Origin of the sequence: Vibrio sp. Isolate25, assembly GCF_022398025.1 — a bacterium.
GTDB classification, from domain to species: domain Bacteria; phylum Pseudomonadota; class Gammaproteobacteria; order Enterobacterales; family Vibrionaceae; genus Vibrio; species Vibrio coralliilyticus_A.
Map to the genome: position 1 here is coordinate 113,242 of NZ_JAKEUT010000004.1, position 57,671 is coordinate 170,912.

42 protein-coding genes (2 of these 42 only partly in view) are annotated in these 57,671 nt (G+C 44.7%); 16 read left to right on the plus strand and 26 right to left on the minus strand.

All coding sequences use genetic code 11. From position 1 onward, the window contains the following. The 7 genes from tssB to L1D15_RS11720 all read right to left on the minus strand — a co-directional run. On the minus strand, window positions 1–163 hold the beginning of the coding sequence (gene tssB, locus L1D15_RS11690) for a type VI secretion system contractile sheath small subunit (protein ID WP_239836466.1). It extends 341 nt beyond the left edge of the window; 163 of the gene's 504 nt are visible here — the first part of the coding sequence; the start codon lies at window positions 161–163; its stop codon lies off the left edge, out of view. A 19-nt stretch (window positions 164–182) separates the two neighbouring features. Further along, on the minus strand, window positions 183–704 hold the full coding sequence (locus L1D15_RS11695; RefSeq protein WP_239836465.1) for a type VI secretion system tube protein Hcp: 522 nt from the start codon (window positions 702–704) through the stop codon (window positions 183–185). Window positions 705–739: 35 nt separating this feature from the next. Then, window positions 740–2,146: a type VI secretion system ImpA family N-terminal domain-containing protein gene (locus tag L1D15_RS11700; RefSeq protein WP_239875753.1), complete on the minus strand. Its 1,407-nt coding sequence runs from the start codon at window positions 2,144–2,146 to the stop codon at window positions 740–742. A gap of 402 nt (window positions 2,147–2,548) precedes the next feature. Beyond that, window positions 2,549–2,851: a PAAR domain-containing protein gene (locus tag L1D15_RS11705; RefSeq protein ID WP_239836463.1), complete on the minus strand. Its 303-nt coding sequence runs from the start codon at window positions 2,849–2,851 to the stop codon at window positions 2,549–2,551. Beyond that, window positions 2,848–3,417 (minus strand): hypothetical protein, encoded by a 570-nt coding sequence (locus tag L1D15_RS11710; RefSeq protein ID WP_239866590.1) that lies wholly within the window; start codon window positions 3,415–3,417, stop codon window positions 2,848–2,850. Before L1D15_RS11710 ends, L1D15_RS11705 begins: the two co-directional genes overlap by 4 nt. A gap of 4 nt (window positions 3,418–3,421) precedes the next feature. Continuing rightward, on the minus strand, window positions 3,422–5,404 hold the full coding sequence (tssI, locus tag L1D15_RS11715; protein ID WP_239866589.1) for a type VI secretion system tip protein TssI/VgrG: 1,983 nt from the start codon (window positions 5,402–5,404) through the stop codon (window positions 3,422–3,424). Between the two features lie 191 nt (window positions 5,405–5,595). Continuing rightward, the gene (locus L1D15_RS11720) at window positions 5,596–6,393 is read right to left on the minus strand and encodes a hypothetical protein (RefSeq protein WP_239866587.1); all 798 of its coding nucleotides are present in this window, start codon (window positions 6,391–6,393) and stop codon (window positions 5,596–5,598) included. Window positions 6,394–6,674: 281 nt separating this feature from the next. Between L1D15_RS11720 and L1D15_RS11725 the strand changes: the two genes are divergently transcribed. The 8 genes from L1D15_RS11725 to L1D15_RS11760 all read left to right on the plus strand — a co-directional run bounded on the left by L1D15_RS11725 (window position 6,675) and on the right by L1D15_RS11760 (window position 17,391). Beyond that, complete coding sequence (locus L1D15_RS11725; protein WP_239866584.1) at window positions 6,675–7,379, plus strand: GntR family transcriptional regulator; 705 nt, start codon at window positions 6,675–6,677, stop codon at window positions 7,377–7,379. 12 nt (window positions 7,380–7,391) lie between these two features. Then, complete coding sequence (prpB, locus tag L1D15_RS11730) at window positions 7,392–8,288, plus strand: methylisocitrate lyase (protein WP_239875755.1); 897 nt, start codon at window positions 7,392–7,394, stop codon at window positions 8,286–8,288. 122 nt (window positions 8,289–8,410) lie between these two features. Beyond that, on the plus strand, window positions 8,411–9,553 hold the full coding sequence (gene prpC, locus L1D15_RS11735) for a 2-methylcitrate synthase (protein ID WP_239875757.1): 1,143 nt from the start codon (window positions 8,411–8,413) through the stop codon (window positions 9,551–9,553). Between the two features lie 80 nt (window positions 9,554–9,633). After that, on the plus strand, window positions 9,634–12,231 hold the full coding sequence (acnD, locus tag L1D15_RS11740; protein ID WP_239875758.1) for a Fe/S-dependent 2-methylisocitrate dehydratase AcnD: 2,598 nt from the start codon (window positions 9,634–9,636) through the stop codon (window positions 12,229–12,231). A 2-nt stretch (window positions 12,232–12,233) separates the two neighbouring features. Then, window positions 12,234–13,424, plus strand: a complete 1,191-nt coding sequence (prpF, locus tag L1D15_RS11745) for a 2-methylaconitate cis-trans isomerase PrpF (RefSeq protein ID WP_239875759.1) — start codon at window positions 12,234–12,236, stop codon at window positions 13,422–13,424. A gap of 57 nt (window positions 13,425–13,481) precedes the next feature. Continuing rightward, window positions 13,482–15,359 carry a propionyl-CoA synthetase gene (locus tag L1D15_RS11750; RefSeq protein WP_239875760.1) on the plus strand — a complete coding sequence of 626 codons (1,878 nt, stop codon included), beginning with the start codon at window positions 13,482–13,484 and terminating at the stop codon, window positions 15,357–15,359. Between the two features lie 112 nt (window positions 15,360–15,471). After that, a complete protein-coding gene (locus L1D15_RS11755; protein WP_239875761.1) occupies window positions 15,472–15,948 on the plus strand; it encodes a GNAT family N-acetyltransferase in 477 nt (158 codons plus the stop codon). Window positions 15,949–15,963: 15 nt separating this feature from the next. Then, on the plus strand, window positions 15,964–17,391 hold the full coding sequence (locus L1D15_RS11760; RefSeq protein WP_239875762.1) for a bifunctional NUDIX hydrolase/phosphatase PAP2 family protein: 1,428 nt from the start codon (window positions 15,964–15,966) through the stop codon (window positions 17,389–17,391). A gap of 20 nt (window positions 17,392–17,411) precedes the next feature. Here the strand turns inward: L1D15_RS11760 and L1D15_RS11765 are convergent, their stop codons facing one another. Next, window positions 17,412–18,221 carry a Cof-type HAD-IIB family hydrolase gene (locus L1D15_RS11765; RefSeq protein WP_239875763.1) on the minus strand — a complete coding sequence of 270 codons (810 nt, stop codon included), beginning with the start codon at window positions 18,219–18,221 and terminating at the stop codon, window positions 17,412–17,414. 175 nt (window positions 18,222–18,396) lie between these two features. Here L1D15_RS11765 and queE point away from each other — a divergent pair, with 175 nt between their 5' ends. Together queE and queC are read left to right on the plus strand one after the other, a co-directional pair. After that, window positions 18,397–19,047, plus strand: coding sequence for a 7-carboxy-7-deazaguanine synthase QueE (gene queE, locus L1D15_RS11770; protein WP_239875873.1), 651 nt, complete (start codon window positions 18,397–18,399; stop codon window positions 19,045–19,047). 10 nt (window positions 19,048–19,057) lie between these two features. Next, window positions 19,058–19,753, plus strand: coding sequence for a 7-cyano-7-deazaguanine synthase QueC (gene queC / locus L1D15_RS11775; protein WP_239875764.1), 696 nt, complete (start codon window positions 19,058–19,060; stop codon window positions 19,751–19,753). Window positions 19,754–19,818: 65 nt separating this feature from the next. Here queC and L1D15_RS11780 read toward each other — a convergent pair whose 3' ends face one another. The 3 genes from L1D15_RS11780 to L1D15_RS11790 all read right to left on the minus strand — a co-directional run bounded on the left by L1D15_RS11780 (window position 19,819) and on the right by L1D15_RS11790 (window position 22,196). Further along, on the minus strand, window positions 19,819–20,172 hold the full coding sequence (locus L1D15_RS11780; protein WP_239836449.1) for a DUF2750 domain-containing protein: 354 nt from the start codon (window positions 20,170–20,172) through the stop codon (window positions 19,819–19,821). A gap of 106 nt (window positions 20,173–20,278) precedes the next feature. Continuing rightward, on the minus strand, window positions 20,279–20,890 hold the full coding sequence (locus L1D15_RS11785; RefSeq protein ID WP_239875765.1) for an OmpA family protein: 612 nt from the start codon (window positions 20,888–20,890) through the stop codon (window positions 20,279–20,281). A gap of 1 nt (window position 20,891) precedes the next feature. Continuing rightward, entirely contained in the window at window positions 20,892–22,196 is a 1,305-nt protein-coding gene (locus L1D15_RS11790; RefSeq protein ID WP_239875766.1) for a TolC family outer membrane protein, read from the minus strand. 414 nt (window positions 22,197–22,610) lie between these two features. On the opposite strand from L1D15_RS11790, the gene L1D15_RS11795 reads away from it, so the two are divergent. Beyond that, window positions 22,611–35,579: an Ig-like domain-containing protein gene (locus tag L1D15_RS11795; RefSeq protein WP_239875767.1), complete on the plus strand. Its 12,969-nt coding sequence runs from the start codon at window positions 22,611–22,613 to the stop codon at window positions 35,577–35,579. Window positions 35,580–35,621: 42 nt separating this feature from the next. On the opposite strand, the gene L1D15_RS11800 is transcribed toward L1D15_RS11795, so the two are convergent. Beyond that, window positions 35,622–36,815, minus strand: coding sequence for a class I SAM-dependent methyltransferase (locus tag L1D15_RS11800; RefSeq protein WP_239875769.1), 1,194 nt, complete (start codon window positions 36,813–36,815; stop codon window positions 35,622–35,624). 98 nt (window positions 36,816–36,913) lie between these two features. Continuing rightward, window positions 36,914–38,317, minus strand: coding sequence for a methyl-accepting chemotaxis protein (locus tag L1D15_RS11805; protein WP_239875770.1), 1,404 nt, complete (start codon window positions 38,315–38,317; stop codon window positions 36,914–36,916). Window positions 38,318–38,409: 92 nt separating this feature from the next. Here L1D15_RS11805 and yccX point away from each other — a divergent pair, with 92 nt between their 5' ends. Continuing rightward, window positions 38,410–38,682, plus strand: coding sequence for an acylphosphatase (gene yccX / locus L1D15_RS11810; protein ID WP_239866560.1), 273 nt, complete (start codon window positions 38,410–38,412; stop codon window positions 38,680–38,682). A 3-nt stretch (window positions 38,683–38,685) separates the two neighbouring features. On the opposite strand, the gene L1D15_RS11815 is transcribed toward yccX, so the two are convergent. From L1D15_RS11815 to L1D15_RS11840, 6 genes are all read right to left on the minus strand, one after another. After that, window positions 38,686–39,015: a TusE/DsrC/DsvC family sulfur relay protein gene (locus L1D15_RS11815; protein WP_006962117.1), complete on the minus strand. Its 330-nt coding sequence runs from the start codon at window positions 39,013–39,015 to the stop codon at window positions 38,686–38,688. 131 nt (window positions 39,016–39,146) lie between these two features. Beyond that, window positions 39,147–39,809, minus strand: coding sequence for a Bax inhibitor-1/YccA family protein (locus L1D15_RS11820; protein WP_239875771.1), 663 nt, complete (start codon window positions 39,807–39,809; stop codon window positions 39,147–39,149). Between the two features lie 196 nt (window positions 39,810–40,005). Continuing rightward, window positions 40,006–40,755 (minus strand): amino acid ABC transporter ATP-binding protein, encoded by a 750-nt coding sequence (locus L1D15_RS11825; protein WP_239836442.1) that lies wholly within the window; start codon window positions 40,753–40,755, stop codon window positions 40,006–40,008. A 22-nt stretch (window positions 40,756–40,777) separates the two neighbouring features. Further along, window positions 40,778–41,875 (minus strand): amino acid ABC transporter permease, encoded by a 1,098-nt coding sequence (locus tag L1D15_RS11830; protein ID WP_239836441.1) that lies wholly within the window; start codon window positions 41,873–41,875, stop codon window positions 40,778–40,780. Between the two features lies 1 nt (window position 41,876). After that, window positions 41,877–43,082 carry an amino acid ABC transporter permease gene (locus L1D15_RS11835; protein WP_239875772.1) on the minus strand — a complete coding sequence of 402 codons (1,206 nt, stop codon included), beginning with the start codon at window positions 43,080–43,082 and terminating at the stop codon, window positions 41,877–41,879. 71 nt (window positions 43,083–43,153) lie between these two features. Beyond that, window positions 43,154–44,182, minus strand: a complete 1,029-nt coding sequence (locus L1D15_RS11840) for an amino acid ABC transporter substrate-binding protein (protein ID WP_239866556.1) — start codon at window positions 44,180–44,182, stop codon at window positions 43,154–43,156. A gap of 462 nt (window positions 44,183–44,644) precedes the next feature. Between L1D15_RS11840 and L1D15_RS11845 the strand changes: the two genes are divergently transcribed. Then, on the plus strand, window positions 44,645–45,580 hold the full coding sequence (locus L1D15_RS11845) for a siroheme synthase (RefSeq protein ID WP_239875773.1): 936 nt from the start codon (window positions 44,645–44,647) through the stop codon (window positions 45,578–45,580). 58 nt (window positions 45,581–45,638) lie between these two features. Here the strand turns inward: L1D15_RS11845 and L1D15_RS11850 are convergent, their stop codons facing one another. Beyond that, a complete protein-coding gene (locus tag L1D15_RS11850) occupies window positions 45,639–46,124 on the minus strand; it encodes a YajQ family cyclic di-GMP-binding protein (RefSeq protein WP_006962125.1) in 486 nt (161 codons plus the stop codon). Window positions 46,125–46,141: 17 nt separating this feature from the next. Further along, window positions 46,142–47,194 (minus strand): 3-deoxy-7-phosphoheptulonate synthase, encoded by a 1,053-nt coding sequence (locus L1D15_RS11855; protein WP_239836894.1) that lies wholly within the window; start codon window positions 47,192–47,194, stop codon window positions 46,142–46,144. A gap of 209 nt (window positions 47,195–47,403) precedes the next feature. On the opposite strand from L1D15_RS11855, the gene L1D15_RS11860 reads away from it, so the two are divergent. Both L1D15_RS11860 and L1D15_RS11865 read left to right on the plus strand, forming a co-directional pair. Then, window positions 47,404–48,291, plus strand: coding sequence for a putative PEP-binding protein (locus tag L1D15_RS11860; protein ID WP_239875774.1), 888 nt, complete (start codon window positions 47,404–47,406; stop codon window positions 48,289–48,291). 116 nt (window positions 48,292–48,407) lie between these two features. Beyond that, window positions 48,408–48,887, plus strand: coding sequence for a DUF4442 domain-containing protein (locus L1D15_RS11865; protein ID WP_239875775.1), 480 nt, complete (start codon window positions 48,408–48,410; stop codon window positions 48,885–48,887). Here the strand turns inward: L1D15_RS11865 and L1D15_RS11870 are convergent. Continuing rightward, window positions 48,856–50,241, minus strand: coding sequence for a hypothetical protein (locus tag L1D15_RS11870; RefSeq protein WP_239836435.1), 1,386 nt, complete (start codon window positions 50,239–50,241; stop codon window positions 48,856–48,858). The two genes, L1D15_RS11865 and L1D15_RS11870, sit on opposite strands and share 32 nt — an antisense overlap. A gap of 89 nt (window positions 50,242–50,330) precedes the next feature. Between L1D15_RS11870 and L1D15_RS11875 the strand changes: the two genes are divergently transcribed. Beyond that, the gene (locus L1D15_RS11875; RefSeq protein ID WP_239875776.1) at window positions 50,331–51,167 is read left to right on the plus strand and encodes a S1-like domain-containing RNA-binding protein; all 837 of its coding nucleotides are present in this window, start codon (window positions 50,331–50,333) and stop codon (window positions 51,165–51,167) included. A 169-nt stretch (window positions 51,168–51,336) separates the two neighbouring features. Here L1D15_RS11875 and rsmF read toward each other — a convergent pair whose 3' ends face one another. The 4 genes from rsmF to L1D15_RS11895 all read right to left on the minus strand — a co-directional run. Then, on the minus strand, window positions 51,337–52,758 hold the full coding sequence (rsmF, locus tag L1D15_RS11880) for a 16S rRNA (cytosine(1407)-C(5))-methyltransferase RsmF (RefSeq protein WP_239875778.1): 1,422 nt from the start codon (window positions 52,756–52,758) through the stop codon (window positions 51,337–51,339). A 93-nt stretch (window positions 52,759–52,851) separates the two neighbouring features. After that, window positions 52,852–55,485 carry an MlaD family protein gene (locus tag L1D15_RS11885; RefSeq protein ID WP_239875780.1) on the minus strand — a complete coding sequence of 878 codons (2,634 nt, stop codon included), beginning with the start codon at window positions 55,483–55,485 and terminating at the stop codon, window positions 52,852–52,854. Next, on the minus strand, window positions 55,478–56,752 hold the full coding sequence (locus tag L1D15_RS11890) for a paraquat-inducible protein A (protein WP_239875782.1): 1,275 nt from the start codon (window positions 56,750–56,752) through the stop codon (window positions 55,478–55,480). The genes L1D15_RS11885 and L1D15_RS11890 overlap by 8 nt, the downstream gene beginning before the upstream one ends. A gap of 33 nt (window positions 56,753–56,785) precedes the next feature. Then, a protein-coding gene (locus tag L1D15_RS11895) for an ABC transporter ATP-binding protein (protein WP_239875783.1) crosses the window boundary here: on the minus strand, window positions 56,786–57,671 show its final stretch. 911 nt of this gene lie beyond the right edge of the window; only the last 886 of its 1,797 coding nucleotides appear in the window; its start codon lies off the right edge, out of view; it ends in the stop codon at window positions 56,786–56,788.

Here is a 57,671-nt window from a genome sequence, read left to right on the forward strand (position 1 = left end):
GATCTTCAACGTCTTCCTTGTCTTGTTTATGGCCAGAGTAGTCACCAATTACCCCAACCACAAATGGGAGTTCTTTGGTTTCTACAGCGCCATTAGTTTCCACATCGTAAGTAATACTTACGCGGTTTTTACTTACACGTTTGTGTTGGGAATTTAGTGCCACAATGGTTCTCCTTAACTAATTAAGCAGCAGTCGAAGTAACTTTTGCAGTGGTTGCATCAAAGCCTACTTCTGGACCTTTCTCGATCTTACCGCCTTCACCTTCGATGTAGTAAGCTTTCGAGATTTCAGTGTAAGTTAGAGAGAAAGATTCGTTTGGTAGAGTGCCGTCAGAACCAGCCATGTTGTAGCTAGACATACGAGCAGCTTTCAACGTTAGGATTAGATATGGATCTGCACCAGAACCTTCACGGTTAGGTTTAGTCATCACGATCTCAACTGTTTTACCTTCACCGCCAGGAGCGTAAAGGAAAGTCGTTAGGTGAGGTGTTGCGCCATCACAGCCACGAGTAATGTTGACTTCGCCTAGTGCCACCATACCTTGGTCTGCGTTGTTTGCATTACCTACATCGATACCTACACCACGTACTGCGTTCCAAGTAACGGTATCAATAGCAAAGAAGCCATCTTTACCACCGATCTTTTCTACTGTTGCCGCACCTTTAGGTGTAGTGCCATCAATTCTCATGAAAATAGAAGCCATGTTGATCTCCTTCGCTAATTAAGCATGTAGTGTATTTACCACTCGAAGTTACTAATACCGCTTTCAGGCTGAGTAGTGTTCGCTTCAGGTTGAGTATTTTGTTCGCTCGTTGTGACTGGCTCCGAAGGAGCGGAAGTCTGCGGAGACGGAACATGAGCACCTGCCTGTGCTAGCACAGATGCAGAGGATAAAGTTTGTGTTGAAGTCATTGGTCTATTGCTTAGATCTGTTTGAGCTAAGTTGTCCATACCTGATATTTGGTTGATATGGGCAATAACACCGGAGTTACCCCCCGTCATTTCATTCAACAGTTCTGGCAAGCTCATGTAACCCCATCGAATCGCTCTTTCAAGTAGAAATGGAATAGGGCTATGAGGCTCTGTTTGTTGGAAAAACTCAGAAATCTTACGCAGCTCGTGAAAAGCTTGATCCCGATTCGTTATTACGCCCGGCGCTATGTTGACTGGTTGTTCATCGGTAGCTTGAATTGCTTGCTGTACTTGGCTTTGTGCTGACGGTTGCTCAATAACTGTGTCTGAGGTTATTGACTCTGATTGAGGAGCTTCAATGCTATTGCTTGGCTGAGACATAGCATTAGTTTCAGAAGCTGGTTCATCGGCAGCTTGCTTGTATTCACTATCTAGTGGCCAACGTGTGAATTTATCCCCAACTAAATACTGGATAGCATTGATTAAGTCCGCAATGTTGGCTTTGACAAACTTAAAGCTAACCGGAGCGACACCAGCAGATTGGCATTCTTTTGCAATTCGCTTCTCTGCCTCATCAAAATTTTGATAGCTTTCAGAAAGAGCATTGAGCGTGTCTTCTACTTCTTTAGAAAATAGAGATTGAGCTCGGCTTTTTAGATCGGCGATGGCTCCCGCTCGTTCTGCCCGTAGAAAATCACCAAAAGATAGCTCATCGATGAGGCCAATCATTTGCAGAGGCATGTACAGCGCTGTCGAATCTTGGCTTTCCCCAACTAACTGTAATAAAGGTTTGGTCCTAAATTCAATCAGCTCTTTAGTTTGATCTGCCTCCTCGCTGCTCTTTAACTTTTCAATTGGAGGGTGAGGATTAAGAGTTGTCCAGAAAGATTCAACAAAGCCCACCAAAACCTTAGTGGAGCTGGCGAGATTTTCATAAGGTGCGGAAGTAAAGAGTTGGCTTGCAATGTACCAACCTAAGAATTCTGTATCTTTTGTATGAGAAACGAGGGCATCAAATGTTGAAGTGCGCAATAAGTCCCAGTTGTTTTGATTGGCGTCGATTAAAGCTTCATCACTCGAGGCATCGGGCGTTTCAATCAGTTGACGGAATGATGATTGAGCCGTGTTGTAGTGATTTCTTAATGTACGGTAGGCACTACGATCTAACTTCAGGTATGTTCCTGATGGTTGCTCTTCTGATATAGGTTTCAATAATGCTTCAATATCAACCATACATTGCCCGTTGTTAGTTGTTCACAAAAAAGTTTATAAAAAGTGTTCTTGCTTATTATTAGTAAATAAAACTGCACCTTTCATAGTCTAGGCTTATTTTTTGAAAAGGCTCGTTCAAATTCATTATTTACCTTGAAAGGTGATCCGCTTCTAGAAAATTGGCCGGATGACGTATATTTTTTATCAATGTCTTGTTTTCTATGTGGTTTACAGGAAATAAAAGTGGTGGTTTTTTGTTCTTTTGGTGGCGTTTTTTTGAACCGTTTGGCATTTGTATTTCATCTCCCTGTAAGTCGAATGTTCTATTTGCGTGACGAAATGAAATGCTTCAGGAGATGTTTTCTAGTCAGAAGGGCATATTGAGCTGTCGTTTCGCAACAACAGCTCAAATTTAGCAGTTAGCTATCCGCCTATCAAAACGGTGGGCATACCTAATACGATACTGCCGCCGTGAGAGGTTGTATCTCCCATTCTGGCTGCTGGTTTACTCGTTAGCATAACAGTGGCACTTCCTTTGACTATTGAATCTGGTGTACCTACACAGACACATACATCACCAACGGTGGCTGCCGGCATACCACCAATCAAAACGGTTGGTGCTCCTGGGCCTGTGATGGGGCCGCCAACATGAGGGATTGGCGGAACGGCTGGGGTTTGCATTGGGCAAACGTGCATATCGGTTAGTCTTGCTGCTGGTAGCGTCATTTAAGCCCTCCGTTTCCTCCAGAAGCAATATCAAGTGCAACTTCAATTGCACTTTCATAATATTGTTCAGATTTATCCCACTCAGGCAGTGAAGCCGCATGATTGATAGCACCGCTGACCGCTTTTGCATAAAGAAATGGGTCAGGTAGCACTGCCGGTAGATCTGGAGCGACGATACTGCCAGAACCATTCCAAAAAACGGCTTGGGTTAGCCATGATGGGCCGCAATTGAGCTCTAAACGGTTTGCCAACAATTCTGCTCGTCTGCGCAGTTCTTCTGATGGGGAGAGAGCCCATTGCTTGACAGTATCAAGAGCCATTTTTTGAGCGTCGCTCCAGACATCATTTCTTGTAGATACGCAGCATAAGGCCCACCAGATGCTTTCTCGAACAGGAAGTGCATGCGCGAGGAACTGTACTAAATCATTGTATAAGCGAGCCTGTTGAAGTTTGCTTATCACTTGGTCTATCGGTAACTCTTCTCCAATGATTTCTTTTGCTTCATCAGAGGCTTGAAACCTTGGCAATATTTGAGTGCTGCTCTGGTAAGGGATTTTTTTATACATAGATTTAGTTCACTTTCACAATGGCGCCTTTCAACTCGCCTAATACGCCACCATCGAATGTACCTTTGAGGCCCGACTTAAATTCAGCGCTGAGCGAGCCTTCAGCACTTAATGTTGTACTGGCTTTCATAGCGATGCTAAGCCCTTTAATACTGTTTGAACTTGTCGCTTCAAGTGCTGTAGTCGTACCAGATATTTTATTCGCAGAGGTTGCCTTGCTGGTGACATTCGTCCCTTCCAGATTTAGAGCACTACTTGCTTTGATATCAATGTTGGTCGCCTCAATGGAAATTGAGGATGAGGAGATTGAAATTTTACTAGAACCCACCTTGAGATCGATAGAGTCATCTGCTTCAAGTGTGATTGATTTCGCTGAACCACTCATCGCTTTAGTGACATTGAGCGTGTAGTTGTCTTCAGTGGCTATTGTCATAGCTTTGGTTACAGACTGACTAAGTTCACCTTTCACTGTTTCGGTATGATTATTTTCGACTTCTTGTGTAATGTCTTTGGCAGCATGAATATATACCAGCTCGTTGTCTTTCTTATCGTCAAAGTAGAGCTCGTTGGTTTGGCCAGTTAGTTTAGTTTTAATCCCCGTCTTGGTCGTATTCGCTTCTTTGTAAGGAGGGGCATTTTTGCTGTTATAGACGCTTCCTGTGATAATCGGCTGATCTGGATCGCCATCAATGAAGGAAACCAAAACTTCTTGCCCAACTCGTGGGATAAACTGTGTTCCATAACCGCTTCCAGCCATCATTTGTGCGACACGTACATAGCAACTAGTTTTGTCACCGCTAGCCTCGGTGTCCCAATGGAACTGAATACGTACTCGGCCTTGTTCATCTTGATTTATCTCGCCAGCGGTTGAGCCCGCTACTGTCGCACTTTGCAAGCCATTGACGACTTGTTTAGATCTAGGTTTCGGATAGGTTGGCGTTGCTTTCGGTATAAGTTTAACTTCCGTTGCACAACGGACATCATCAGAATAATGTGTGGATGTACTAACGACGGAAAAATCACCGAGCTGAGATTTGTCTAGGTGACTGGATAGAGAAAACCAAGTCGCGATTTCGAACATATCGTGTTCTGCGTGAGCAATGATAGATTGGTAGTCTTGCTCAATTTGCTCAATACGGCGCTTTGCTAAATTACTAGAAAGATCCGTCATATCTCCACTAATACCTAGCTCAGGGTAGTGAACAGAAGCAAGTTTAGTATTGTTCGCGATAGTGTTACTGCTGGTTTTCGCTTTACTTGTGACCAACTTAGATTGCGAATAGTCGTAGGCTGTGAGTTCGACACTTGCGCCGTGGAAGGACATCACAGGAGACCACGACTTAATTAGAGGTAAGCTGCCAGAAGGGGTCTCCTGCATATCGAATTTGGCGACGTCGGCTTTGTCGAAAGGAGACTGAGCATCTTGAATGACCATTGTATGGTCGCCGGACTCATGCTCGAAATAGTAGTGGAGCCCTTCTTCGGCAAGTAATCGTGTAACAAAGTCAAAATCAGATTCGTTATATTGCAAGCAGTATTCTCGTTTGGTCGACGGTAAGCTTGAAAGCTTATATTTGCCTTTAAATCCTGCGTTATCAAAGATGTCACTAATGATGTCTTTTGTTGACTGAGTTTGATAAACACGAAAAGAGTGCGTGTGTGTGAGTAGCCAAAACCATGGTCGAAGAGTGATTCGGTACTGCATGAATTGCAGGTTGGCATCCAATCCCATTTGCTCGATACGAGCGACAATACCGTTAAAAGAGCGCTGCAGTGTATTACTGCCAGATTCATTGGAATATCGGTTAATCGTCAACAGCTGGCCTAGTTGATCTTTAACGCTGAAATTAGAAGAGACAAGAGTCGCGGTAATCTCAAAAGGAGTAGACAAAGATTGAGTTACAGTAAACTCGCTTACCGTATGCTCTTGATTCTTATAGTCCTTTGCTGAAATTAAGCTAGCCGACGCTGAATACTTATCAGCCATATATTATCCTTGAAATGATGAGTCTGTATGAAAAAAGACCTTAAAAATTATACTGATACATAAGGTATAATTTGTTGGATTTATAAAAAGTAGCAGTAAACTAAGCGTAAATAAATCCTACCACTGCTTATATAAGATGCTTTGCGACTAAAATGGCTGAATGTGTGAGCCGCTTTCTGAATTCCCAAGTTTTATCGACTGTCCACAACGAGTAGTTTTGCATTTTGATAGGAGAAGTGCATACCTTCCAACTCATTAGGGTGAGCTAGAATTGAGTCAACCGAGGGGAGTACTACAAAGAAGATGAGTGGATCTGGGTGAAGGTGCACCCAACGCAAGCTTGACTCTGACTTTTTGTAGACCTTCATATTTACAGTGAGTACAAGGTTGTCTTCTGCAAGCTGGCTGTACTTAAATCGACCTAATTCGTGAACCGCCCCCCATAGAGAGGTTAGGGGGCGTTCATATGTGCTCTTCAGGAACAACTCTAACTGTAAGGTATCCTCGTTGTCATGCAATGTGGTGCTCAACCTTTGAGTCAGCCTCAAGCCATCTTCAAATGGGAGATAATGAAGATTATTGTCGACAATTTGAGAGGAAAACGGACAAAGCTGAACAGAATCTGAAGGCTGCTGGCTTGCATACAGCTCACAGGTGAACTGCTTAATGATGAATTCCAGTCCGTCATGGAAACGTGAGTTCTGAATATCGCTAAGGAGAATAGTGGAACTATTAAGTATTTCGGCGAAGATTTTATGCGCATTATTGTTGACGGCAGCGCGGTCAGCGACCTGAACATAATGGTTGGATTTAATTGCGGTTTTAAGGATGTTGTTTGATTCTATTACCCTAATGTCTTCATCGGAATAGACTGCATCTCTTAGAGTTGGATAGTAAGGCTCTCTTTCTGGTGCCGAAAAGAATGAGCAGGCCGTCAATCCAAGGCCTAGCACTATACCTATAGATATCTTCGTGAGTGAATTCAGCATCCTTGCCATTGATTCCCATGGTTTCTTCTACATAAAAGATACTAATGCTGCGAGTGAGCTAAGTCATTGTTCTCATTTTATTCTTGCTAATAGACTTCACAAACTATGATGAGAACCCTTCTGTTTATTGTTTCAAATTCAGATGTGCTTACCCGTTTTCGTAATACCTTAGTCTAAATTGTCGACAATGATCTTGATTGTCGACAGTTTGATCGGCTATTTTATAATCATTGCACGGAAATTGTTGACAGATTTAAGTCGAAAACACGAGTGGGCGACATATGAATGATGAATTAATGACTCGTATGAAAAGTATAACGGCTGAAAAAGAGCATACTAAGTCTGAAAACCTGACTTCGATACTGATTGAGGCGATTGTTGAGGGGCAATTAGCTCCCGGAAGTAAGATATCCGAGCCTGAGCTGGCGAAACGATTTGAGGTAAGCCGAGGTCCACTGCGAGAAGCCATCATGCGACTTGAGGGACTGGGGTTGATTGAGCGCATTCCTCATGTCGGAGCACGAGTGATTGCCTTCTCCCCTGAAAAGCTGGTTGAAATATATGCGGTTAGAGAGGCTTTAGAGGGTATGGCTGCGCGCTTGGCGGCACGTTACATCTCTCAGGAAGAGCTGCTGAGTTTAGAGCTATTGCTTGCTAAACACTCAAAGCACATTGATGAAGTAGCAGGCGCTTCTTACTTTCATCAGGAAGGCGACTTTGATTTTCACTATCGCATTATTCAGGCGAGCCGCAATAGTAAGTTGATCGCGCTCTTATGTGATGAGCTGTATCACTTGCTGCGTATGTATCGATACCAATCGCCGCGTGCTCAATCCAGACCAAAAGAAGCGCTAAACGAACATAAATTTATCCTTCAGGCGATTCGTAATCGCGATGAAGAGTTGGCCGAAATGTTGATGAGAAGACATATCTCAGGCAGCAGACGGTTAATAGAGCAACAAATTTTACTTGCTGAAAATGACTAGAAGGAAACTGTCATGAGTTTATCTCCAGGGGCGAAATTCAGAGCCGCCGTAAAGCAAAATGATCCTTTGCAGATTGTCGGTACGATTAACCCGTACTGCGCCATGATGGCGAAAAACATAGGCCACCAAGCTATCTATTTATCAGGTGGCGGCATTGCCAACGCATCTTACGGTCTCCCTGATTTAGGAATCACGACCCTCAATGACGTCTTGGTCGATGTTGACCGCATTACTAACGCGTGTGATTTGCCTTTATTGGTGGATATCGACACTGGGTTTGGTGGTGCATTTAATATTGGTCGCACGATTAAAGCGATGGAAAAAGCCGGTGCTGCCGCTGTTCATATGGAAGATCAGGTGGCCCAAAAGCGTTGTGGTCACAGACCAAACAAAGCTATTGTCAGTCAACAGGAAATGGTTGATCGCGTTAAAGCAGCGGTAGATGCGCGCAATGACGAAAGTTTCGTCATCATGGCTCGCACTGATGCTCTCGCAGTTGAAGGAATGGATAGCGCCATTGAACGAGCGATTGCCTGTGTTGAAGCTGGCGCGGACATGATTTTCCCAGAGGCGATGAACAAATTAGAGCAATATTCACAGTTTTCTGAAGCACTAAAGCAAGCGACCGGAAAACACGTGCCTATATTGGCGAATATTACCGAATTTGGCCAAACGCCATTGTACGGTGGTGAAGAGTTAGCCAAATCAAATGTTGATATGGTGTTGTATCCACTAAGTGCTTTCAGAGCAATGAATAAAGCCGCAGAAATGGTTTATGCCCACCTGTTGAAAGAGGGAAATCAAGAAGCACTGCTTGACTCGATGCAAACGCGTAAAGAGCTCTATGCGCACCTTAAGTACCATGATTACGAAGACAAATTAGATCAGCTGTTTTCAGAAGGAAAATAGCCAACGGAAACAAACGGAAGCCCAAGAAAAGTATCGGAAAACTTTTAATTCAATAACGTGAAACTTGTCCGAACAGAAAATGCTCCATTCAGAGGGCAGAGCGGACAGAAAAGGAGTTCAACATGCCTCTATCATCGAAAAAGAATGAAGAGTTAGGTGGCGCTGGCCTACGAGGTCAAAGCGCCGGAAGCACTGCATTATGTACCGTCGGTAAAACAGGTACAGGTCTGACGTATCGTGGCTACGATATCACTGACTTGGCCAATAACGCACAGTTTGAAGAAGTAGCCCATCTACTGTTACGCGGTCACTTGCCAACACAGCAGGAGTTGGATGCATACAAAACACGTCTGATTGGTTTACGTGGCTTACCTGCTGAGCTAAAACAAGCTTTGGAACTGATTCCAGCAAGCGCTCACCCTATGGATGTGATGCGAACAGGTTGCTCAGTTCTAGGCAACCTTGAACAGGAAATGGATTTTTCTGAGCAACAAGACGCGACGGAGCGAATGTTAGCGCTATTCCCAGCAATCATTTGTTACTGGTACCGCTTCAGTCATGATGGCGTTCGAATTGATACCGAAGATCAGTCTCAAGATTGTATTGGTGGCTATTTTCTTAAAATGCTCACGGACAAAGATCCGAGTGAACTGCACAAGCAGGTTATGCATTGTTCACTGATTCTCTATGCGGAGCACGAGTTTAATGCCTCGACGTTTGCGGCTCGTGTTTGTGCCTCGACGCTATCGGATATCCATTCTTGTATTACGGCGGCAATTGGTACTTTGCGTGGTCCACTCCATGGTGGGGCAAACGAAGCTGCGATGGAAATGATCGAAAACTGGCAGACGCCTGATGAGGCAGAAACCAACATCATACAGATGCTAGCCAATAAAGACAAAATTATGGGCTTTGGCCATGCTATCTATCGTGAAAGTGACCCTCGAAATGCATTAATCAAACGTTGGTCGAAAGAGCTCTCAGATAAAGTGGGCGATACACACCTTTATGCAGTCTCTGAGCGAGTCGAATCGGTGATGAAACGTGAAAAGGGCTTGTTCTGTAACGCAGATTTCTTCCACGCTTCGGCGTACCACTTCATGGACATTCCAACCAAGCTGTTTACACCTATCTTCGTCATGAGCCGCCTGACTGGCTGGGCTGCGCACGTTTATGAGCAGCGTGCTAACAACCGCATTATTCGCCCAAGTGCGGATTACACAGGTCCTGAGCATCAGGATTGGGTTCCTATCGAAAAGAGGTAACACCCAGTTACCCAAGAGTCTCCTTACCTGCTAGTAGGGAGACTCGGATACCCGAATATTATCTGAATGGAAGCAATGATATGAGTAGTATAGTGAATTCAAAATATCGTAAGCCGCTTCCGGGATCTGATCTTGATTTTTTCGATGCCCGAGAAGCAGTCAATGATATTACGCCTGGAGCTTATGAGACGCTCCCTTACACGTCGAGAGTTCTTGCAGAACAATTAGTGCGACGATGTGATCCTGAGTCTCTAACGGCCTCTCTTAAACAACTGATTGATCGCAAACGCGATTTAGATTTTCCTTGGTACCCAGCACGCGTGGTTTGTCACGATATTTTGGGACAAACCGCTTTGGTTGATTTAGCTGGTTTACGTGATGCAATTGCAGACCAAGGAGGTGACCCTGCCAAAGTGAATCCTGTAGTGGAAACCCAACTGATCGTCGACCACTCTCTAGCGGTGGAGCATGCGGGCTTTGAATCTGATGCGTTCGAGAAAAACCGCGCGATTGAAGAGCGTCGGAATGAAGACCGTTTTCATTTTATCGAGTGGTGTAAAACGGCATTCGAAAACGTCAGCGTTATTCCTGCAGGTAACGGCATTATGCATCAGATTAATCTGGAAAAAATGTCACCTGTAGTGCAAGCCAAGCAAGGTATTGCTTACCCAGATACCTGTGTTGGAACTGACAGCCATACCCCGCATGTAGACGCTTTAGGTGTTATTGCCATTGGTGTTGGTGGGCTTGAAGCTGAAACCGTTATGTTAGGCCGACCATCAATGATGCGCCTACCGGATATTGTGGGGGTTAAGCTCACTGGTAAACGCCAACCGGGTATTACGGCAACGGATATCGTTCTGGCTATCACTGAGTTCCTGCGAAATGAGCGTGTTGTCTCATCGTACCTTGAGTTCTTCGGTGAAGGTGCTAGGGACCTGACAATTGGTGATCGCGCAACCATCTCCAACATGACGCCTGAATATGGTGCAACGGCAGGCATGTTCTACATTGATGAACAAACGCTCACTTACCTAAAATTGACGGGGCGAGATGAAAAGCAAGTTGAACTAGTTGAGAGCTACGCCAAGCAAACAGGCCTTTGGGCTGATGATTTAGATACGGCGCAATACGAACGTGTGCTTGAGTTTGATTTGTCTGCAGTGACACGCAATATGGCCGGCCCTTCGAATCCACATCGCCGCTTACCAACGTCAGAGTTAGCTTCACAAGGTATTGCAGGCCAGTGGCAAGAGAGTGAAGGTCAATTGCCCGATGGTGCGGTAATTATTGCAGCGATCACTTCCTGTACCAACACCAGCAATCCAAGAAACGTTGTCGCTGCCGGTTTGGTTGCCAAGAAAGCCAACCAATTAGGTCTTGTGCGTAAGCCATGGGTGAAGTCGTCTTTCGCTCCGGGGTCAAAAGTTGCTAAGTTGTATCTTGAAGAAGCAGGTTTGCTTGAAGAGATGGAAAAACTTGGCTTTGGCATCGTCGCGTATGCGTGTACGACATGTAACGGGATGAGTGGGGCGTTAGACCCTGAGATTCAGCAAGAAATCATTGACCGAGATTTATATTCGACGGCTGTACTCTCTGGTAACCGCAACTTCGATGGGCGTATCCATCCTTACGCGAAACAAGCATTTTTGGCGTCACCGCCCTTGGTCGTTGCTTATGCGTTGGCAGGGACGATTCGCTTCGATATCGAGCGAGATCCTCTGGGTACAGACTCTGAGGGCAAGCCTATCTACCTCAATGACCTCTGGCCAACTGACGAAGAAATTGACGCGGTAGTGGGTAAGTACGTTAGACCTGAGCAGTTTAATCAAGTTTATATTCAAATGTTTAAGCTTGATGATGAACAAAGCAACAGCAATCCTTTGTATGACTGGCGGCCTCAAAGTACATACATTCGCAGACCTCCATATTGGGAAGGTGCATTGGCGGGTGAAAGAACACTGTCTGCAATGAGGCCTCTAGCAATACTTGGTGACAATATTACAACCGATCATTTGTCTCCCTCTAACGCTATTCTTGCATCCAGCGCTGCAGGTGAGTACCTAGCGAAAATGGGAGTTCCTGAAGAAGACTTCAACTCCTACGCGACTCACCGAGGAGATCACCTTACCGCGCAGCGTGCGACCTTTGCGAATCCTAAGTTATTTAACGAAATGGTGAGAGACGAAGGCGAAGTTGTTCAGGGGTCTCTGGCTCGTATTGAGCCTGAAGGAAAGGTCACGCGTATGTGGGAAGCTATCGAAACCTACATGAACCGAAAACAACCCCTTATTGTTGTTGCAGGAGCCGATTATGGTCAGGGCTCATCTCGTGACTGGGCGGCAAAAGGCGTTCGCTTGGCAGGCGTCGAAGCTATTGTTGCCGAAGGTTTTGAGCGTATCCACAGGACCAATCTCGTTGGAATGGGCGTGCTACCTTTGCAGTTTAAAGAGGGAGTCAACCGTAAATCATTAATGCTTGATGGCACAGAACTTTATGATGTCGTCGGAGATATTAAACCGGGTACGGATCTCGCCTTGGTGATTACTCGTAAAAATGGCGAAAAACTCGACGTTTCGGTTACTTGCCGCCTTGATACCGCCGACGAAGTCTCTGTTTACAACGCGGGTGGTGTATTGCAACGCTTCGCTCAAGATTTTCTGCTCAGTAAGGAGTGATTATGAATAACATTAGACCGAGCCAGATAAAATTCGCTGCGACCTATATGCGAGGCGGTACGAGTAAAGGTGTGTTCTTTAATCTATCTGATTTACCCGAGGTGGCGCAAAAACCGGGAAAGGCCCGAGACGCGTTGTTGCTAAGAGTCATTGGTAGCCCAGATCCCTATGCCAAACAAATCGACGGTATGGGAGGGGCGACTTCGAGTACAAGCAAAACCGTTATTGTTTCACCGAGCAGTCAGCCAGAGCACGATGTAGATTACCTATTTGGGCAAGTTTCCATTGATAAGCCTTTTGTTGATTGGAGCGGAAATTGCGGAAACCTATCGGCAGCGGTTGGCCCATTCGCGATTCATGCTGGGCTAATCCCTGCAGAGCGTATCCCGGAAAATGGTGTGGTTGCTGTGAGAGTGTGGCAGGCCAATATTGGAAAAACGATTGTCATCCACGTGCCTATCCGCAACGGGCTTGTTCAAGAAACTGGAGACTTTGAGCTAGACGGGGTGACTTTTCCTTCTGCTGAAATTCAAGTCGACTTCATGCGCCCTGCTGCGGGTGATGGAAGTATGTTTCCAACGGGGAATTTAGTCGATGATCTTGAAGTACCTGAGGTTGGAACATTTAACGCCACCTTAATTAATGCTGGTATCCCAACGATTTTTATTGATGCCGACGCCCTTGGTTACTCTGGCACTGAGCTTCAACAAGATATCAATAGTGATGAGTTGGCATTAACGCGATTTGAAAAAATACGAGCTTACGGCGCACTAAAAATGGGGCTTATCGATAAGGTCGAAGAAGCTGAATCTCGCCAACACACCCCTAAGGTGGCTTTTGTCAGTAAAGCGAAGAGCTATCAAGCCTCAAGCGGAAAACAGGTTGATGAAAATGACGTAGATCTGCTGGTGAGAGCTTTATCTATGGGCCAATTACATCACGCGATGATGGGAACGGCCGCAGTCGCCATTGCGTCAGCTTCTTGTGTGCCGGGAACATTAGTCAATTTAGCCGCTGGAGGCGGTGAGAAGCATTCAGTGACTTTTGGGCATCCGTCCGGAACGCTAAAAGTAGGCGCTAGAGCCACTCAGTCAAACCAAGGCTGGGTAGTAGAAAAAGCCGTAATGAGCCGAAGCGCTCGTATTTTGATGGAGGGCTTTGTGCGTGTTCCCTCCAATGTCTTTGAAGAATAAATTTCGTCGGTAACAAACCCGATGTAAGTAATGTCAGGACATACTGGAGGAAGCATTATGTCTGCATATCAGAAAGAATACCTTTGGGCACAGGAAAACCCACAGCAATTTTGGAAAGCGCAAGCCGAGCAATTGGACTGGTTTGAGCAACCAAAGACCATTTTGCAAAAGGATGAGAACGGTATTGAACGTTGGTTCCCTGATGGTGTGCTTAACACTTGTTGGCTGGCACTCGATTACCACTGTGAACAAGGAAGAGGGGAGACAACAGCTTTGATCTATGACTCTCCTGTCACCGGTAGCAAGCAAAAGTACACATACAAAGAGCTTAGAGATCAGGTCGCTAAGATCGCAGGGATGTTAGCAGAGCAAGGGGTGGAGAAAGGCGATCGAGTTGTTATCTACATGCCAATGATTCCAGAAGCCGCAATGGCGATGTTGGCATGTGCACGATTAGGGGCCATTCACTCGGTGGTATTTGGGGGCTTTGCCCCAAACGAGCTTGCGGTACGGATAGAAGATGCTGAGCCAAAAGTTATCATGACAGCGTCTTGTGGTATCGAGATCAATAAAGTCATCTCTTATAAACCTATGGTTGATAAAGCAGTGATGGATAGCCGTTGGAAACCAGAAAAGGTTTTGGTATTACAACGCCCACAGTGTGAGGCTGAATTAAGTCAGGCGCGAGACGTGGATTGGATGCAAGCGTATAACAATGCTTTACCTCACGCGTGCGTACCGGTTCTGGCCACTGACCCTCTCTATATTCTTTACACCTCAGGAACAACCGGAAAACCGAAAGGAGTCGTGCGTGACAACGGAGGTCACGCTGTCGCGATGAAGTACTCAATGAGTGCCATTTATAACGTTCCTCAGGATGGTGTTTATTGGGCGGCTTCTGATGTGGGCTGGGTAGTCGGGCATTCTTATATCGTCTATGCGCCGCTGATTCATGGTTGTACGACTATCTTGTTTGAAGGCAAGCCAGTGAGAACGCCAAACCCAGGCGCCTTTTGGCGCGTGTGTGAAGAGTACAAGGTCGATGTATTGTTCTCCGCGCCAACTGCTTTCCGTGCCATCAAGAAAGAAGACCCAGATGGTGAGTACCTCAAGCAATATGACCTGTCGAATCTAAAAACCATCTTTATGGCGGGGGAACGTTTAGACCCTCCAACCTTGGAGTGGGTAGAAAGTAAAACCGTCAAACCGGTTGTAGACCATTGGTGGCAAACGGAGACAGGTTGGGCAATTGCGGGTAACCCAACGGGGATTGAGTTGATGCCTGTTAAAGCAGGTTCAGCGACTAAACCCATCCCCGGTTATCAGGTTGAAATATTGGATGAGCTAGGTGAGCCTGTCGCGCCGAATAAACAAGGTTTTGTTGCGTTGAAACGCCCATTGCCACCTAGCTGTTTGCCTACGGTATGGCGTAACCATGACCGATTTGAGTCGGGATATTTGAGCCAGTTTCCAGGCTATTATGTGTCAGGTGATGGTGGTTACCTAGACGAAGACGGCTACTTGTTTATTATGGGCCGTATCGATGATGTGATTAATGTCGCTGGACACCGATTGTCGACCGGCGAAATGGAAGAAATTGTTGGCGGCCATCCTGCAATTGCTGAGTGTGCGGTTGTTGGTGTCCATGATGATTTGAAAGGGCAGCTACCATTAGGATTTGTGGTGCTAAAAGACGGTGTCAAAGTCGATGACTTACAGCTTGAAGGTGAGCTCGTGGGCAAGGTACGCGATGAAATAGGTGCAGTTGCCTGCTTTAAGCATGCGCTGGTCGTTGAGCGTTTACCGAAAACTCGCTCTGGTAAAATCCTTCGCAAGACTATTCGACAAATAGCCGATGGGGAGAAATACACAGTTCCTTCAACCATTGACGATCCAACAAGTTTGGAAGAAATCCAAAAAGTGCTCGAATCATAGTTGAGACGGCGTCCCATAATCACGAATTAGCTCCTTTTTAAAGGGGCTTTTTTGTTGATAATTTTTCACATTCGACTCACACTGTGCCTTTATTTGTGACGCGAAAATAATTATGCACAAAGTAGAAATCAGGGTGGCTCAAGCGCGGGATTTAGAGCGGCTTAATGATCTGATGTTCAGATTGCATGATGAGCACCATAACCAATGCTCGGAGCATTTCAAGGCGGCTGAGGAAATTGAGCAGGAAAAAAGCATCGCTCGATACCTAGATGATCCAGAATGCATTGTGCTTGTTGCGTCTAGTCAGCAACAGGTTGTGGGATTTGTATCCGGTCACTTTTGTGAATTGATTTCTAGTGTCAGTAAACCCGTGCAAATGGGCAGTGTTGATGAACTTTATGTATTGCCTGAATGTCGTAAGTTGGGCATTGCCAAACAGCTTTGTGAGTCGATAGAACAACGTTTTGACGACTACGGAGTGAAACAGATATTTGTTGAAGTATGGAACTTCAATCGCGTTGCATTGAATTTTTATAAAGAAGTCGGATTCGAACATCATATCCATTGGCTGCGTAAACCAGTGGGTTAAATCAAGAAGTAGTCAATGATCATTTTTAAGCAATTGGAACGAGTGTTCCTATTCTTTGCTCTCGCTTTTTTTTCATCATTAGTGTTGGCAGAGCAAAAGCAGCCTGAAATTGAAGGCGCAGCTTGCGTCATTAGGGCTGACAATAAGTTGGTTCTAGTCAACGAAATTTTGACGGGCAAATCCTGGTTACCCGCGGGTAATGTCAAACATGGTGAAAAGCCTGAATTGGCAGCACAAAGGGAAACTTGGGAAGAAACAGGGCTTGTTGTTTCTATCAACAAAGTGCTGGGGCAGAGAAACAATACCATTTATTATGATTGTATTTCGGACTCCGAAATTGTCGCTTTCCATATCGATAATTCATTGGATGCTCACCAACTCCCAATTTGGTTTGCACCACATTACGGCGTTGAAATAGCCTCTGCGATGCTCATATCGCCAGAAATGATCAATGCGCAAGAGTATCGCTTTCCTGAACAGCTTAAACGTATTGCAGGCTACTTTGAACAGGCCACACCGCAAACGGTTCGGTATGTTGATAATTTAGTCGAAGCTGCGCCGATAATAAATCAAATTGAGCTTGGATGGCTGAACGAGTTTCACTTGCTGCTGGACATGTTGCCAACGCAGGCTGAAGAGATAATCGAAGAGTTGTTTAAGTTGAGCCTTCAGCTTAATCACCCCATTATCCTATTGATGCTCTTTCCATACTTGTACTGGCGATTTGGAAAAGAGTTTAGTTATAAGGTGTTCTTCGCTATAACGAGTACATCTTTGATCGTGTTACTTGCTAAGCAAGGTTTCCAGCTCCCGCCGCCGCAAGTATATTTGGCAAGTCGTGCGTTACCCCAGTTTGCTGGCTATAGCTTACCGAGTCTGCCTTTCGCTGTTTGGATGTGCGTTGTAACCTTATTACTGAATAAAATGAGAGAAAACAGGCCTGATCATCTTGCTGTTACAAGCATCGCTCTTATTTTGTGGCTTGCTGTGGCGAGTTTTTACACAGGCACGCATTTCATTGTTGATATGTTTGGCGGTTTACTCATTGGCGGGTTGTGCGCATGGCACCTAATTCGTCTAGATAACAAACCCGATGTCGATTTGATGGCATTGATACAATCTAAGGCGCTTTGGGCTGTATTGATTGCAGCGGGAGTGGTGATGGTCTCTGTATGGCCAATCCCTGTGTTCAGTATCTGGCTTGGCATTATGGTTACGACGCTAGGTATTATCTATACATCGGATGCGAGTGATAAAATGATCACGTCTGAATTTATTATCCCGCTCACCATTTTAATGGTCGCAATCTATTGGTTGTTTGAGTTCAGTGAAGTGTTTGTTGCGAGAAGTAGTGTCTTGTCGTTTGGGTTAGATGCGATTCGTTACCCAGTGCTCATGATTCTGTTTGTGGTCAGTGTTAGGAAATTTGCAAAAGCTGCCTAATGGCAGCTTTTATTAACGCATTACGAATTCAATACATATTGTTCGATCACTAAAGCCACGCCATCGTTATCATTACTTGCGGTAATATGGTCGGCAATAGCTTTGGTTTGATCCATTGCATTTTCCATCGCGACTCCAAGCCCTGCATAGCGAATCATATGGTGATCGTTTTCCGCGTCCCCCATACAAATAACTTCGTCAGCGTGGATACCAAGGTAGTCTGCAATCGCTTTAACACCCACGCCCTTATTACTCTCAAGGTTGAGAAACTCTAGAAAGAACGGGGCGCTTTGCACTATCGTGAATTCCTGATGGAGTATATCTGGAATGGCTTTCGCCGCTTTTGTTAGTTTTGATGGTTCACCGACGATCATGGCTTTGATGATAGGGTGCTCATCCTCCAATGAATCGAATGCCATTTCCGTAATCGGCACTTGGTTAATATCGGACTCCAAGGTAGTAAATTCGTTATTTTTAGGCGTAATTAAGCCGAGTTCAGTACTGAATGCATGGCAGTACAATCCTAACTCTTTAGCGAGCTTCGCCACTTGTTTCGCACGTAGACCATCAATGTAGGCTTGATGAATCACTTCTCCAGTGCCAATTTCTTTCACAGTACTTCCGTTGTAAAAAACAACAAATTCATTGTGTCCGTCTATGCCAAGTTCTGTCAGTTTCTCTTGCATACCCGCAAGAGGTCGGCCTGAAGCAAGAACGATTTTGACTCCCTGAGCTCGCGCTTTATCTATGGCGGTTTTTGTTCTTTCTGAAATGGATTTGTCGCTGGTTAGCAAAGTGCCATCCATATCCAAAGCAATCAGCTTGTACATATACTTACCTAAAATTTTTAAAGTTATCACTAGCAAAAGAAGCAGATTAAATGAGTCAAATAGAATGATCAATTTCTGATTTAGTTGACCTACGCATTGCAGTCATTTATGGTCTCGTTCCTGCTAAATATTGATGATGAGTTAGGCTGAGACAAAGTTGTACAAATTAAACGAAATGTTCGAAACCATTCAGGGTGAAGGCGTCTTTACTGGCGTTCCTTCGGTGTTTGTTCGTCTGCAGATATGTCCGGTAGGATGTGCTTGGTGCGATACTAAACAAACCTGGGATGCGACACCTCAAGACGAACGCCCGTTAGTGGAAGTACTCACGAAAACGGAAGACTCGCCAACATGGTGTAGTGTCTCTGGAGGTGACATTATTGAGCAGTATCGTCAACAAGGTTATCAGGCTAAGAATATTGTTATTACTGGCGGCGAGCCATGCATTTACGATTTGCGTCCGCTGACAGAAGCATTCGAAGCGATTGGATGTCGTTGCCAAATTGAAACCAGTGGTACATCACCAGTTTTAGCAAGTGAAAATACTTGGGTGACAGTGTCACCAAAAGTAGCAATGAAAGGTAAACTGCCAGTGTTGGACAGTGCTTTACTCCGAGCAAATGAGATTAAGCATCCAGTGGCAACTGATAAAGATATTGAGCAACTCGATGCTTTGATTGAGCGCGCAGGCGTGCCTGAAAGCACGACTATTGCCCTACAGCCTATCAGCCAGAAACCACGCGCCACTCAGCTATGTATTGATACTTGTATTGCGCGTAACTGGAGACTCTCTATCCAGACACATAAGTATCTAAGTATTGCGTAAGGGAAACGAAATGAAAAAAGCGGTAGTAGTATTTAGTGGTGGTCAAGATTCCACTACATGTCTCGTGCAGGCACTTAAGGATTTTGATGAAGTGCATGCGATCACTTTCGATTACGGTCAGCGACATAAACTCGAAATCGAAGTGGCTCAAGACCTTGCAAAAGAGCTAGGCGTTAAAGCGCATAAAGTGATGGATGTGGGCTTGCTGAACGAACTTGCCATTAGCTCATTGACTCGTGATGACATTCCGGTCTCACATGAGCTGCAGGAAAATGGCCTCCCTAACTCATTCGTCCCTGGCCGTAACATTCTTTTTCTGACTCTAGCGGGCATTTACGCGTATCAAATTGGTGCTCAGGCTGTGATTACTGGTGTGTGTGAGACGGACTTCTCTGGCTATCCTGATTGTCGCAATGACTTCGTTAAAGCGATGAACAGTGCCTTAGTGCAAGGTATGGCTCGTAATCTAGACATTGTTACGCCGCTGATGTGGTTAAACAAGGCGGAGACTTGGGCCCTAGCTGACCAATACGATGCACTGCAGTTGGTGAGAGAGAAAACACTGACCTGTTACAACGGCATTATTGGTGATGGCTGCGGTGATTGCCCAGCCTGTGATTTAAGAAAAGCGGGCTTGAATGATTACATCGACAATCGAGAAGCCGTTATGGCCTCATTAGTCAGTAAGCAAAGCAGTGAAGCGTAGCGTTTCTCTAAGATAGCCAAAACAAAAACGCCCTCAAATGAGGGCGTTTTTCTAATCAGGAATGATTAATCTAGATACATTTTCGCAAGATCAGAAGGTTCGATTTCTTTCCCTTCCAGCTGTGCATTCCAGTTTGTACCCACAAGAACACCATCTTCCGCAAGTGTTAGCAGCCAGTCTTCAACGAAAATGTCTAGCGGGATTTCCAATACTTCAAAGTCTGCCCATTCTTCAACATTGTGTGCTTGCGCATCCTCTTTAGAAGACCAAAAGGGCATGACTTCGCTGTTTTCAAATTCAGTTGAGTCACAAGACAGCCAGCCTTCTTCATTGCGTAAGCCCCAAACCAAGCTATTTGTTTTGGTTTCAGCTACAAAAAGTTCAAGGTTAGCCTGGATATCAGCAGTTAATTTGCTCATAGGTTTTATCTCATAAGTAGAATCGCGGATAGGGTACCACTGTTGCTATGAAAGCTAAATAAAAATGGGCACATTGAGTGCCCATTCGATGTAAATGAAAAATTAACTAGCGAGATTTCTTAGTGAAAATCGTCCATTCTTTTTTGAAGTTACCTTTGTGTCCAATCACTGTCGCGACCACCTTCCGGTTTTTAGCGTGAGTAATTTCATCATTACCGCTGTCGTCTAGGTTGGTGTCTCCAAAACCGACGATCTTAATTCTTTGATGGCTCACGCCATTATTAATCAGAGCGGACTCCACTTCCTCAGCGCGCTCTTTGGAAAGCTCCATATTGTGGTTATGGTTACCAACTTTGCTGGCATACCCTTGTAATTCAATAGACGTTGAAGGGTACACTTTCAAAAAATCTGCCATTTCTCGGATTTGAGTTAAGAACACTGGCTGAATATCGCTTGAGTCATTGGCAAATAAAATGTGAAGGTTTAACTCCTCTTCAGACTTTACGTATGTACCGCAACCTTCATTGTCGATATCTGCACCCAGAGGCGTTTCTGGGCAGAGATCTCGTGCATTAATAACTCCATCCTTGTCATCATCATAGAGATCCGATACTTGGTTCGCTATTGGCGTCTCGCGGTAACTGTAAACATCTTCAGCGTAAGTAGTGGCAGAAAATGTCAGAGCGATGATAGCTGTAGAAATAATCGACTTTTTCATATTAGTACTCAACCACTTTGTTCCAATCTTCAGGCGTGTCAACACGAAGTGCTGTTAGCAATCCACCCGTAGCATTCATAACCCGGTACTTGGCATACTGCTCATCGTATTTGGCGTCTAGGTAATCTTTACGTGCTTCGAACAGCTCGTTTTCAGTGTTGAGGAGGTCGAGAAGAGTGCGCTTGCCAAGCTTGTATTGTTTTTCGTAAGCAATAACAGTATCGGATGCCGAGTCTACGTGGTCAGCAAGAAATTCTTTTTGCTGTAGAGTTAGGTCAAGAGCACTCCAAGACAAACGCAGGCCTTCTTCAAGGCTACGGAATGTACGGTCACGAAAATCTTTCGCTTTATTCAACTGATACGCTGCACTTTCGGTACGATCAGAATCAGAGCCTCCATTATACAAGTTATAGCGCATACGCAGCATGGCAGAAGATTCGTTGCTACTACCTTGTATACCTCCAGCATCATCACGCCATATTTGGTTTGCCTCAATAGAGAGAGTTGGGTAGTTGACACCTTTTGACTGTTGATATTGAAAACGAGCTGAATCTACGTCCGCTTGTGCAATCTTAACTACTGGGTGATTCTTAACTGCAATATCAAGGGCTTCATCGATAGAGAATGGAATGGCATTTTCGTCTGCTCTAGGGAAAATAAGCCCTTGTGGTGCCTGGCCGACAATTCTTTTGAACTGAGTGTGGACGTCATAAAGGTTATTTTGCGCAGCCAGTAGATTACCATGAGCTTTCGCTAAGCGGGCCTCCACTTGTGATAGGTCTGCGGTTGAACCTATTCCTGATTCGACCCGTTTCTTGATATCACTGTAAATCTCTTTATGAACCGCTAAATTGCTTTCTGAAAGCGCTAGCACTTCGTGAGCTTTGGTCGCATCGAGGTAAATCTTTGTTACTTCGAGAGCGATGTCTTGAGAATCGGCGAGTAGTTGGAATCGAACGGATTCAGCGTCAGCTGCGGTTCTATCCATGTCGTTCAACGTGGCAGAGCCATCCCATATAAGCTGTGTAAGGCTTAATGTTGCTTCTTTACGAGTCAGTTCATCTTCTGTTCCCGATGCTAAGTCGACTTGTTCATAGCCAATGCCTGCATCGAGATCGATCGATGGTAAATAAGCACCTGATGATGCTTCGGCATCGTAAAGTTTGCTCATGTACTCATTATAAGAGGCTTTAACGTTTGGGTTATTAGCAATTGTAAGGGCGACAGCTTGTTCTAAGGTTTGGCTTTGTACTGGGAAAGCGAACGCGGTAGCGATGCTCAACAGTTTAATCCGATTCCATTTCACTATGGGGGCTCCTCGGGTACATCTTGTGCGAAGAATATTACTCAATTGTTCGATCTCATTTTTGAGAATCTTCCATCTGTGACATCAATAAAGTAACACTATCCAACTATGAAGACTAACATCATTATAAGAAACTGAGATGGTAATTCGTTAATAAAATGCTGCTTGGTTAGTGTACATACTCAAACTCAACACAAAGATAAAATTGCCGGTGAAGACCAAAAAATAGTGATATTAGTTCAAATAATGACCATATTGATATGTATTACATTTCATATTTGATGTCCGTATTATAAACAAAAATGGTTTTGTTTCGAAAGTCGCCAATGTTAGCTTAGGTAAAATAGAAATATGTAAGGTTGCTTTACTTACACGGTGCTGACAGGAAAAGCTCTGTAAGAGATAGGGGGGATTATGGGTTTTGGTAGATTCACAGCAATGGGTAATCTAACTGCTGGTCAGACAATTGCAATCGATGAAAATGGCAACATTCGACTCCTCAATGAGAATGAAATTGCTAAACCCGGTGAAGTTGTCATGTCTATGGAAGAGCTTGATCCGGATTTAGCTGATGTGAATATTAGTATTGTTGACGGAAGTGCTGAACTTCAAGACATAACAAGCGAAATAGATGACATTATTGCAGCACTGGAAGAAGGCCAAGATCCAACTCAACTAGGTGATGAATTTTCGACTGCTGCTGGTGGTCAAATAAGCTCTAGTCTGACCACAATTGGTTCCATCGTCAGGACAGGTGATGAGACCATTGCTAATACTGAATTTAATACTCAAGGTTTTGAAAATTTGGGTATTTCTCGAACTCAGAGCCTAACGCTTTTAGACCAATATCAAGCCATTCAACAAGCCCCAGCCTTTACTACTTCAAATAATAGCCCTCTTGCCGATGATGTATCTGTAACAACGAATGAAGATACGTCGATTAGCGGACAGGTTAGTGCTACTGATCCAAACCCCGATGACTCCCTTACTTTTTCTATCTCCTCATCTCCGGAAAACGGGGTAGCCACGATCAATCCTGTTACTGGGCTGTGGGAGTACACGCCTAATGAAAATTATGATGGCTCTGATTCGTTTGAAGTAACGGTCGATGATGGAAATGGAGGAACGGATACTGTAGTCGTTAATGTTGATGTGACCCCGATTCCGGCTATATCTGTTTCAGGAGATGCTCAGGTAGATGAAGGTAGTAATGCGAGCTACACCATCAACTTTGACAAAGCGTCAAACCAAACCACTAATTTAAAACTGACTTTGTCTTTGAGCTCTGCTGAAGGAGAAGATTTGTCGGGGATGAGTGTAGAAGCATTAAGTTCTTCTGGTGATTCTGATTCATCGCAACGCGTCATTCTTGTTGTGGGTAATGATGGAACGGTTGAGGTGCCAGCAGGTGTTACATCACTCCGTGTGACCGTCAACACTGCTCAGGACACAACATTTGAAGGCTCAGAAGAATACCAGCTCAACGTCGAGCCTGTATTCGGTCTAGTGGGAGATGGTGCTGGCAGCAACAGTGCAAGCACGGCAATTTTGGACAACACTGGCAACGAGTCCGATCTTCCGCAACTCACTGTCAGTAATGAATCCGTGTTTGAAGACAACACCGCCGTCTTCGATATTGCTTTGTCAAACAATGTAGATGGTGATGTTACCTATAATTTTTCAATAAATCTTGATGGTGAAACAGCTGAGGTTGCTGACTTTGCCGAAAACCCTATCAGTGTCACTTATCAGATAACGGGTGTTACTCAAACTGCCACCGCAAACCAAGATGGCAGTTATACGATTCCTGGCAACGCGACCAACATCCAAGTCTCGGTTGAAACCACAAATGATGAGATCTTCGAAGGAAGTGAAAGCTTCACTTTGGATGCTAATGCGAGTGCCACAGTGGGTGGTGAAAGCTTTAACCTGAGTGAGTCCGGGTCAGGCACGATCAGTGATGAACAACCGGGAGGAGGCAACGCGGACACTCCATCCTTGTCAGTGAGCTCTGAAGCTGTCGTTGAAGGCAGCACCGCTGTGTTTAATGTTGCGCTGTCGAATGTTGTCGATGGTGATGTGACTTATAACTTTGCACTTAGTATAGAAGGACAATCTGCGGAGTTAGCAGACTTTACAACGAATCCGAACAGTGTCAGCTACCAACTGGATGGTGTTACTCAGCCAGCTGAAGCCAATCAGGATGGTACATACACCATCCCTGGTAATGCAACCAATATTCAAGTCTCAGTTGAAACATTAGATGACGATATTTTTGAAGGCAGAGAAAACTTCAAACTGGATGTTAGCGCGAACGCTACTGTGGGTGATGATAGTTTTAACTTAAGTGAATCAGGAACAGGCACAATTACCGATGAACAAGTGGATGGTAGTAATGCAGATAGACCAACTCTTTCGGTTAGTTCTGAGTCTGTTGTAGAAGGCAACACGGCAGTATTTGACGTTGCGTTGTCGAGTGATGTTGATGGCGATGTTACCTATAACTTCTCATTAGGCTTTATTGCTCAAACTGCTACTCTTGATGACTTTGCCGTAAATCCGCTTAATGTTAGTTATCAAGTTAATGGGCTGTCGCAGACAGTTGTAGCTAATCAAGATGGCAGCTATACCATTCCCGGTAACGCAACCAATATTCAAGTCTCTGTTGAAACTATTGATGATAGTATTTTTGAAGGCAACGAGAGCTTTACCTTGGATGTCAGTGCAAACGCTACAACAGGCGGTGAGAGCTTTAATCTCAATGAGTCCGGGGCAGGCACGATCAGCGATGAATCCGATCGCCCTGATTTAACCGTCACAGGGGCAGGTACCGTTTCCGAAGGTGAGGTGGCGACGTTCAGCATTAATCTTTCCAATCCTGTTGACCATACGGTTACCCTCGATTTGCGTGCCAAAACCAACGGCAACGCCAATACCGCGGAAGCGGACGATATCGGAGAGATGCGTGCGTACTATCTTGATGCCGATGACAAAGTCTATCTGGACTTTGATGGTCGTGAGATTTCCGTGCCTGCGGGTGTGCAGGACATCTTTGTCGAAGTCGACACCGAGGATGACAACGCAGCGCCTGTGCATGAAGGCAGCGAACGCTTCCAACTTGTAGTACGCGATGTGGATGGCGTGACCACAGACAGCAATGGCAAAGCCAAAGCGGCGGCGTTTATTGACGATAGCGGCAATGGTGCAGGGGATAACCCGGACGATGACCGCCCCGAAATTACCACCATCTCTAGCCCAACCGTCGATGAAGGCGGTACGGCCGTCTTTGATGTCACGCTGAGTAACCCAAGTGACTTGGTTACGCCAGTCACTATGACGCTGGCCAATGGCACGGCGGAAAGTGACGACTACACCACCAACCAAATTACCGTCAACTTTGCCGATGGCACCAGCACGGTGGTTAATGCGGTTAATGGTGAGTTCAGTTTTGATGTGCCTGCGGGTAATGGTTCTTACACTGTGTCGGTTGAGACCACGGATGATAACAATGCCCCTGTGTATGAAGGTGATGAAACTTTGACTTTAAGTGGAGCTAGCAGCAGTCAGACAGGCACAGTGAGTGGTGAAGCGACTATTCAAGATGGTGGTGAAGGCAGCGATAACGATCGCCCTGATTTAACCGTCTCAGGCGCAGGTACTGTCTCCGAAGGTGAGGTGGCAACCTTCAGTATCAATCTCTCCAATCCTGTTGACCATGCGGTGACACTTGACCTGCGTGCCAAAACCAACGGCAATGCCAATACCGCCGAAGCGGACGATATTGGTGAGATGCGCGCGTACTATCTTGATGGCGACGACAAAGTTTATCTGGACTTTGATGGTCGTGAGATTTCCGTGCCTGCGGGTGTGCAGGACATCTTTGTCGAAGTCGACACCGAGGATGACAACGCAGCGCCTGTGCATGAAGGCAGTGAACGCTTCCAACTTGTGGTTCGTGATGTCGATGGCGTGACCACAGACAGTAACGGCAAAGCCAAAGCGGCGGCGTTTATTGATGACAGCGGCAATGGCGTGGACGATGACCGCCCCAAAATTACCAGTATCTCTAGCCCAACCGTCGATGAAGGCGGTACTGCTGTCTTTGATGTGACGCTGAGTAATTCAAGCGAACTTGTTACGCCAGTAACCATGACATTGGCAAATGGTACAGCGGAAAGTGACGACTACACCAGCAATCAAATCACCGTTAACTTTGTTGGTGGCACTAGCATGGTTGTAGACGCGGTCAACGGTGAGTTCAGTTTTGATGTTCCAGCAGGTAACAGTTCTTACACTGTGTCGGTTGAGACGACGGATGACAACAATGCACCTGTGTATGAAGGCGATGAAAGCTTTACTTTAAGTGGAGCTAGCAGCAGTCAAACAGCTACCGTCAGCGGTGAAGCGACCATTCAAGATGGGGGGCAGGGTGGCGACGATGACCGCCCTCAAGTTTCCATCTCAGGAGGTGGGGACGTTAATGAAGGTAATACCGCTAACTTCACAGTTCATTTGTCAAACACTGCGACATCGACTGTTTCTTTCGTTCTCACGTTAAATGCGGGAGATACTTCACCAGAAGATCTGGCTTCGTACCAATATCAAGCTGCGGACGGTGTTTGGTTGGATGTACCAGCGTCGGGAGAAATTTCTGTTTCTCCAGGTTCGAGCACCGTAAACGTCAAAGTGGTCACTCAACAAGATGATACCTATGAAGGGGATGAAAGCTTTAGTCTGTCCGTTAGTGCGGGAAGCGGAACGGTTAGCGCGTCAACAGACACCACTGCGAGTGCTACGATTTTAGATTTCGAAGATAATCCACCTGAAGCAGAAGATTTTGATGCAACACTCGACGCAAATGGAAATGCAACCATCTTGTTTAATAGTGAGGATGCTGAACTAGATCATATTTCTGATAACGAAGATGACGCAACAAACACACCTGTTGGCGTTGTTATCACAGAGCTTCCTGAGTCGGGTCAACTGTATTACGGCGATCAGTTGATCGACGCCGATGATCTTACGACCTTTACTTCAGAAGGCGAAGTGCTGCAGCAAGGAACAATATTCAGTGATCCAAACCTGATTCGTTATGAAAATGATGCTGAATCGACAGGCTTCGTTCTGGGAGTAAAAGAAGCGCCCGATGGTATGGATGGCGGCGCTAGCCAGTCTAATTTCTTAAATTGGGGTGAACCTGTTCAAGGCAATGCTGGTCAGAGGGTTCTGACTTTTGACAACGGCGATTCAATCACAATTACTTCCTCAGGTCAGGCATTAACACAATACTTTGGTCAGCAAAGTGTAGGGCATGTTGGATATGGACTTGCAGTAGGAAATGATGGCGGTCTTCAGCAAGGTGAGACAATTACGATTGATTTTACCCAGCGCCCGTCAACGTTTGTAGAAATAGGGTTAGATGGACTCGGTGGCTGGTTTGAGGATGGCCACGAGTTTGAAACAACAGCGATAGTGCAAGCAAAACTTGATGATGGCTCAATCATCGAAGTACCAGTCTCAAAAGAGACCTCAGGCAATACAGATTTGTTCCATGTTGTGACTATCGATGCTCCAGAAGGTCGACAAATTGAAGAGCTGATAGTAACCACTGAAGGCCCGGGTAACTGGGAGCTGCGTTATCTAGAAACATCATCAAATGACACCTTCGATTACCGAGCAGTAGATAGTGATGGAAATTACAGTGACGAGCACACGGTGACTCTAGTCGAAGGAAACCAAGCGCCGATTGCCACAGATGACCCTGTTGCGTTTGAGGTCGCACTTGGTACCTTTAACTCTAATTCTTGGACACATGATGGCGTGAGTATTAGCGGTAGCTATCAAGGTCAAGATCAGTCTATTACTCAAAGCGGTGTCAAACGTGGGGTTGCGGGTGACGAGAATGGAGGGCCAGGTGCTCAAATTCAATACAACCGAGAAGATGGTGAATCTGAGCAGTTCAGAGTAGACCTAGATAAGCCTGCGACAGAGTTTAGCTTTGAAGTATCAAATCTATTCAAAAATGAAGGTGGAAGTGGCAACCATGAGCAAGGTAAATGGGTGGCCTATCTCGGTGATAACCCAGTCGCGAGTGGCACTTTCGTCGCCAATGATGGTAGCAACCACGGTTTTTATCATTTTGACGAGCAAGACCTCGGCGGCGTAGCATTTGATAGCGTTGTTTTTGAAGCGACAGATTTTAGCAACATTCCTGCCCGTGGCAGTGACTCTTCAGACTATTTCCTAACAGGCTTTAAAGCGTCTGGTGACGGAGCATACGCAGCCAATCAAGGAGAAGTTCTTGAAATTCCTTTGACTGAACTATTGGGTAACGATTTTGACCCGAATGGCGACAATATTCGAATTACCCATGTCTCTGAAGTCAATAACGCCAGTGCTAGGATTGAGAATGGCGTAGTTTATATAGATCTAGACGATGCATTCGTTGGTAGTACTACGTTTGACTACGTTATTACTGATGATAAAGGGGGCTTTGCCGAGGCGACGGTTTCAATTGTTGTGAATCCATTGCCTCAAGAAGTCGCCGTAGAATCTATCTCAATGCTAGAGAATTCAGTGGATGAAGGGGATAGCCTAGTCTACAAAGTGACACTGGAAGAAGGTGTACTGCAAGAAACACAATACAGTGTCACTTTTGGTAAGTCAGATAGTGATAGCGCAGACAATTCGGATGTGGACTTGTCTCAAGTGATATTCACCAACGGGGTGACTTATGACTCCACGACACAGCAAGTGGTTGTTCCTGTCGGTGTTAGCTCTTTCTCCGTTCTCATCCCGGCCGTAATAGATGGTGTTTATGAAAGCTCCGAAGATTACACACTGATTTTAGGTGAACAGCAGGCCACGGGCACGATTGAGAATGTAGATATACCATTGGTGTCGGTTTCTGAAAATGTGAGTGTCAGTGAAGGCTCAGCTGCAGAGTTCACCGTTTCATTGAGCAAAAACACGGCTGAAGCGGTGACTATCAACCTAGCTTTGGCTCACTTAGAGACAGACGCGTCTGATATTTCAAGCATGGTAGTGGAGTATCACGATGGCAACAGCTGGCAAACGCTGGCGATTGCTGCAAATGGTGATGTCGTATTGCCAGCAGGGGTGACTCAGGCTCGCGTTACTGTTCAGACAAGCGATGATGACTCTCAGCCTGTTTACGAAGGAGCTGAGCGATTCGAGCTTGCCGTTAGCGGTGTTGTCGGTGCTCAGGGCTCTGACTCTAGCGTGGCGACTATTGCCGATGATGGAAGCGTTGATCCTGACGGTGAAGGCCCTGAAATCGCCGATGATGACCGCCCGGTTGTTACCTCAGTCAGTGACCAAAATGTTGAAGAAGGCGGTGTCGTCAGCTTCGATGTCGCGTTGTCTGCAGAGAGCACTTCGGATACCCGAGTGGTTATAGAGCTCAATGAAATTAATGCCACGTCACCAGAAGACTTTAATGGTAGTGTTGTGACGGTGAGATATGGGGACCCTGAGCAATCAGAGCAAGTCACCCTACAAAATGGTGTGTTTGAGTTTGATTTACCAGCCGGTGAAAGTGATTTTACGGTTTCTGTACAAACGAACGATGATCAGGTGTCCGATAACAACGAGACGTTCACGTTAGAAGCTAAGACAGAGTATCAATCGAATCAGGTTAGCGGTACAGCCACGATCCAAGATAATGAAAAACCAACCATCGATTTAGATGGCAGTGAATATCAGATTGAATTTGTCAGCGAAAGTGCGGGTTATCACAATGTATTCGGCTACTACGTTTATGATGAATCGTCAGATACACAGCAGCTTCAAATCTTGATGTCGGACTCGTACGACTCTCGTCAAAATGGGTTTGATCCTGTCCTTGCGAATCTAGATAGCATGGACAACGTCGAGTACTTCCTCATTCCAAATGGTGCCAATGCAATTGAAAATGCACCATCAGGCGCAACGTTTGAAGTGGATTCAAGTGGCAAGTTGCTTATTAATGGAGCAACGCAATCTAACATCAATGTTTTCCTTAGCCATAACGAAAACTCTCACCTGAGAATATCTGAAAATAGCGATGGCGATACGGTTTTAAGCTTTGATGACCAGAAAAATCATGTCAATGATGACAATGACTACAACGACTTAGTCATCAAAATTTCGAAACAAGACACCAATGTTGATTTTGCTACTTCTTTCACTGAAGGTGATGATGCAATTTCGATTGCAGATGCAAGTGTCGACATTTTTGACGACAAAGACGCTATTCAATCAATGCAAGTCACGTTAACGAACAAGTATGCAGGCGATCAACTTACTTGGCCTTCTACGCCTGGGTTCACAGTAAGCCAGACTGTGACATCTAACAGTGTTACGTTGTTGATTACAGCCGATACAGTTGGTGGCGTATCTCCTTCAGAGTTTGAAACTTTCCTCAAAGGGATTCGATTCGAAAATACCAGTGAAAACCCTGATGAAACGGATCGTGAGATCGACATCCATGTGACGGATGCTTCGGGTCAACAATCGGAAACGGCAACGACAACGGTAAGCGTTGTTGAAGTGGCTGACCTGACCGTACAACAGAATGCTAGCGGTGATGAAGATAGCCAAATTGCGCTGAACATCTCTGTCCCTGCGAACAGCTCCGTGACTGAAATTGTATTGACCGATTTACCAGACGGTTCGATTCTTAAGTCTGGCGAAAATATGATTGCGATCAGCAATGGAGAAGCGACGCTGACTCCACAACAGCTAGCGCAGTTGACCATAACTCCGCCAAACAACAATGACGAGAATTTTACGGTTAATGTTGAAGGTTATACTTCTTCGAACGAGCTTATAGAACAACATAGTATCGATGTTCAGGTTGATGCTGTTACTGACGTGCCTTTGATTACTATTGCAGAGCCAGAAGTCGTTTCGTTCCATGATTTCGATTCTATCGACATGGGTAACCGCTCATGGCGCGGTAATGTGAGTGCGAGTGAGCTTACACAATCTGATGGTGCAAAAGGTATCTGGGGAACGGATAACCGTAATAGTTACAATGAAGTTGGTAAAGAAACCGTCTATCGAGGTGGAGTCTCAGACCGAGAAAACCAGATATATGAACTGGAAGGCCGCAATGGCGATGACCAACTATTCACTCAGTTTACTGCGCAAGCAGACCAGTTCTACACCCTTTCATTTGATGTCGTCGCGCGCAGGCTAAATGATTCTCCATTGACGGTATTCCTTGAAGATGAAAATGGTGATCGTAAAGTTCTGTTTGAGTACACCGATCAGCAAAGCCTCAATTGGCAAACCGAAAGTATTAATTTCCAAGCACCATCGGATGGTGAGTACAAAGTTGTATTTGAATCAGAAACGTCATCAAACAGCTACGGTGCGCTGCTCGATGACATAACGTTAGAGAAAGCAGACAACATTGGTTACGAAGACAGCTACATCCCGCTTAGCGATATTGTTGTTGGCTTAAGTGATATTGACGGCTCAGAAACCTTGTCTTTGGTACTTAATGGATTACCAGAAGGGGCTGTTATTCGAGATGGCAATGGTCACTCGATCACTGTTGTAGCAACGCCAGATGGAAAGAATAGCGTAGATTTGTCTGCATGGAGCAATGACCTGACGGGACTTGAAGTGAATGTGCCTGAGGAGGGCAGCTACCCGCTCGAATTTGTTGTAACCGCACAAGATAATGCACCTGCGACAGCTGAGTCAGTCAGTAAGGTAATTAATCTAACGGTATTGCCTGTGCTTGATGCTGAGAGTAAGGAAGTGACACTTGATGAAGACGAAAACTACATCTTAGGCGTCTCTGATTTCGGTATTACTGACCTAGATGCAAAAATATCAATTTCTGAATTACCGAGTTCAGGCGTTTTAGAGGTGCAAACTTCGCCGGGAGTCTGGGCACCAGTTTCAGAAGGTGATTTGATCTCCGTGAGTAATATGTCTCAGGGCAATCTCCGATATACGCCTGAGGATAATGAGTCAGGATACAACCAGCATACTGGCACCGGAGAAGGTAACCTGAATCAGGATTATGCTCACATTGACTTTGTGGTTGAAAAAGGTGATGCCAAGTCTGACGAAATGACGCTGACTCTTGATGTTACGCCCGTGGCAGATACTCCAGTTCTTAACATCACCACTCCAGATGCTGTGCTTCCAGAACAACACTTTAATGTGGCGACCTGGACGGGAGTGGTTGTAGGAAATGACAATGGTCAGGGTGTAAATGGCAGCACGTTGATTTCAGCTATTGATGCTCTCGATCCTCAGCTTGCCTCTTCAAGTACAACAACTAATGCGCAAGATACTGGAAGATGGGCAACGGCAGCAGACAATGCCGTGCTCGTGACTGGTTTGGTGTACCTTGAGGCTGGAACGAGTTATGACTTTGTAGGGCGTGGTGATGACAGCCTAGCGATCACTATTGGTGGCGTCATGTCCGATCAAGCCTACTGGGGGAACTCAAGTGGGCAAATTCAGGGCAGTGCCTTTACGCCTCAGGTGTCGGGTTATTATCCACTTGCGATTTACCACCACAACCAAAGTGGTCCAGGCAACTTTAATGTCGATGTTTCTATAAATGGCGCAACAGTAGTTGATCTTACCAGCTCTGCTCTATCCGTAGTGACCGACGAAACACAGCTGGATCAATCTGATGTCAGGGCTTCAGAGCTTAAGTTGGTAAATGGTGTGGAAGTATATGAAGTCTACGGTTACAACGAAGGGCTTCAAGATACTGAAATCCCACTTTCTCAGATTACGAGTGCTCTTAACGATAACGATGGCTCTGAAACGCTGCAGGTCACTTTGAGTGGTTTACCACAAGGTGCGACATTGAGTGATGGTGGTTCTAATAATGTGGTTGTAGGCGATTCCGGTGAGGTGGATGTAACGACTTGGGATCTATCTTCGTTATCCGTTTTACCACCAGCAGGTTCTCACGACGATTTTACAATTACAGTTGTGGCCACAGCTTCAGAGGTGAACTCAACCAGCGAGGCAGATTCTCAAGCAACGATAGATGTTGTCGTTCATGAAAACAAGCCTACAGTGACGCAATCTGACGTTAATGTCGTCGATGAAGACCACAGTGCGATTGGTAATGTGCTGACGGATATAGAAGGTAGAGACAGCGACGAAGATAACATCCTTTCTGTTGAACACTTCTCTATCAACAATGTCTCTTACCCAGCTGGCGGTAGCGTGACTTTGTCTGAAGGCACGTTTGTCATGCAGGCCAATGGTGCTTATGAATTTACACCAAACGCAAACTGGTCTGGTCAGCTTCCCGTTATCACTTACACGACGAATACGGGTGCCTCAGATACGCTATCCATTCAAGTCGTGCCAGTAGCCGATGCACCTCAGGTCTCTATGACTATAGGTGAAATGGAAGTGGTGAACGTGGCGACAGAGCAAACCGATGACGGCCGCTATGAGACATCTCAAGATAAAACAATCCCAGTCAGTGTTTCTGTTGAACTTACTGATGTTGATAGTAGTGAGTCTTTAGGATCGCAAATTGTGGTCACAGGTATTCCTGCCGGAGTCGAAGTGTATGTGAACGATAGCTTAATCGTCTCACAACCTAATGGCTCTTATCTAATCACACTAGATGGTGATGGCGACGCGTCCTTCGATATCAAAGTACCTCACGATTACAGTGGTAGCTTAGAGTTCCCGATTCAGGTTCAAGGATCTTCGGTCGAAAGCGCCAACCAAGATACAGCGCATAGTACAGCGGAAGAGACACTTTCTTTCCGCAACTATGTGGCTGAATCAGGTTCCCATGGTGATGACACTATTGTTGGCAACGGGGATCATGATCTCATTGTCGGTGATGTACAGGGTATCCAGATTATTGCGGGTCAGGACTATAACATCGCATTTGTTCTTGATACTTCAGGTAGTATGGGTGGAAGAGTTGGTACGGCTAAAACAGAAATTATCGAAGTTTTCGATCAGTTACTCAGCACTGCTAACGCAGGCGCTAATGCCGGGACAGTCAATATCCTTTTGACCGAGTTTTCTACTAACTCAGGCGTAACGATATCGGTGGACCTAGGCTCCCCCACAGCTCGTGCTGACTTTGTGTCCCAGCTTAGTAATATCGAAGACAACGGTGGTGGTCTTACTAACTATGAGGCTAGCTTCAATGCCACAGTCGAGTGGTTCGAGTTGAATGCTAATGCTCAAGCGGAAAATATTACTTACTTTATTACTGATGGTCATCCCAACTACAGTAATTACCTTAATATTATCGCGGCTGAGTTTGAACAACTTGTATTGGACTATGATGCATCCACCAAAGATGTCGTGACGTTAGATGATATATTGCCTAATGATTACTCTTTTGGGGTTGCAGTGTTTTACAAGGGAGAAGAAATTGTCTCAAGTTCGGGAGTAGTTAAATCCCCCCTGACAGGGGCAGCGCTTGGTAACATTAGTGACTCAGGTAGTCTGAGATATACTGATATTAGTACTGCATCTGTGCAGGCTCGTCATATGTATCAGGTATTAGCACTAATCTCAGCAGTTGAAGCGGTGGGTATTGGTAATGGAATTAATGAAGCTGCCTTATCGCAATATGATTCTGATGGTGTCGTCGTTCCTAACATCAACGTAGATAAGCTAGCTGAAACAATCCTTGGCCAGGAAGTAACTTTGGAGCAAGGTGAAGACGACATTAAAGGTGGACAGGGTGATGATATTCTATTTGGTGACCTGATTGACTTCGATAATATTGACGGTCAAGGTGTTTCGGCATTACAGAAATACGTCGCATCAGAGACCAGCAGTCCATTAGCTGATGTGTCCGCAGAAGATGTTCACAGCTATGTACGTCAGAACTACAGTGATTTTGATGTTTCCCATGACGGTGATCAGGATGACATTCTTTCAGGCGGCGCAGGAGATGATATTTTGTTCGGTCAAGGGGGTGACGATAGTCTGGATGGCGGTGCAGGCAATGATATCCTGCTAGGTGGAGCGGGTAATGATACGCTCATCGGTGGCTTAGGTAGTGATATTCTATCTGGCGGTGATGGAGAGGATGTATTTGTCTGGCATGATGGCGACCTAGATGGTGGCACTGACATAATTACGGATTTCCATGTATCAGAAGATAAGATCGATATTTCTGACCTGTTAGGAAAAGATGAAACCATGGAAGAGTTGCTTTCTGATGTCTCTGCTAATGTTGTCGACAGTAACGGCATTGAACTCACCATTCAAAGAGACAACGGACAAACCACTCAGTCGATTAAGCTGGATAACGTCGTCGATCAACTCAGTGGCATTGATACTAGTCATGGCAGTATCACGGGTAATGATTTGACCAACTTACTTAACGACATCATCAAATCGTACGATTAAAAAAGGGCCGCAAGGCCCTTTTCTGTTAATGAATTTGTCTGCTTAGATGACTTTACAAGCAAAACCTTTAAGGTAAAAGCCTTCTGGGTAAGAGGTATCAGTAGGGTGATCCGCCGCTTGCTCAAAGCGCTCGACAAACTTGACCTTTCTACCCGCATCGACTGCAGCATCCGCAATGATTTTCTGGAATAGAACTTGCTCCATAAGGCCTGAGCATGAATACGTCAGCAGGGTACCACCGGGTTTTAGAATCTGCATTGCCAGCATGTTGATGTCTTTGTACCCGCGACAGGCACCATTGAGATGAGCTTTACTTTCTGCAAACTTTGGTGGATCCATGATGACCACATCAAACTGGGTGCCTTGATCGCGATATTCACGTAGCAACTTAAACACGTCAGCATTAAGGAATACAGCTCGTTTCTTAGAGATATCAAACTCGTTTAGTTCGGCATTGAGTTTTGCTGTGTCTAGTGCTGGCTGAGAAACATCCGCGTTAATCACACGCTTTGCTTCACCTTTTAACGCATATAAGCCAAATCCACCGGTGTAAGAGAAGCAGTTAAGTACTTCTTTGTTTTTCACGTATTTCATCGCTTGTTGGCGGCTGTCACGCTGATCTAAGTAGAAACCTGTTTTATGTCCGCCGACGATGTCGACGCTGATCTTGACACCATTTTCCTCAATGACAACAGACTTGGGTGGCACTTCACCGTGTAAAACACCAGTGCGTTCTTCTAGGCCTTCTTTCTTGCGAACGGCTACATCTGAGCGCTCATAAATGTTGCACTGCGGGAAAACTTTTAGGAGAGCATTGATCAGTGACTGTTTCTGGAATTCTGCGCCTGCACTTAGGAGCTGACATACGAGATAGTCTTGATATTTATCGATGGTAATACCAGGCAGACCATCTGACTCTGCTGCGATCAATCGATAACCTGTGAGACCATCACGCTCAATCACGTCTTGACGGAGCAGTAGCGCGTCTTGGATACGCTTAACAAAGAAGTCTTCATTTATATCGGTTTTCTCAAAGCTCCAAACGCGAGCACGAATTTGAGAATGGGGAGAATAAGCGCCTTTTGCCAACCATTTTCCATCATGAGTAAAGATATCCACGGTTTCACCTAATGAAGGTTCGCCTTCCACTTTTCGAATACCACGAGAAAAAATCCATGGGTGTCGACGTCTTAGGGATTTATCGCGGCCCTTTTCAAGGTAAATAGCTGGAGTCATGTGTTTACTCAATAGGTTGGTTTTGGAAGGCTGGGTATTTTCAGGGAAGTAGGAGTGAAAAGCAAATAAAAGAGCCGCCTGTCCGGCGGCTCAATGCATTAAGCTCTAAGCCCGGTGAGTAAGTTCTCCATTGAATCACTCTGATTACGAAGCTGTTCAATATTGCGGTTGGTCGCGTTGATCATTTCACAGACTTGATTGGACTGAGTGCGAACTTCTTCCACACTAGCGGCAATGCTATCTGCAACGACACCTTGCTCTTCCGCTGCGGTGGCAATTTGAACACTGGCATCAGATATAGCTTGGTTCTTGTATGCCAAGGATGCGATTTCTGTATTCACCTCTGACATCAATGTTTGGCCCTCGCTAGAGTTCACCACGGTGGTTTCCATCAGTTTTGTCAAAGACTGACTGTTGCGCTGTAAGGCTTCGATCATAGATTGAATCTCAACGGTAGATTGTTGAGTTCTTGCTGCTAATGCTCGTACTTCATCGGCAACAACGGCAAAACCTCTGCCTTGTTCTCCCGCTCGAGCAGCTTCGATGGCCGCGTTGAGTGCTAGTAGGTTCGTTTGCTCAGAGATACCGTTAATAGCGGTGACCACCTCGTCGATTTGGGCGGCATTAGCATCAAGTTCGGCAACCGCTTGTGAAGCTGACTGAACTTCGTTGGAAAGTTGGGAAATAGAGGCTAACGTGTGTCCAACTTTCTGTTGCCCTTGTTGAGCAACAGAACGCGCGTTTTCAGTTTGCGTGCTGGAGTCATGAGCTAGGTTTGCGACTTCACGAATGGTGGAAGCCATTTCTTCCGTGGCACTTGCCAGTGAATTCAGGTGTTCCTGTTGAGTGCCGGAAATTTCAGCACTGTACTGGTTAGATTGATTAAGTTCTGAGCTTATTTGTTGCATTAACGCTACTGACTCTTGAATGGAGAGCACCAGCGATTGTTCACGCTCTGCGACTTTGTCTATGGTGATCGCGATTTCACTGAATTCATCGCGAACCTTGAAAAAGTTCATTCGACTCGTCAAATCACCATCTGCCAGAGTGATGAGTGCCTTGTTCATTGTAAACATAGCTCCGCCAATAAAGGTCATGATGTAGTAGACCCCTAATGCAATAAGAGACAGTGTAACCAGAACAACGACGATATGGGTTGTAGAAAGAGCTGACCATAGATTGATGCTTGGCTTAGCAACAAGGCTAAAAGCACCATTGTTTATATTGATAGCGCTAGGTCCATTACCAAGAGCGATGGTTTCAGAACTGGCTAATAAGCTAGCGACCTGACTTTGAGTGAGATTCCCTGCTTCTATTAGATTTTTTATCAAAACTAGTTCATCTTGATATAAGTGAGTTAGCATTTGATCTGCGGCATTATCGAAAACGAAGGTGAGAACGAGTAGTGCGATAACGGGAAGGAAAAATAGGAGGTAGAATTTTTCCTGTATCTTTAAATGAATGAGATATTTATCAATCCAGCGAAATGGTATTTCTTTCATAATGGCAACTTCCGATGAAACCCCGTAGTTCCTTATGGGGCGTAAAACATACCAAGCGAATATATCACGGACCTTGTTTTGAGGAATGAGTAATGAATCAAAAGTGCGAGAAGTTCACAGTGTCAGGTGTTGTGCAAGGAGTTGGTTTTCGTTATCACACCTCTCACTATGGCATGAAATTGGGTTTAACAGGCTATGCGAAGAACTTAAATAATGGAGATGTTGAAGTGGTGGTGTGTGGCAATGAAGAACAAATCGCCGACATGGCAAAGTGGTTGGAAGATGGCCCTAAGACGTCACATGTTGATTCAGTAGTCTCAGAGCCAATGTCTTTTAAACCGTTTAGCGGATTCAAAATTCTTTGATATTTACAAACATTTCGCGGGTTTTGGTAAGCCTGCGAGTTTGGTTGCCTGTTTCGCAGGGCCTTGCTTAAACAGCTTAAAAAGGTATTTACTATTACCTTTCTCTGGGCCATGCGCTTTTTCCATGGCTTTCACTAGCATTCTCACCGCTGGGGATGTGTTGAACTCCTCATAAAACTCTCGAACAAAATGGACAACTTCCAAATGAGCTTCAGTCAGTTCGATACCTTCTTGCTCTGCAAGGATTTGAATCATGCCTTCTTCCCACTGAGTATGATCGAGTAGGTAACCCTGTGCATCAGTTTCGATTGATTTACCGTTGTATTCAAACATTGTTATAGGTCTCAAAAACTCAGATATGGGATAGGGTAGCGCAGCTTAGGTTGGGACAACAATATGTAGGAAAAGAAAAAGCCCAGAAGTTTCACCTTCCGGGCTTTATTTAATCAACTTGTGTCCACGAATTAGTCGTCATTCATGATGCCTAGAATGCTAAGTAGGCTGATGAAGATGTTGTAGATAGATACATAAAGAGTAACCGTTGCAGAGATGTAATTAGTCTCGCCACCACGGATTATACCCTGAGTTGTCATCAGAATTGCCATCGTAGAGAACACAATGAACAAACTGCTTAGAGCCAAATGTAGGATTGTTGACTGAATGAAGAAGCTTGCAATCATGCCTACAACTAGTACAACGAATAGAGAAAGCATCAAACCGCCCATCATAGACAGATCACGTTTCGTTGTCAGAGCATATGCAGAAGCGGCCATGAATGACAGCGCTGTGCCGCCAAGAGCAGTTAGAACCACATCACCCATACCTGCGCCAATATAAGCATTCAGAAGAGGGCCAATGGTGTAACCAAGGAAACCGGTAAACACAAATGTAAACACGATACCCATGCTGTTGTTACGGTTCTTTTCGGTCAAGTAAAGTAGGCCATAGAAGCCAACAAGCATAATGATGATACCTGGGCGAGGTAGATTCATCGCCATAGATACACCAGCAACAACCGCTGACCATAAGAGCGTCATAGAAAGTAGAGCGTAGGTGTTACGCAATACCTTATTGGTTTGTAGAGCACTTTCTCGATTCGAAGTGCGGGTAAACATAGGACTGTTCATAATCTTCCTCGTAAAGGTTTTATGTTTATAACTACATTTATGAGGGCGAACAATGAAAAAATCAAGCCCTATCAATGCATGCAGTAGAGTAAATGATAATAGAAATACAAAGTTATGTATTTTGAAAGATGTAACACAATATAACAAATAAAAAGAGGCGATCTAAATCGCCTCTTTAAAAATTTGCTCTTTTTTCTTAGTGACTTAAGATTTGAGCAAGGAAGTTTTGTGTTCGATCAGACTGAGGGTTTTCAAAGAAATCGACAGGGTTGTTTTCTTCAATTATCTCTCCAGCATCCATAAAGATAACTCGGTCAGCCACTTCTTTCGCGAAACCCATCTCGTGAGTTACACAGAGCATGGTCATCCCTTCTTCAGCGAGCTCGACCATAACATCCAGTACTTCACGTACCATTTCAGGGTCAAGTGCAGACGTTGGCTCGTCAAACAGCATCACTTGTGGGCTCATGCATAGTGAGCGAGCGATAGCCACACGTTGCTGTTGACCACCAGATAGCTGACCAGGGTATTTCTCCGCTTGATCAGGGATCTTCACTCGCTCCAAGTACTTCATTGCGACTTTTTTCGCTTCGTCTTTTGGCATCTTTTTCACCCATATAGGCGCCAAAGTACAGTTTTCCAGAACCGTCAGATGAGGGAAGAGGTTGAAGTGCTGGAAACACATACCCACTTCGCGTCGAACCGCTTCAATGTTCTTCAAATCTTCAGTCAACTCGTTGCCAGAAACGATAATTTGCCCTTGCTGATGTTCTTCAAGACGGTTGATACAGCGAATCATGGTGGATTTACCAGAACCAGAAGGGCCACAAATTACGATCTTTTCGCCTTTTTTAACATCGAGGTTGATGTTTTTCAGTACGTGAAACTCACCGTACCACTTGTTCATATCCTTAATTTGGATCATGTGTTCTTGTTGTTGCGTCATAATACGTCCTTGAGCTTTCTGATTATCGTTTGTGACCGGTATGAAGTTTGTTCTCTAGCCATATCGAATATCTCGACATGCCGAAACAAAATACCCAGAACACTAACGCGACAAATACATAACTTTCTGTTGCAAACCCAAGCCATTCTGGGTCAGTGTTTGCTGCTTGGCCGATTCCTAGTACATCAAACATACCAATAATTAGTACTAGACTGGTGTCTTTAAACAGCCCAATAAAGGTATTTACAATGGATGGAATGGTAATCTTCAATGCTTGAGGAAGAACAATCAAGCCCATTTTCTTCCAGTAACTTAGCCCTAATGCATCAGCCGCCTCATATTGGCCTTTAGGGATTGCCTGTAAGCCACCACGTACCACCTCAGCCATGTACGCAGCACTAAACATAACCACACCAATTAAAGCGCGAATAAGTTTGTCGGTTTCAGAGCCTTCCGCAAGAAACAGTGGAAGCATTACTGATGCCATGAAAAGAACCGTGATGAGCGGTACGCCACGCCAAATCTCTATGTAGACGGTACAGATGCTTCGAATGATTGGCATTTCAGAACGTCGACCCAGCGCCAGTGCTACACCAATAGGGAGAGACACAACAATACCGACAAGCGCTATGATTAGCGTAACCAGCAATCCGCCCCATTTGTGTGTTTCTACCACTTCTAGCCCAAATACGCCACCGTACAGCAGTGCAGCGATAATGAATGGGTAAATGTTGACGAAAAACAGCCATATCCACAAACGTTTTGGAGTCTTCTCGTAGGCTAACAATACTGTAAAGATTGCTAACGTAATGTAAAAAAGGCGAGGGCGCCAAAGCTCTTCTTGAGGGTAGAATCCGTACATGAACTGTTCCCAGCGTACACTGATAAATACCCAACAAGCGCCATCACGCGAACAGGCATCACGTGTGGTTCCGACCCAGTCGGCTTTTAAAATTCCCCAATCGAAAACAGTCCATAACAGTGATAAGGCAAGATAGGCCAAAATCACGGTCAGGATCGAATTTACTGGGCCATTAAACAGGTTTTTACGTAGCCAGCCTACAACGCCCACCGTATTAGCTGGTGGTGGTAGATCTGGCTGAAATTGATGTATCTTCATGCTATCTCTCCACCAAAGCAACTTTACGGTTGTAGATATTCATCAGAGCAGAAGTAATTAAGCTCAATGATAGGTATACCGCCATGGTCATTGCGATAATTTCAATCGCCTGGCCAGTTTGGTTAAGAGTTGTACCAGCAAATACGGAGACCAAATCTGGGTAACCAATGGCCATCGCCAATGATGAGTTTTTGGTTAAGTTCAGATACTGACTGGTCAAAGGTGGAATAATGATTCTCAACGCCTGAGGAACAATAACCAGTTTCAACGTTCTAGAACGAGGGAGACCAAGAGACATCGCGGCTTCAGTTTGACCGTGGCTGACGGCATTAATGCCTGAACGAACAATCTCTGCAATGAAAGACGCAGTATAAATACTTAACGCAAGCAATAAAGCAGCAAGTTCAGGGATGATGCTGACACCACCTTTAAAGTTGAAGCCTTTCAGTTCTGGATATTCTGCCGAAATTGGCGAACCCATAATAAAATAGACAACAACCGGAAGCACAAACACTAAGGCAAGCGCAATGCGACCCATTGGTGTTTGTTGGCCTGTTAAACGCTGTTTGTTGCGAGCCCAAATGCCAATAAAGATGGTCGCAATAATACCAATAACCAGAGACGCAATCACCACGGATGACCCAGCTTCAAAGATTGGAGCAGGGAAGTACAAACCTCGAACATTTAAGAAGATAGCTTCACCAAGGCTCAAACTTTGTCTAGCAGAAGGTAACGCCTGCAGAACGGCAAAGTACCAGAAGAAGATTTGCAGAAGTAGGGGGATATTGCGGAACGTTTCGATATATACAGCTGCCAGTCTGCTCACCAACCAGTTGGATGAAAGGCGGGCAATACCCATAACAAACCCAATGACAGTCGCAAGTATAATGCCGAGCACGGATACTAGGGCTGTGTTGAGTAGGCCAACGATGAAAGTGCGGCCATAAGAGAAGGTTTCATCATATTCAATCAGCGTTAGGCCAATCCCAAAGCCAGCTTCTTGCGTCAGAAATCCAAAACCTGTGGCGATACCGCGTGCCTCCAAGTTTGTCAGTGCATTGTTTACAATAGTGTAAAAGAAAAAGATCAGTGCAAGTATTGCGATAATCTGAAATACGACTGATCGAAAGGTGGGATTGTAAAAAAGGCTAGCGTTAGAAGTCGGTCCGTTATCCGCCTTCGACGCAACAGTATTAGTAGGTTTCATACAGCTATAACCTCAAATCCATTTTTGTAAAAAGGGCGGCTTACACCGCCCATTTTGTTGTAATGTATTGCTTAACGGATTGGTGGAGCGTACATAAAGCCGCCCGCATTCCATAGTGCGTTTACACCACGTGAGATTTGTAGTGGAGAGCCCTTACCTACAGTACGTTCAAAGCTTTCACCGTAGTTACCAACTTGTTTGATTACCTGGTAACCCCAGTCATCGCGGATACCAAGGCCTTTACCCTTAGGACCATCCACACCCAAAATACGTTTTACATTCGGATCTTTAGATTTTAGCATCTCGTCAGCATTTTTAGAGGAAATACCATATTCTTCAGCATTCACCATCGCCGAAAGTGTCCACTTGGCAATGTTGAACCATTGATCATCACCTTGACGTACCACTGGGCCTAGTGGTTCTTTAGAGATAATTTCAGGAAGAACTTCTGCTGAGCTTGGATCTTGAAGATTCAGGCGAAGGGCATACAGACCAGATTGGTCTGTGGTTAGGACATCACAACGACCTGCATCAAAACCTTTTGAAGTTTGAGCAGCTGTATCAAATACAACGGGTTTGTATGACATACCATTGTTGCGGAAGTAATCCGCAAGGTTTAGTTCAGTGGTGGTACCGGACTGAACACATACAGATGCACCGTCAAGTTCCTTCGCGCTCTTCAGACCCAAGTCTTTCTTGACCATGAAACCTTGACCATCGTAGTAATTGACGCCTACGAAGTTCAGACCCAATGCTGTATCACGGTGTAGAGTCCATGTAGTGTTACGAGACAGAACATCAATTTCACCAGACTGTAGTGCAGTGAAACGTTCTTTTGCAGTGAGGGGCACATACTTAACTTTAGATTTATCACCAAGAACAGCGGCTGCAAGAGCTTGACAGTATTCAACGTCAATACCTTCCCATTCGCCTTTGGAGTTTGGGTTAGAGAATCCTGGTAGACCGGTACTTACACCACAAGTTAGGAAACCCTGCTTAGTCACTTTATCCAAAGTGCTATCTGCTGCAAAAGCGCTCGTAGACATTAGAGCAGTAGAAGCCGCTACTACAGAAGCAAGAAGTGTTAGTTTGTTCGCCATTTGTATCCTTCCTGTATGATCCATGTTAAACCAGGTAACACCTGATACAACGAATGAAAAAATTGTTGTGTTTCAATAGTTATTGGCTGATTACTCAAATTTGAGTTGTATATAAATCAACCGTTTATAAGAGTAGGAAAGGATCTGTAAATTCTCAAATATATAATTTAAAAAGATTTATTAAACGAATCTACGAATCCAACCTGTGAATAGAATGACTAAATGTTACACGAATGTAAATAGTGCAAGACTTCACACTAATGGTGCAAACATAGAGACTCTCTATAAGTTAGTATTTACACAATATTTACATTTCGCACATTGAGTTAGGATTAAAATATAATTCTATAAATAGCATTAAATTTGGTGATAAATTATACGTTTCGCATTGTTGGGTTTATCGATGTGCCCCATTTTTGGTAGTATCGTCTGTATAGGTCGTAACATTGCTCAAGGATAAAAATGCAGTATTTTCCTCTGTTTATGAATCTCACCGACAAACCCGTTCTGGTTGTGGGGGGAGGAGAGGTTGCTTGTCGAAAAGTAGACAGCCTGATTCGTGCGGGGGCGGAAGTCACCATAGTGTCGCCCAATATTGAGCCTTATCTCCAAAAACTTGCCGAAAATGACGAGTGTTTGTGGGTACAGAACTTTTACTCTGAGGAACTACTAGATCGTAAATATCTACAGGTATGGGCAACGACAGACAACCCGGAGCTTAATCATCGTGTTTACCATGATGCGAAAGCGTTAGGTTTATTAGTGAATGTAGTCGATGATCAGCCATATTGTGATTTTATTACACCCTCGATGATAAATCGTGGAAGAATTCAGATTGCGATTTCGAGTGGTGGAGCTTCTCCTGTTTTGGTGCGTAATATCAGAGAGCAATTTGAAGCCACTTTGCCTCAGAACTTGTCATTACTGGCTGACTTTGGAGCATCAAAGCGTACTGACATCAAACAGCGATTACCTTCGGTTGATCTTCGACGAAAGTTTTGGGAGTCGTTCTTTAATCGCCCTGAAACTGAAATGGCAACAGAGCGAACGCAGCTAGAGGACGTCTATTTAAACACGCTTGAAAATAAGCTTGAAGCCCAAGGCTCAGTCACTTGGATAGACTATGGTCATGACGTTGAACTGCTTCCTATCAAGGCATTACGAATCATGCAGCAAGCTGAACTTGTATTTTTTGATAACGCTTGTCCGTTCGAGTTTGTTGATTTGATTAGAAGGGATGCAGAAAGAAAGGAGTATCGTGATGATGTGGACTTATCAGAGAGATTAGCAACGGCAAAAAGTGAGAATTTGAGAGTGGTAATCTTAGTTGCCCCAAGTTCTTCTCAGTATAATTTGCTGAAAAGCAGCGATATGCATATTCGATTGGGTTCAGCCTGAAGTCAGAAAAAACTGAGCCCGCCGTTAGCGGGCTCTGTGAGGATTATGAATAAAAAAGTTAGTCACGAAAATTGTCGTACTGGAACGGTTGGCCGAGGTCGGCTTCGCGAATCATGGCGATGGTTGACTGGAGATCATCACGTTTTTTGCCAGTGACTCGAACCTTCTCACCTTGAATTGACGCTTGCACTTTCAGCTTGGCATCCTTAATCGCTTTAACCACTTTCTTTGCTGTTGGGGTATCAATACCTTGTTTGAAAACAACAATTTGATGCCAGTTTTTGCCTGACGCTTCTTCCGCTTTTGCTTCCATTGCATTAACGTCAACACCACGCTTGGTTAAATGTGAACGTAAAATATCGCGCATTTGCTTTAGTTGGAAGTCACCTTCCGCATTTAAGCGTACCGATTCATCTTTCTGCATTTCGAATGACGCTTCAACACCACGGAAGTCAAAGCGAGTAGACAATTCACGAGATGCGTTATCTACTGCGTTACGAAGTTCAACCGTATCGATTTCAGATATAATATCAAAAGATGGCATTGCTCAATTTCCTTTCTTTAACCGCGTGATCTTACTGCTGATGCCAGCATATCTAGCATAGTTACAGTATCTTCCCAGCTCAAACACGGATCTGTGATTGACTGTCCGTATTTGAGGTTGCTGATGTCCTTCATTGGCTGATTGCCTTCGATAATAAAGCTTTCGGCCATAATACCCGCAATCTGATTTTTACCCGATGTGATTTGTTCGCAAATATTTTGTGCGACATCAAGTTGCTTGCGGTGTTGCTTTTGGCAGTTAGCATGACTGAAATCGACAACCAGACGTGGAGGTAGATCAAACTCTGCTAATTGCTGACAAGCGGCTTCAACAGAATCAGCGTCAAAATTCGGGCCTTTATCACCACCACGAAGAATCACGTGTCCGAATGGATTACCACTTGTGCGATAAACAGTCATGCGGCCATTTTTATCGGGTGAGTAGAAGTAGTGTGAAGCTTTGGACGCACGAATCGCATCGATAGCAATCTTAATGTTTCCGTTGGTGCCGTTCTTAAAGCCTACAGGACAGGATAAAGCAGAGGCCATTTCGCGGTGAATCTGTGACTCTGTAGTACGTGCACCAATGGCTCCCCAAGTAATCAAATCTGCAATATATTGACCAGTGATCATGTCGAGGAACTCGGTCGCAGTCGCTAATCCTAGCTTGTTGATATCTAAAAGCAATTTACGTGCTTTATTGAGGCCCGCTTCCAGTGCGTATGACCCATCTAAATTAGGATCTGTGATTAAGCCTTTCCAACCGACAACGGTGCGAGGCTTTTCAAAATAAGTTCGCATGACAACAAACAACTCGTCTTTGTATTGTTCTTGGATACTTGCAAGACGCTCAGCGTAATCAAGAGCTGCTTCTGTGTCATGGACTGAACAAGGGCCGACGATTACCAACAGACGGTTATCTTCCCCTACAAGAATCTTTTCAATTTGACGGCGAGACTCAGCTATGCGCTCTGCGACATCTTCCGTAATTGGGTGGGCGCTTCCAAGCTCTGCCGGAGTCGGCATTGGCCCCAGTGGTTGAGTTCTTAGTTCATCGGTTTTGAGTGGCATACGACAGCCTGTTCTTTTATTGCGAAGCGGTAAAGATAACGGAAACGTCAGTAGGAATAAACCTCTTATCTGCATTCTTAGAGTGCTTATTACTCTAGAGTGAAATTTTATTCACTTATTGTTACTAAAGATGCTTTTTAACTTGTTTTAGAAGAGGACTGTCGGTATGTTCGGTGTAGAACAACACAGTAAAAATGCACGGAGCAGTAATGAGCATTAAAACTTCAGACAACTTGCATTCAGAGCTGAACATAGGCGATGCACTGCCGGGGCCAGAAAACACTTCTGATAGCCCTCATCTCTTTGTTTCTTTATCAGATTTAGCCTCAGAACATATTTTCTATCACCCATGTTATAAGACTGTGGAGTCGACTTTGGATGATGTGGAACGCAACTCTATCGAAGCGATACTGGGCAGCGCTTCTGCTGAGGATCATTTTGTAGCGACGTTAACCGAACAGGTGTTGCAAGCTATTCAACCGAACCACCAGTCAATCCGAGTTGCATTGAGCAGTGCCGATAGCTATGAACTTGGTTCTCTTCTTGGCGGTAAAGTAGAGAGCACAGAGATAAACCCGGCCTTGGGGGTTCGTGGCGTATCTCGTTATGCATCAGAGCCTTTCAATTCAGTTTTTGCTCTCGAATGTAAGGTGATTAAGACACTGCAACAGCAGGGTGTGCAAGTGGATATTGTCATCCCATTTGTTAGAGCGCTATCAGATGCTGCAAAAATCATAGATTTGTTAGCTGAGCAGGGTTTACCTCGTGGGCTAAATGGTTTGAAAGTACTGTATACCGTTGATGTCCCTTCTGCTGCTCTTATGTCGGAGCGTTTACTGCACTACTTTGATGGTGTGGTCATTAACCTAGAGAACTTAGCTCAATTTACCTTAGGTGTTGACCGACTTAATGAAGAATTAGAGTACCTATTTGATCCGCAAAGTGAAGCGGTTATCGATCTTATCGATAAGTCTGTTAGAGCTGCGAATAGCAGTAGCAAGCCAATCGTTATGATCAGTAGCGGCTTAGCCCGTTATCATAGAATTCAAGATTATATGGTTGAGCATTCGGATATTGAACTTGTAGTGACGCTGTAACCAACGGTTAGGTGATACGGCTATAATTTCATAAGCAAGATGTTAACAAAGTGTTGACATCTTCTTTTGGACAGTATGAACTAGACGTACAAATAATAACATGTCGGACCAGTTTAATGCTCTCTCTACTCGCCAAAGCAAATCTATATCTCAAGCTCTTCGGATTCTTCAAAGTGCCATTGATCTGGCTATGCCGACCTACAATATTAAAACTCGACTCTCAGTCAGTTGAAATTAAAATCCCCCTCAAACGAAAAACAAAAAACCATCTAAATAGTATGTATTTTGGTGTTTTGGCTGTGGGGGCTGACGTAGCGGGTGGTTTCATGGCAATGAGCAAAGCACAAGAGCGTGGGCATAAAGTATCACTGGCATTTAAAGCCGTCGATGGACAGTTCTTGAAGCGACCAGAAAGTGATGTCCATTTCGTTTGCAACGACGGCGCGCTTATTGATCAAATGTTGGATGAAGCATTAGAAACTGGAGAACGAATCAACCAACCGGTCAAAATCACTGCGCTATGCCCAAGCCTACATGGCAACGAGCCGATGGCAGAGTTTCAACTTACTCTTTCATTGAAGAGAATGGGTGGTTGATGTCATCGACCTCCATTTGTTCAATTGCCACAATCTTGTTTCGATTAAGAACAATTTTCCATCGATAAAAGTTGGGCTCGCCATTGTGATTATCTTCTTTCGCGATCAGGTTGATCAGATGTCGCTTTTCAACGGATTCTTTACTGACTTGACCATTATTGAGTGTGTAAACCTTATTTGAACCTTTGTCCATTAAACGCATAAATGGTCTCATACTGAGCATCATGGACTCGCGAGTTTCTTCATAACCACTCATAAACTTGGACGTCGACATTTCTGTTTCTGAACGATAATGCAGGATTTGTTCTTCACGCTGTACAACGCGTTTTTTGCGGATTAATTGAATCCGATCGGGCAACTTGAGGATATTTTTATAATCTAACCACTCAAGCTTTTGACCGACCGCTTTATTGGTTGTAGGGTCCAAGTAGTATTTACGCCATTTAGGCCTGCCTTTACGTATCCAACGCCACATAACGTCGCGTAGATCATCTTTAAATATTTCACGTAACGCATAAACGAACGACATCAAAATGATGAAAGAAACAGTGATCTCACCCCAGTAGTCACGAGCTAGGATGGCTGTAATAGTGACGAAAACCATAACAAAGCCGGTTGCAGAGCCTTTGACAACGCGCTTCATGTTTTTCCCGAGTGATTGAGTCTTTGCTTTCAATACAACGGGATGCTCAATCAATCGACGTAGCAAACGCATTTTGTTACTAAGCCGTGTTACATCGTCACGAACACTTTCAGAGTTGTAATTGTTGAGCTTGCGGTGTGCGGCTTCTTTCTCAATAATCGCCAGTAATCGATCTTTAATGGTCTTATAATCATTGTCTCTTGGCATATGCGCAATCAATGACATGAATCGTTGACCTGTGTACCAAGAAAGGTAGTTATCAATGTTAGCGTAGTAGCGTTTGAGGCTTTCCTCGTAAGGAATTCCTCGTCTGAGTTTTTTCAGTATATCTAAAGCAAGCTCAATGACTTCATCGACTTCATCTGTCGTAATGACATCGGAATTATGCTTATTAAGTTCATTCACGGCTTTATCTAAAGCAATCACATATTGATAAGCAAACAAACTCAAACTCACGCGATATTGAGTTGAGGATAGGCGGCCACGCTTTGCCAATCGACTGTGTACAAGCGGGAGAAGTGTTTTATCACTATAGTAGGCACGTTTTTGTACGATGGATTCGTAGTAAATCTCACTTTCTTTAAGCACATCGGGCGTTAGGCCAAGTTCGCCAGGAATGAAAAAGTAGAGGTCGAGATCTGACTTCTTAGAGGAAGCCATAGCGTGGGAAATCTTGAGAGTGATGCCGTCCTGCTTATCAACGGTGAGCAAAGAGTACTCCTGAAAAAATTATAATTATCTGGCGAAAGCATAACAGAGTTTCGGTATAATCTCCGCAAATTTAGCAAGAGACAGTTGAAATGATTAAAGTTGGTCAGATAAACCACTTAGAAGTAGTAAAGAAAGCAGATTTTGGCGTATTTCTCGATGCGGAGGATTTTGGAACGAGTTTATTACCAAATAAATTTGTTCCCGAAGGTACCGAAGTCGGTCAGTCTATCGATGCTTTTTTATACTTCGATTCAGACAATCAGCTGGTTGCAACTACAGAAACTCCAATTGCTCAAGTGGGTGAGTGGGGGCTGATGAAGATTCAAGGAATTAATAGCACAGGTGCCTTCGCAGATTGGGGCATCAAAGGCAAAGACCTATTGATTCCATTCAGTGAGCAGCGTGGGCGTTTCTCCGAAGGTCAAACTGTCCTTGTATACGTTTATACTGATAAAGCTTCTGGACGAATTGTTGGCACCACCAAGTTCAACAAAGTGTTGGACAAGACGCCAGCAAACTATACACGTAATCAGCAAGTGGATCTCATTATTGCTGAGCGAAGTGACCTTGGTTTTAAAGCGATCGTGGAAGGTGAACATTGGGGAATGATCTTTAAATCTGATGTGTTCGGAAAGCTGTTCATTGGTAAACGTCTAAAAGGTTATATCAAAGCGGTTAGAGAAGACGGTAAGATCGATCTATCGCTACAGAAAGTCGGTGTGGCTAAAATGGATGACTTGAGTCAGAAAGTTCTAGACCTCCTTGAAAAAAAAGGTGGGTTTCTTCCATTGAACGACAAATCATCACCGGAAAGTATTTTTGCTGCATTTCGTACCAGTAAAGGCACTTTCAAGAAAACAATTGGTGGGTTGTATAAGCAAGGAAAAATTACGATAGAGAAAGATGGGATTCGTATCGCTTCGTAATTGAGTCCAAAAAAAGGCCCGAAGCAGATATTGCTTTGGGCCTAGGGGAATGGCTCTTATGAGCCTGCGCTAACTATTTGATATTCTATGACTTATCATTAACTAAAGTGTAGTACATCATCATCGTTTCGCTAGGCATATGTGGAGTTTTCTACTGAAAAATACCCATTTAGAATAGGTTTTTATCTCGAACTAACTCTCTAGGTAGGCCATTCTTCACTCGATTTCCTACCCATTTTCCCAAGCCAATCACATCGTTACCAAGTTTGACGATCACTTCGCCTTTGCCAGATTGATTTTGCGGTCTGACATCTCTGCCCATGAACCACTCACGAGCCTCATCGACGGATAATACAATGCTGTTAGCTTCATTACCTGAGGCTAAGGCCATTGCCACTTGGTGTTGCCAGCGATAGCCTTTCTTATGTGATTCGGCGATTTTTATCCCCATTCGAGAGAATCTAAACTCTCCAAGCATGGGCTCTAATGCATTGGGGAAAAGCCAAACATCATTATCACGTAGCCATACTGCCGCATCTTGTGGAAGTTTAATCCCCAAACTTTCGTTCAGCTGTTTACTAATATCCTGCTGAACTTTTTTAGACGCTTTTTCAAATGGGAATTTGCCCAAGCGTTTCTTGACTTGTGGTGCTTCGGCTGAACCTAGCTTTTTGATCTTTGCTACAAAGAATCCCTCACAATCGTACATCTGAGGAAAAATATGCAGGAAACCTTCCTCGGTGAGTGCTTTTTCGGCGCTGGGGAATAGGGAGTTGAGTGGCTGAAATTCAACTAGATCACCAAACTTTTCTTTCAAGTACAAACAGACATGTTGGTTTTCCTCAATACTTAAGGTGCATGTTGAGTAGACCATCGTGCCTTCTGGTTTTAGAGCGTGAAATGCGCTTTCTATCAAATCTTTTTGTGTATCAGAAATCGAAATAACGGATTCTTTACTCCAGTTTTTCATCGCATCGGCATCTTTGCGAACAGTACCTTCGCCAGAACACGGAGCATCGATCAACACGGCATCAAACTGTTCCGGTAACCAACCACCAAAGACCCGACCGTCATAGTTGCTTAATGCAGTGTTTCGAACACCGCAACGTTCAATGTTTGCATGTAATACCTTGACTCGACTGGCCGAGAATTCATTGGCAACTAATACGCCATTATTTCTCATACTTGCGGCAATTTGAGTAGTTTTTGAGCCTGGGGCTGCAGCCATGTCCAAGACACGATGAAATTCGTTTTTTCCTTCAAAAAGAGCAGCTGCAGGCATCATGGAGCTGGCTTCCTGAATGTAGAACAAGCCAGACATATGCTCTGCTGTGTTACCTAAAGGTGTGTCAGATTCATCTGCCTCAATCCAAAAGCCTTCTGTACACCAAGGGACTGGTGTAAGGCGCCAACCTTTATCAGAGGCACGTCGGGTAAAATCATCAATGGAAATCTTCAGGGTATTGACGCGGATACTTTTGCGCAGTGGACGTTGGCATGCGGCGATGAAGTCGTCCATATAGAGGCCATCAGGAAGTATAGCCTCCATCTCTTTCAAGAATTCTTCTGGTAAGTAGACGTTCTGATGCAAGGTTCTGTCTCGGTTTGTAAAGAGGCAGGGATTATAGCGGATAGAAAAACAAAACGCAGCGAGATATCGCTGCGTTTTATTAGGTTACTGACGTTATGGCTTGGGTATGGCTGTACGCCATGTATTCCAGTTTTCTTCTGGTGTAGGGTAAAGAAAGAAGGATTGTCCTTCTTGAGCGGCGGGTTGCAGTTGATTACCCTCAGGAGTTGAGAAGGTAATTCCGCCCCGAACAAGGCTATCTATGGTGCCCGCTTTAATGTTGGCCCCACCAAGACCGATTGAAACATCGACGCCAGAAGTGTTCCAGAACACGCTGTTTCGACGGACGAGGTAAGCGTATTTTGGATTGATGGAGATAGTTGATACAACGCGATCGGCGAACTCACCAAGTTCGACATTGGTGACTTTACCGACCTCAATCTCTCTGTAGAGAACGGGAGTCCCTTTGGTGACAGAGCCGCGAGATTCGCTCTGTAATGTGAAACTCACTCCTTGGCTGTCTTTTTCTTCCTTGTGTAAAGTGAAAGTGTGCTCTGGCTTACCTGAACCTGGGGTGACATTGATCGTCTGCGTGAGCAGGTTTTGTAGGTTCTTAACGCCATCTAGGCCTAACGTAGCTTGCTCAACCCAGAAATAGCTGTTTTCTCTTGCCAATTTGTCAGCATACTCTGGAAGCACACGAAGTTTGATCTCAACTCGTTTGTGGTTAAAGTCAGGTACGACTAAGGTCACTTCACCAACTTTGACGCCGTTGTATTTGACAGCGGTACCTTTGGTGATGTTGTTCTCACCCTCAGCATTGACTGTTATGACATGGCCAAATTTTCTAGCTGTTTTAAAATCTTGGTAAAGCAGCCATTTGTCATTCTGTTTATTCTCGACGCCGGGTAAAGAGTCAAACGCGATGCCACCTTGAATCAAGGATTTTAGCGGTGCAGCCTTGACACTGAAACCTGAAAGACTGGCGTCTACTTCGACGCCAGAACGGTTCCAGAAAACCGTTTGCTCTGTTATGAGGTGCTTGTATTGGTTTTCAATACTGGCTGAAATAATGATGCCCCCATCGACTAAGTGGAAGTCTGAAATACTTCCAACCTGTAGGTTGCGGTAAAGTAGGGGACTTCCCTTGCTAATTGGTGGCAACTCATTAGCAAAGAGCGTGATCATCTGTGAACCAGACATGTTGTATTTGGCGAGTTCAGCCAGCGATTTACTTGGGTAGAGAGTATATTGCTCTCTAGGGTCTTGATCCCCTTCACTGACATAGCTAATCGAACCAGTCAAAAGCTGTTGGGCGGGAGGAACGCTAATGTTCAGGCCTGATTCTGTCAATTCAGCGGTGGCGCTGCCTGTTACAAAAAAGCGGTTCTGCGACTTAATCGTCTTTGCGTAAGCTTTGTCCACCAGCACATCTAAATGCACTTTTTCGTTGATTAAGGAAACGTTAGTTACTTCACCGACCGTGATCCCACGATAAAGAACATTAGCACCGGCTCCTAAGCCAAATGAGTTGTCAGCAATCAACGTAATGGCGACTGATTTAGCTTGTTGCTTGTTGAACTGCTCTTTCCGAATGGCGTTGAAGTAACGAGAGCGCTCGCCTTTACCTGGCACGAGAGTGAGGAAATTGCCTTTCACCAAGTTAGTTAGGTTTTCTACACCAGAAAGAGAGACTTTCGCTTCTTCGAGGATAAAATTACTTCCGCTCGTCAGCATGTCTGAGAAAGCAGGCTGAATGGCTGCTGAGGCGACAATTTCCTTTCGGCCATTACTAAGTTGTAAATCAGTAATCTGACCAATTTCAATCCCTCTATACATGATGGGAGCACCAGTTGGGCTGATCTGATTATCATCTGGAAGTGTGATTTTGATTGGTATACCTCGCCCCGCAGTTTTTAGATCGGGGTAAAGTTTAAATCTCGTATTATCTGCAACCGGCTCGCCACCGTCTGGAGAATCAACCGCAATAGAGCCTCCAATTAAAGCACTCAAGCTCTCCAATCGCACATCAACGCCATCAAAACCGATATTGGCACCCAGACCACTGACGTTCCAAAAGCGGCTTTCATCAGTGATAATTGTCCGATATTCATCGCGGATAGAAGCTTGAATTAGTACATTTTTACCGTGTTCATCAAGCTGATAGCTGTATACCTCACCAATTGGGATTTTACGATAAACTATCTGAGAACCGACGGAAATACCGCCGAGATCTTCTGCCCGTAAAGTAATACTAAGCCCCTCACGAGTCAGAATATCTGAAGGCGCGCGTTCCAGTGCGGTAAATTTGGTTTCTGGTTCAGAAGGGTTATCACTTGGTTGGATAGCAATATAGTTACCGGAGACCAAAGCATCTAACCCGGAAATGCCTGAGAGACTTGCCGTGGGCTTCACCATCCAGAAGCGTGTTTCTTTTGATAGCAACTTAGTGGCTTCAGGATAAATATCCGCGTCGACATAGATACTTTCTAAATCTTCGGAGAGGTTGATATCACGCACCATTCCCACTTCTAGGCCTTGGTAGCGAATCGTTGTTCTACCCGCCACTAGCCCTTGAGCATCAGAGAAATAGATTTGAATTCGCTGACCCGCATCATTAATTGCCTTCACTACTAACCATCCTGCTAAAACCATGGTTAAAACAGGCAAAAGCCATAAAGGCGATATCCCCTTGTTACGCTTGATATCTGGTGAGTAAGAAGGTTGATTAGAAGATGAATTAGTCATTTAAAGGCTCTTCTTTTTTCTCTGAGTTGTTTTTTGCCGGATCAGAGTAATTGTCCCAGAGTAATCTAGGATCAATACTTTCAGCAGCTAGCATAGTCAGTACAACAACGATTCCAAATGCGACAGCCCCATATCCAGGGGTAAAATCTAGAATCTGACCACGATCTACCAATGTCATCATAATGGATATCACAAACAGGTCCATCATAGACCAACGTCCAATCCACTTAATAACAAAATAAATAGTCATTCGTTGGCGGTGAAACACTTTACGTTTTAATTGGATAGCCAGCAATAAATAGGCCAAACCGATGATTTTTGCTACAGGTACGACAATGCTGGCTACGAATATAATGACAGCAATGCCTGGCATTCCATTCTTCACAAGTGACGCCACACCGGAAAAAATCGTGTCTTCCAATCGTTGGCCATTCGTAATTAAGATAGAAATTGGGATGAGGTTGGCAGGGAAAATAGCAATGGTAGCGGCAACTAAATAGGACCATGTCAGTGGTATTGAATGCGGCTTTCGGTGATAGATTGGTTTATGGCAACGAACACATTCTAAGCCTTCCGGCTGAGATAGGTGACAATGGTGACAGTGCAGCTGCTTCTCTTTGAATTGATATGAAAACTCTGATTCATACGCTTCCCAATAATGTCGAACACTAACACGAGTTACTAGCATAACGGTGGCGACTTGCAATAGGACTAAGCCATATAAGCCTACACCAACATAAATATCGGAATAATCTTGAAGTTTGAAACATGAAATAGCGACACTAACAAGAAAGACATCGATCATGACCCAATTTTTAAGATGTTGGATCAAATAAAGGGAATGTTTGAGCAATTGGAAGTCACGACGTTTTAATGCAAGATGAGCAGTTAATACGGAGCCGCTCACAAGCAACGGGGCGATTGAGCTACAGAAAATAATCAAGACCGATAGGAAAATAAACCCTTCATTGAATAATGTGAAGACACCTGAAGGTAGCGTCGCTGGAATCATTACCCCGAACAAGCGAATACTAATAAAGTCAAAGAAGTGAGAGGGGATAAACAACAACAAGCAGGTTATTGCGATGGCTAAATTGCCAGATAGAGAAGGTGTTCCCCCCCTATATAGCTGACTACCACAACGAGGGCAGAATGCGCTTTTGCCTCGAGCGACTGCAACGGTATCAATGGGCAACTCGCAGCCATGGCATAACCTAATATGAGAAGTTTCAGATAAGTGAGGTGCAAGATTTTGCGGAGGGCTCATAACGCCCTCCTTAAATGGCATGCAGTCAGGGTTTTAGGCGTGCGATTGAACGCTTCCATAAAGCGTCTGGTATAATCCTTCTTGTTCAACCAACTCAACATGCGTGCCTGCCTGTGTAACTTGTCCATCTTCTAAAACGTAGATCAAATCAGCCTGTTTTACTGCTGAGAGTCGATGCGCCACAATCAAGGTTGTGCGCCCATTCAAAAACTCTGTCAGCGCTTTGTGTAGTGCTGCCTCGGTAGCGGTGTCTAAAGCAGAAGTCGCTTCATCCAGAATGACAAACTTAGGATCGCTTAAAATCATACGAGCGATTGCTAGGCGCTGCCTTTGTCCGCCTGATAAACGAATGCCATTTCGGCCCACTTGAGTATCTAAGCCATCACTTAACTGGCTAATGACATCTTGCATCTGTGCGATATCAAGAGCACGCCATAGTTGTAGATCATCGTAGTCGGAACCGAGTGTCAAATTATGCCTTAAACTGTCGTTGAATAGTATAGGTTGTTGTAATACAACAGCAATTTGTTCACGAATTACATCAAAACTGATATCATCGGTTGTCTCACCATTGAATCGTATGATGCCTGAGTCTTGGCGATAAACACCAATGAGCAACTGAATTAGTGTCGATTTTCCACCACCGCTTGCACCAACTAATGCCACTTTTTTCCCTGCGGGAATACTAAGACTCAAATTATTGAGGACTCGGCTCTCTTCATTGTAAGAAAAGTCAACGTTTTCGATTCTAACATCCACTTCTCTATCTTCAGTGAATGGGTTGGTTTTGCTGACAGGGCGATGCTCTTCTTCTAAATCAAGGAGAGCATTAATACGGGCCATTGCAGCTTTTGCGCTATACCAAGAAAACTGAATACCGAGTAGCTCCTGTACCGGGCTAAGCATAAACCAAAGGTAG

Excerpts from the sequence above, each read along its gene's own strand:
- L1D15_RS11695 (WP_239836465.1), bottom strand. The coding sequence starts at position 704 with ATGGCTTCTATTTTCATGAGAATTGATGGCACTACACCTAAAGGTGCG.
- L1D15_RS11700 (WP_239875753.1), bottom strand. The coding sequence starts at position 2,146 with ATGGTTGATATTGAAGCATTATTGAAACCTATATCAGAAGAGCAACCA.
- L1D15_RS11705 (WP_239836463.1), bottom strand. The coding sequence starts at position 2,851 with ATGACGCTACCAGCAGCAAGACTAACCGATATGCACGTTTGCCCAATG.
- L1D15_RS11710 (WP_239866590.1), bottom strand. The coding sequence starts at position 3,417 with ATGTATAAAAAAATCCCTTACCAGAGCAGCACTCAAATATTGCCAAGG.
- tssI (WP_239866589.1), bottom strand. The coding sequence starts at position 5,404 with ATGGCTGATAAGTATTCAGCGTCGGCTAGCTTAATTTCAGCAAAGGAC.
- L1D15_RS11720 (WP_239866587.1), bottom strand. The coding sequence starts at position 6,393 with ATGCTGAATTCACTCACGAAGATATCTATAGGTATAGTGCTAGGCCTT.
- L1D15_RS11725 (WP_239866584.1), top strand. The coding sequence starts at position 6,675 with ATGAATGATGAATTAATGACTCGTATGAAAAGTATAACGGCTGAAAAA.
- prpB (WP_239875755.1), top strand. The coding sequence starts at position 7,392 with ATGAGTTTATCTCCAGGGGCGAAATTCAGAGCCGCCGTAAAGCAAAAT.
- prpC (WP_239875757.1), top strand. The coding sequence starts at position 8,411 with ATGCCTCTATCATCGAAAAAGAATGAAGAGTTAGGTGGCGCTGGCCTA.
- acnD (WP_239875758.1), top strand. The coding sequence starts at position 9,634 with ATGAGTAGTATAGTGAATTCAAAATATCGTAAGCCGCTTCCGGGATCT.
- prpF (WP_239875759.1), top strand. The coding sequence starts at position 12,234 with ATGAATAACATTAGACCGAGCCAGATAAAATTCGCTGCGACCTATATG.
- L1D15_RS11750 (WP_239875760.1), top strand. The coding sequence starts at position 13,482 with ATGTCTGCATATCAGAAAGAATACCTTTGGGCACAGGAAAACCCACAG.
- L1D15_RS11755 (WP_239875761.1), top strand. The coding sequence starts at position 15,472 with ATGCACAAAGTAGAAATCAGGGTGGCTCAAGCGCGGGATTTAGAGCGG.
- L1D15_RS11760 (WP_239875762.1), top strand. The coding sequence starts at position 15,964 with ATGATCATTTTTAAGCAATTGGAACGAGTGTTCCTATTCTTTGCTCTC.
- L1D15_RS11765 (WP_239875763.1), bottom strand. The coding sequence starts at position 18,221 with ATGTACAAGCTGATTGCTTTGGATATGGATGGCACTTTGCTAACCAGC.
- queE (WP_239875873.1), top strand. The coding sequence starts at position 18,397 with ATGTTCGAAACCATTCAGGGTGAAGGCGTCTTTACTGGCGTTCCTTCG.
- queC (WP_239875764.1), top strand. The coding sequence starts at position 19,058 with ATGAAAAAAGCGGTAGTAGTATTTAGTGGTGGTCAAGATTCCACTACA.
- L1D15_RS11780 (WP_239836449.1), bottom strand. The coding sequence starts at position 20,172 with ATGAGCAAATTAACTGCTGATATCCAGGCTAACCTTGAACTTTTTGTA.
- L1D15_RS11785 (WP_239875765.1), bottom strand. The coding sequence starts at position 20,890 with ATGAAAAAGTCGATTATTTCTACAGCTATCATCGCTCTGACATTTTCT.
- L1D15_RS11795 (WP_239875767.1), top strand. The coding sequence starts at position 22,611 with ATGGGTTTTGGTAGATTCACAGCAATGGGTAATCTAACTGCTGGTCAG.
- L1D15_RS11800 (WP_239875769.1), bottom strand. The coding sequence starts at position 36,815 with ATGACTCCAGCTATTTACCTTGAAAAGGGCCGCGATAAATCCCTAAGA.
- L1D15_RS11805 (WP_239875770.1), bottom strand. The coding sequence starts at position 38,317 with ATGAAAGAAATACCATTTCGCTGGATTGATAAATATCTCATTCATTTA.
- yccX (WP_239866560.1), top strand. The coding sequence starts at position 38,410 with ATGAATCAAAAGTGCGAGAAGTTCACAGTGTCAGGTGTTGTGCAAGGA.
- L1D15_RS11815 (WP_006962117.1), bottom strand. The coding sequence starts at position 39,015 with ATGTTTGAATACAACGGTAAATCAATCGAAACTGATGCACAGGGTTAC.
- L1D15_RS11820 (WP_239875771.1), bottom strand. The coding sequence starts at position 39,809 with ATGAACAGTCCTATGTTTACCCGCACTTCGAATCGAGAAAGTGCTCTA.
- L1D15_RS11825 (WP_239836442.1), bottom strand. The coding sequence starts at position 40,755 with ATGACGCAACAACAAGAACACATGATCCAAATTAAGGATATGAACAAG.
- L1D15_RS11830 (WP_239836441.1), bottom strand. The coding sequence starts at position 41,875 with ATGAAGATACATCAATTTCAGCCAGATCTACCACCACCAGCTAATACG.
- L1D15_RS11835 (WP_239875772.1), bottom strand. The coding sequence starts at position 43,082 with ATGAAACCTACTAATACTGTTGCGTCGAAGGCGGATAACGGACCGACT.
- L1D15_RS11840 (WP_239866556.1), bottom strand. The coding sequence starts at position 44,182 with ATGGCGAACAAACTAACACTTCTTGCTTCTGTAGTAGCGGCTTCTACT.
- L1D15_RS11845 (WP_239875773.1), top strand. The coding sequence starts at position 44,645 with ATGCAGTATTTTCCTCTGTTTATGAATCTCACCGACAAACCCGTTCTG.
- L1D15_RS11850 (WP_006962125.1), bottom strand. The coding sequence starts at position 46,124 with ATGCCATCTTTTGATATTATATCTGAAATCGATACGGTTGAACTTCGT.
- L1D15_RS11855 (WP_239836894.1), bottom strand. The coding sequence starts at position 47,194 with ATGCCACTCAAAACCGATGAACTAAGAACTCAACCACTGGGGCCAATG.
- L1D15_RS11860 (WP_239875774.1), top strand. The coding sequence starts at position 47,404 with ATGAGCATTAAAACTTCAGACAACTTGCATTCAGAGCTGAACATAGGC.
- L1D15_RS11865 (WP_239875775.1), top strand. The coding sequence starts at position 48,408 with ATGCTCTCTCTACTCGCCAAAGCAAATCTATATCTCAAGCTCTTCGGA.
- L1D15_RS11875 (WP_239875776.1), top strand. The coding sequence starts at position 50,331 with ATGATTAAAGTTGGTCAGATAAACCACTTAGAAGTAGTAAAGAAAGCA.
- L1D15_RS11885 (WP_239875780.1), bottom strand. The coding sequence starts at position 55,485 with ATGACTAATTCATCTTCTAATCAACCTTCTTACTCACCAGATATCAAG.
- L1D15_RS11890 (WP_239875782.1), bottom strand. The coding sequence starts at position 56,752 with ATGAGCCCTCCGCAAAATCTTGCACCTCACTTATCTGAAACTTCTCAT.